Raw genomic sequence first — 55,072 nt, forward strand, 5'->3', positions numbered from 1 at the left:
ATCCGCAGGGCCAATTGGCGCGGGATGGAGCAGTCCGGTAGCTCGTCAGGCTCATAACCTGAAGGTCGTAGGTTCAAATCCTACTCCCGCAACCATCGTTTCCGACAAAGCCCTCGCCATCCGCGGGGGCTTTGTCGTATCCGCTTCTCCCAAGGCCAGAATACCCGCCAGATCACCGCTGAGCTCGATCCGGTGCCCATCGGGCGCGTCCGCTGCTGGAGCCATCCGGATCTCGGAGATCAGACTGCGCATCGCCTCGGCGGCCTGGCCCCGAACTGCGGGGTCTGACAGGGCAGTGACCAGATCGCCGATCTTCTGGCGGTAGAGATCGCCGAGGCTCGGGAGCATCCGCAGGACGGCCGGCTCTGGCGCCTCCGCGACCTGGGTTGCGAGGCTCCGCTTGCGATCCTCGAGCACCGCCATCTTCTCCTTAATCGAGGGGTGATACATGCCGTCCTCGATGGCCGAAAGGAGACCGGCGATCTTCTTCTCAACCTGGGCGAGCTCCTGCTCCGCCTTTGCGCGCGCGGCCTGCGTGTCGGCTTGCGCCGCGTTCCAGGCCGTGCGGTATTCCTCGATGAAGGCGTCGAGGAAGGCAGGGTGGAGCAGGCGTTCCCGAAGACCGGCCAGGACCCGCTCTTCGACGGCGTCGCGGGGGATGGTGGCTCGGTTGGTGCAGATGGCGGTTCCCTTGTTGCGTACCGCAGAGCACCCATACCGGGTCTTGTTGATAAGTGTGTAGGTGGCCCCCGCAGCATCCGCATTTGATCAGTCCTGAGAGCAGGTAGGTCGGGCGGCGTGCCCGCTCGGGGCGAAGTCCACCGTCCTGAACCCCTGCGGGGTTCATTTCCTCGCGGATCGCTCCCTGCCTGTCCTTCACCAGTTGCCAAAGATCGTCGTCGATGATCCGGAGGTGCTCGACCTGCCTGATCACCCACTTCTCTGGTGGGTTCAGTCTCGCCTGCCGCTTGCCGGTCGCGGGATCCTTGACGAACCGCTGCCGGTTCCAGACCAAGAGACCGATGTAGGCCTCGTTGTTCAGGATACCGGTTCCGCGCTTCCAGTTGCCCGAGATAGTGGATGGGCCCCAGGTCCCGGCATTTTTGCCGTTCGCGGGGCTGCAGATGCCCTCCGTATTCAGTTCAGCGGCGAGCGCGCGCGCAGACAAACCGGCGGCATAGCCTTCAAAGATGCGCCGAACCGTGGCGGCCTCGTTCTCGACGATCTCGCGTTCCCCAGTGGTCACCGTGCCGTCGGTGCGAAGTGCTCTCACCGCGCGATAGCCGTAGCTGATGCCGCCCGCCGACTTCCCATCACGGACGCGACCTTCCAGACCGCGATGTGTCTTCTGGGCTAGTTGCTTGAGAAAGAGGGCAGACATCGTACCGCCGAGGCCGATGTGCATCTCGTTGATCTCGCCCTCTGCCTTGGTCAAGATCGAAACTTCGAGGAAGCTCATGCGTTTGTGCAGGGCTGCAATATGTTCCGGATCGCGCGACAGCCGGTCGAGCGCCTCTGCGACAATGATGTCGAACTGGCCGTTCATCGCGGCCTGCTGCATTGTCTGGAAACCGGGCCGCAGGTGCGAGGCGCCGCTCATTGCCTCATCGGTGAAGACCTCCACCACTCGCCAGCCGCGATCGGCGCAAAGCGACCGGCACACGCGGACCTGGTCCGTGATCGATGCGGCAGATTGCAGGTCGCTCGAGTACCGCGCGTAGATCGCGGCGCGGACAGGTGCATCTGGTGTCATGGCTTACTCCTTTGGATCGGAGGCTGCGATCTCGTTGCGCACGGCCTGCTGTGCGAGCAAACGGACGAGATGGCGCAGCGCGGGATGGAACGGCTTTGGCGGTTCGCAAACGACGGGACGAGACGACGTAGGGTCCAGGGGCGCCGCCGCGGATGGCGTCTCCTCTGGGTTTGCTTGTCTTGTCCGGTCCCGTGCCACTGGCCGAGTTCTCCCGTTCCCCCGCCGGTAAGTGCTGCGGGAGGTGCAAAATGGTGATGATCTGTCCGGGAGCTGCCCCGGCTGCTGTTGTCATCATCATATCGCGGGCGCACGGGCATGGTCGCCTGCCGAGAGAGGGTGCCGAGGGGCGTTTGGTCGGGTTTATGTGGAAAACTGCGGGGCGAGACATGCGGGGCCAGCGCGGTGGCGAGATTGGACACTCCGGCAGCATGCGGGCTCGGTTTGGCAAAACATTACCTGGAGGGAGTTCTCGATATAGCGGCAGGCGCGGGCCCCTTTGACGCAGGATGGGGCGACCTTTGCCCGACGTTTGCGATTTGGTTTTGCGCCACCTGGTCCTCGGAGCCCCTGCCAATGCGCATGCCCGTGGGCGATGATGACCATCTGCTGCGCGTTCGGAAGTCCGAACCGCATGCAATAGAGAAAGCTCGGAGCGGTCGCCCAGCCCACGCCGCAGCGCCCGCAGCAGAACCGCTCGGATTGCATGTTGGTCCGTGCGAGTTCCTGTTCATGGCCACAGCTGTGGCGATAGAGGCGATAGTTCGGGCCGCGGTCGACCGCGGGGCCGATCAGCTTCCAGCCTGCGGCGCAGGCTTCGGCCTCTTCCCTCTGCCGCTGGCAGGTCTCGCAGCGCAGTGCGTGTTCACCGCGCGCGATCTGCCGGACACGTCCGAACTGCCGGCGGATGGTGTGTCCACAGCCCGCACGGTAGAACCCGTGCCGGTGGTGGTCGGGGTCACGGCGCAGCCATTCGAGGCCCGCGGTGGCGGCGTCTTTCCGCCAGCGATCTTCGACGCAATGCGGGCAAAGCGGGACGTGGTCCATCAGCACGTTGCGCATGCTGCGATGCTCCCTGCCGCAGCGGTCGCACTCGAGCATGATCTGATACCGATCCGCACCACGGCGCGTAAGCCGAAACCCCTTGTCGCGTGCCATCTGCCGCCAATGCGCAGGGATCGGCGTCGTCACGGCAAGCGGCACGGCCGGGGGGATGTTGTGGTCAGGTTGGGTCATGAGAGAGCCTCCGGGCAGAGCGTGGCCAGCCCGCTGTCCGTGAGGGCGCGGTGGGCGGCACACGTAATGTGTGAGTAGACACGGGGGACCCGCCCGGCGCGGATCGCGCGCCGGCTGGTCAACTGAAAGGTGGGGAGATCAGATCACGCAGGTCGCGATCAGCATATCCGGTTCGGCAACGGAACGCGGCTCGGCCGAGGCCGCGACCGGGTCATTGAATTCGCCAAGATCGGCAATGGCGTCGAGGTGGGAGTGGCAGGTCTCCAGCATCTGTTGAACGCGCGCCCCCACGGCGCCGGAAGCGCAGCAGGCGAAGAGCGGAGCGAAGCTGTCGAGCAAGCGATGGAGCGCGGCGAACTCAACCTCGTTGTCGCTCACGATCAGTGCCCGCGTGAGCTGGGCCGAACACTTCAGAGGCCGGTCCTCGAGACGCTCGAGCGGTGACGCGGTGATTGCGTCCGTCGCGTGCAACACGTCTTTCCGCGCCATCTCGGCGTCGGCGGTCCAAGCCTGGAACGCGAGGTCGAAGCAGTCAGCCGCCTCCAGATCCCGTTCGAACTCGATGTATTTCGAGAGCGCGATGTTCAATTGCGTGAACCGGCGCGAGATAGTGCTGTGCGAAAACAGGTCGCGCGATGCTTCCGTCACGCCAAGCGGCGTGGTAGCGATGATGGTAGCCATGAGGGTCTCCTAGCCGAGATCAGTATGGTTAGGGCATGAGCGAGGGGGTACGAGCCCTTGCTCATGTCCGAATTATATGGCACCAAAAAACCGAAAATCAAGAAAAAAGATTCGGGATATGGAAAAAAAGCGAGGACGACCGAGCGTTGATTCTGAGGCAGTGAACCTTCGGCTGCCTCGAGAAATGATAGAAGCGATCGATGACCGGCGGCGCCGAGAGGTAGATGTACCAACTCGCCCCGAGATGATTAGGAGGGCACTCGTACAGTGGCTCTCCATGACCGATGATGCTGCGAAGCAGTAGTCGGTCAGGATAGGGACAGCGAGCAGGTCTTCCGGATTTCCGAGCCGAGATCAGGGTTCACGGCACTAGGTCTCCTGAGCGAAAACCGAAAAGCGATATGAGATTCTAGCCCGGATAACCCGGGTCCAGCAGGCTGCTGGCCGCAGGGAGTTTGTCGAGGCGCAGGCCGAGAACAAACTGACGAGGAGGGGATCGAAGGGGGTATCCCCCTCGCGAACGGGTATGTTGAAGATGCGGGGGCACCCCGGGGCTGCAATATACCTAATGAGTAAGTTCGTTGAAAATCCGTATAAATTTTGTGTCGGGATTTTCGCCGGGATCCCGGAGACTCGAGAGGTCAAGAGATCACCGAGGTCCAGAATGCCCGCAAATACAGAGATTGTCAAGCCCGTTCCGTCTTCCGGAGAGCAGGTCACCGCGGCTTACCCCATCGTGCTGCGCTTCAAGGGAATGGCGCCTGACCTGATGCACAGGTTCGTCTTGCATGACGGCCGGAGCGGCGGCGATCTCTCGCATGTCGATCTCGCGGCTGCCGTCGGTATCGAACTCCTCCTCGCACGCCTCCAACATTCGGCATGAAGTCGCCACAGAAATTGAGTCAGACCCAATATTGGACGCCGATTGACACAGCGCTTTAACGGAGAGGCAGAACTGGATGGCAGCATCCGAGAAGACGGGAGGGCGGCCACGGCGGCCTTCGTGCGGCGCCAGCCAAGCCATGTCTCTGTCGATCCAGATCAACATCGAATCGCGCTTGCGCGGCGCAGCAGTGTAGCTGGACCCGTTCGTAGTGCGGTCGCGGGTGGGAGGAGGCTTGCTCCATGCAAGCCCGCTAACCGCACGGATCCCCATTGTGAATCAGCCGCAGTCAGAGGTCTGCAACAACGCCCAGCCACACCAGAAGCTGTGTCGCTGGCGACTGCGGTGTCGTCCTTTATCGGGGGCAGCGTGGCGGTTGCCGATTTCCCGCTTGCGGCGGGCTTGGGCAGTCTTTGGTATGGCGCGCCCCCGGAGCGCCTGCCATCGTGGTTCGTGGTTCGTGGTTCGTGGTTCGTGGTTCGTGGTTCGTGGTTCGTGGTTCGTGGTTCGTGGTTCGTGGTTCGTGGTTCGTGGTGCTGACGGGGGTGGGGCTGGCGATGGTGCCGTCGGTCATCACCACCTTTGCGGGCGGTGTCGCGGGCCCGGTGCAGGCGCTTCTGGGCATCCATCGGCGGCGGCTGTTGCGACTGCTTGACCGCATCGGCGTGGCCGAGGGGCAGGCCGCTGGCCTTGCCCCCGAACATATCCTTGCCCGCGTGGGGGATCTGACCGACGCAGGCATCAGCCTTGTGCGGTTCTTTCGGTCCTGATCGCCCGCGCCGTGCCTTAGGTCGTCAGACGCTGCGGATCATCCCGCCGTCGCAGCGCACCATCGACCCGGTGACATAGCCCGCCGGATCGCTGCACAGGAACGCGCCGACCGCGCCGAATTCCTCGATCTTACCATAGCGTTTGGCCGGGATCGACCTGCGCGACGCCGCGCGCACGTCATCCAGCGGCTTGCCCTGCTTTTCGGCAGCCGCGCTATCCAGCTGATCGACGCGATTGGTTTGAACGCGCCCCGGAAGCAACATGTTGCAGGTCACACCGTCGCCTGCGACCTCGCTCGCCAGTGTCTTGTTCCAGCCCGCCAGCGCACCGCGCAGCGTGTTGGACAGCGCGAGGTTTGGGATGGGTTGTTCGATACCGGATGAGGCCACGGTCAGCACCCGCCCCCAGCCTTGCGCGCACATGTCCGGGATCAGCCGCCCCGTCAGATCAATCACAGACGCAACCATCGCCTGCGCCTGCGCCATCAGCACCGCGACATCAATGTCGCGCGCCGCGCCCGGCTTTGGCCCACCCGTGTTGTTGACCAGAATATCGACGCCGCCCATCTGCGCGCGGGCGTGATCCGCCAGTTTGGCGGCGAAATCGGGGCCGGCCAGATCGACCGTCACCCAATCGGCCTGCCCTGCGCCGCGCGCGTTGATCTGCGCGGCGGTGTCTTTCAGCGCGGCCTCATCCCGACCGGTCAGCATGACGCGCGCGCCCTCGGCGGCAAGCGCCTCGGCAATGCCGCGCCCAAGGCCGCGCGATGAGGCCAGCACCAGCGCGCGGCGGTCTTTCAATCCCAGATCCATCTGACGTCTCCGGTATCAGCTTGCAAAGATGCCGCTGGTGTCGGCAAAGCCCTTGATTTCGATAGGGTTGCCCGAGGGATCAAAGAAGAACATGGTGCGCTGTTCGCCTGGCTCGCCTTCGAAGCGGATGACGGGGGGGATGTCAAACGCGGTGCCGTTTTCCTGTAGCCGTGCGGCCAGCGCCTTCCAATCGTCCAGCCCAAGCACCGCGCCCATATGCGGCATCATCACCATCTGATCGCCAACCTTGCCGGTGCGGGTGGTTTCAAATGGCTTGCCCAGATGCATCGACAATTGGTGGCCGAAAAAGTCGAAATCGACCCAGGTGTCGGTCGACCGCCCCTCGGCACAGCCCAGCACATCACCATAGAACTGGCGGGTTTCGTCAAGGTCGGTGACATGCAGGGCGAGGTGAAAAACAGATTTCATCGGGATCTCCGGTATAAGGTTGCCTTGGGGTAGCCAATTGGCAGAAAAAGGAAAGCCAAAATCATTTTCCGCTGAGAGAAAGAAAATCTATTGGATACGCGATTTCTGGAAAGCCTGCTGGCGGTGGTCGATCATGGGTCCATCGTGGCGGCGGCGCAGGCGCAGGCGTTGACCCCGGCGGCGGTCAGCCAGCGGATACAGGTGTTGGAACGCCAACTGGGGCAGGTGCTGTTGGATCGGCGGGCGAACGCGTCTGCGCCCTCGGCTGCGGCGCGCGATCTGCTGCCCGCGATGCGGCGCATCGTCAGCTTGGCGCATGATCTGCAGCGCAGTGCAGATGCGGATGTGGCGCAGGGGGTGTTTCGGCTGGGGGCGATTTCAACCTTGTTGACGGCGGCTGTGCCGGGGGTGTTGATGGATCTGCGCCGCCGTGCGCCCCAATTGGAATTGCAGATCACGCCGGGCTCGTCGTCGGCGCTGTACGATGCGGTGCTGACCGAAGACCTGCACGCGGCGCTGATCGTGGCGCCACCGTTTCCGACGCCATTCGGGTTGCAACAGCACGCCCTGCGTACCGAACCGTTGCGGTTGCTTGTGCCCGCCGACCACCCCGCGCGGACCGCTGAGGCCGCATTCGCCGACCTGCCGCTGATCGCTTATGACCCCACAAGCTGGGGCGGGCAGATCGCGGCGCGCTATCTGGCGGATCGTGGGATAGTGCCGCATGTGCTGTGCGCGCTGGACGGGCTTGAGGTGATCTCGGACCTTGTGGCCAGCGGGATTGGCGCGTCGCTGGTGCCCGATTGGGCCGGCCTGAAAGGCGCGCAGGCCTTGCCGGGTGGCGCGGCGTATCAACGTCGATTGGTGCTGCTGACGCGCACGACGCCCGACCGATCCGCCGCGCGCCGCTTGATCGTGGATAGCTTGATCAGTACCCAGCTTGCCGATTGACAAGATGCTGAAACGGCTCGCCCGCCTCGCCTCGGCAGATGTTTTTCGCGATCACGGCGGCGCTGGTATCGGTGCGCACCAATGATGCCACATGCGGGCTGACCGTCACCTTGGGGTGGTCGCGAAACGCGTGATCCTCGGGCAGGGGTTCAACACGGAACGTATCCAGTGTGGCATGCCCCAGCGCGCCGCTGTCCAGTGCCGCAATCAGCGCGGCATCGTCGATCAATGACCCTCGGCCCGGATTGATCACCACCGCGCCGGGCGCCAACAACGCCAGCGTCGTTGCGTTGAGCACATTTTCGGTTTGCGGCGTTGTCGGCAACAGGCACACCACGATATCAGCCCCCGACAGCGCATCATCCAGACCGGCATCGCCGGTATGCGTCGTGACGCCGGGCACGGTGCGGGGGCGGCGGCTCCACCCGTGGGTGTTGAAATTCAGCGCACCAAGGGCGCTTGCGCAGGCCCCGCCCAACTCGCCCACCCCCAGAACGGTCACCTTGCGGTCCCGCGCCAGCGGCGGCGCAATCTGGTCCCAGCCCTGCGATGTCATGATGTATCGATCCATCTCGATATGATGGCGCAGCACATGGGCGGTGACGTATTCAATCATCCCTTCGCGCTGACCGGGATCGACCATGCGCGCCAACGGCAGGGTCAGCGTGGGGTTGTCCAGCACCTTATCGACCCCGGCCCAAAGCGACAGCGCGGCGCGCGCGCGTGTGAACGGGGTGAAATCGGCGATCATGCCGTTCGGGGCGAAAACTATGTAATCCACGTTTTCGGGGGCCAGATCGGGGGCGATATGGGAGGTCACCCCGGCAGCGGTCAGGGCCTTGGCAATTGCGGGCTGAAACTGTGCCACCGCATCGTCGGGGGCAGAGATCAGGATTTGAAGGGGGGTGTCGGATTTGGCGGGGGTCACGGGCAGGTTCCTGAAAATTGCGATGTTTTGCGATAGGTGGGCTATTCCACAAGCAGCTGGGATTCATCAAATCCAGCGCCCCGCCAGCGCGTCACATTGGCCCGAAACGGCGGCGAATGCGCGGGTTTGGTGGGGGTCATTCCCGAATTTGCCTAAACATTATGCAGCTGTTTGGGGCTGCGTCCGCGAAACCGGGGCGTTGTGTGGGTGATTTTTCCGCGAGGCGGGGGGGTTATTTAAAGGCTTATTTACAATGGCATAGCTGGCAATCGGACCCTGTGCACAACCTATCTGAATTTCTATAGTATAACCTTTGATTATATATCTAATTCACAGATAATCCTGTTTTATCTGGAGTATTCTGCGTGCCCCCCCGACTTTGGCGGCACAGCGCATGCTGACAATGCGCGAACCAACAGGAGACCTCCCCAAATGTCCTTCAAGCCTATGTCCTGCAAACTCGCATCCCTCGGTGCTATCGCCGCCCTGGTTGCCACCACTGCCGCCCATGCCGAGGGCGAGCCCCCCGCCGAAGTCGCGCCCATCAAGGACGCCTACAAAGCTGGCATCGACGGCACCTTCGCGCCCCACGCCTTCCCCTCGCTTGATGGCGGCATTCAGGGTTTCAACGTCGATATCGCCTCGGCCATGGCCGAAAAGCTGGGCGTCGAGATCGAAATCATTGCCGGTCAGTACACCGGCCTGTTCCCCGCGCTGCATTCGGAAACGTTTGACTACATCGCCGCGCCCACGACCGTGACCGAAGAGCGGTCCAAGACGCTGCTGTTCACCGAAGGGTTCATGGAAACTAACTTTGGTTTCGCGGCCAAGCCGGGTTCGGGCATCGCCAGCGTCGAGGACCTGCGTGGCAAGACCGTCACCGCCAACAAGGGCTCGCTGTACGAGACATGGCTGACCGAACGCGCCGAGGAAATGGACATGACCGTCCTGACCTTTGGCACCTCGTCCGACGCGCTTGAGGCCGTCACCTCGGGCCGCGCCGATGCCAGCATGGCGGGCATGACCGCCACCGCATGGGCCGGCAAGATGAACCCGAACCTGGAATTCGCGTTCCAGATCAACACCGGCCTGTCCTGGGCACTGCCCTTCCGCCGCGAAGATTACGCCACGCGCAACCTGTTCGACTCCGCGCTGGAATGCCTCAAGATCGACGGCACCATGGCCGCGCTGTCGGAAAAGTGGTTCGGCATCACACCCGAAGAGGGCGAGCTGATCGTGACCCCGTCGGCAGGTTACGGCACTCCGGGTTTTGAGGGCTACCAGCCCGACGAGCACGAGGCATCCTGCGACTTCGGTTGATCCGCATCGCGTGATCTTACGGGCCGGGGCGCAATCCCCGGCCACCCCCTAAACACCCTCAGGCTTTTTGCACATGTCGGCACCCCAGCCTCTTCCCACGCTTGAAATCACCGCGCTTGAAAAGCGCTTCGGAGACACGCAGGTGCTGCGGTCCATCGACCTCAAGGTCGCCAATGGCGAGCTGGTGTTCGTGATCGGGCCGTCCGGGTCTGGCAAATCCACCATGCTGCGGTGTTGCAACCGGCTAGAGGAACCCACCTCGGGTGCGATCCATGTCAACGGCAAGCCGATGCTGGGCATCACCCGCCGCGATCTGGACCGGATGCGGCTGCAGGTGGGCATGGTGTTTCAGGGGTTCTTTCTTTACCCGCATTTGTCCGTGCTGAAAAACGTGACACTGGCACAGCGCAAGGCGCTCAAGCGCCCCGCGGCCGAGGCTGACGCGCGCGCGCTGGAGATGCTCGACAAGGTCGGGCTGAAGCACAAGGCCAGCGCCATGCCCGGCGAGCTGTCCGGCGGGCAGCAACAGCGCGTCGCCATCGCACGCGCCCTTGCGCTGGACCCCAAGGTGATGCTGTTCGATGAACCGACCTCGGCGCTGGACCCGGAATTGGTGGGATCGGTGCTCAAGGTGATGCGCGATCTGCGCGAGGGCGGCATGACCATGATCGTCGTCAGCCACGAGATGCAATTCGCCCGTGAGGCCGCCGACCGCGTGGTGTTCATGGATGGCGGCGTGATCGTCGAACAGGGCACCCCGTCGGAAATTTTCGGCAATCCCAGATCCGAACGCCTGCGCGCGTTCCTGTCGCGTGTATCGGGCGAGGCCGCCTGATGGATTTCGGCAATGTCTTTTTGAACCCCGACATCATCGCGACCTATATGCCGCAGATGATCCGCGCGGTCTGGGTCACCATCTGGATTTCAGTGCTGGTGGTGATTTCGGGGCTGGCGCTTGGGGCGTTTCTGGCCGGGCTGCGGGCCTATCAGAAACGCTGGCTGGCGTGGCCCATCGTGTTGTTCGCGGACCTGATGCGCGCGCTGCCGCCGCTGGTGTTGATGCTGATCCTGTTCTTTGGGCTGCCCTCGCTGGGGGTGATCCTGTCGGATTGGTTTGTGCTCTATCTGGTGCTGACGCTGGTGTTGGCGGCGTTTGTCGAAGAAATCTTCTGGGCGACGCTCACCTCTCTGCCGCGTGGCCAGTGGGAGGCGGGTGCCGCCACGGGCCTGTCGTTCAACCAAGTGCTGGTCAACGTGATCTTTCCCCAAGCGGTGCGCACCAACATTCCGCAGCTGGTGAACCGATCGCTGACCATTTCCAAGATGACCGCCTATGGCTCGGTCATTGGCGTCAAGGAAATCGTGTCGGTCGCAGGCTCGGCGCAGGCGTTTTCGGGGTCGGCCACGCCGCTGACCATGGCGGCGATCGCCTATCTGATCATCTTCTTTCCGGCGATGTTGCTGTCACGCTACGTCGAAAACCGGTTCCAATACGACCACTGAGGGACCGACATGGACACCATCATCAACGCCTTTTTCAACATCGACATCATGCGACAGGCCGCGCCGCTGCTGCTCAAGGGGGCGTGGGTCACGCTGCAGCTCTGCGCCGTGGTGATCGTTCTGGGCATTTCGGGGGGACTGACGCTGGGGCTGCTGGCCTCGTCGAAAAATGCCGCCGTGCGCTTGCCCGCGTTCCTGTTCATCGATTTCTTTCGCGCCATCCCGCCGCTGATCCTGTTGATCCTGATCTATGCGGGGTTGCCGTTCATCGGCATCCGCGTGCCGCCGTTCGTCGCCGTGTGCATCGCGTTTTTGCTGAACAATTCCGCCTACTTCGCCGAGATCTTTCGCAGCGGCATCAAATCCGTCTCGCGCGGCCAGACCGAAGCCGCCCGTGCCTCCGGCCTTAGCCCCGCGCAAACCCAAGCCTTTGTGATCCTGCCCCAAGCGGTGCGCAACGTGCTGCCCGACCTGCTGTCCAACGTGGTCGAGATCGTCAAGCTGACCTCGATCGCCTCGGTCGTGTCCCTGACCGAGCTTTTGTACAGCGCCAACATGGCCCGCGCTGTGACCTATAATTCCTCGCCGCTGGTGATGGCGGCCCTGATGTACCTAGTTGTTTTGTGGCCGCTGGTGCGCGTGATCTCACGCTTTCAGCGCGGCCTTTCGATCAGCAGCTAAATTCTGGAAGAGATTGATACGATGACAAAAATGATCCTTGCGGCCGCACAGATGGGTGGCATTCAAAAGGCAGAATCCCGCGATGCGGTGGTGGCCCGGATGCTGGCGCTGATGGCGCAGGCGCATGACAAGGGCGCGGGCTTTATCGCCTTTCCCGAAATGTGCCTGACCACGTTCTTTCCGCGCTTTTACGTCGAGGACCGCGCCGAATTCGACCATTGGTTTGAAACGCAAATGCCCGGCCCCGCGACGCAGCCGCTGTTCGACGCGGCCAAGGCCTATGGCATGGGCATGACCTTTGGGTATTGCGAACTGACCCCCGAGGGCGACCATTACAACACTGCCATCATCGTATCCCCCGATGGCGCGATCACGCTGAAATACCGCAAGATCCACCTGCCGGGTCATGCGGAATACGAACCCGAACGCACGCACCAGCATCTTGAAAAGCGCTATTTCCTGCCCGGAGACCTTGGGTTCAATGTCACCCGCAGCCAGGACGTGCTGATGGGTCTGGCGATTTGTAACGACCGCCGCTGGCCCGAGGCATGGCGCGAGTTGGGCCTGCAAGGGGTTGAACTGGTGTGCATCGGCTACAACACGCCGTCGCAGAACAACCTGTCGAAATCCGAGGGGCTGGAACAGCGGCTGTATCATCACGAATTGTCGATCTGCGCCGGGGCCTATCAGAATTCCACCTATGCTATGGCCGTTGCGAAATGCGGGATGGAAGACGGCAACCACATGATCGGCGGCACGATCATCGTTGACCCCGACGGGTTCGTCATCGCCAAGGCAGAAACCGAAGGCGACGAGTTGATCACCGCCGAGGCCGATTTTGCGAAATGCGCCTTTGGCAAATCCACCGTTTTCAACTTTGCAGCCCACCGCCGGATCGAACATTATGGCCGCATCGCCACCCAGACGGGCGTCAAGCTGCCGGAGTAACCCCCTATGTCATTCGATACTGTCATTCATGACGGGCTGATCGCCACCACCGAGGGCGTCACCACCGGCGACATCGGCATCACCGATGGCCGCATCACCGCCATGGCCGAAAAGCTGCCCGGCGGCACGCGGCGCATTGATGCGGGGGGCCGTGTCGTCATGCCCGGTGGCATCGAAACCCACGCCCATATCGCGCAGGAAAGCTCATCCGGGGTGATGACGGCGGATGATTACCTGTCGGGGTCGATTTCGGCCGCGTTCGGGGGGAACTCATCCTTTATCCCCTTTGCCGCCCAGCAGCGCGGCGAAAGCGTCGATGACGTGCTGAAAACCTATCATGCGCGCGGCGCGCGGTCGGTGATTGACTATTCCTACCACCTGATCATCTCCGACCCGACGCAAAAGGTGCTGGCCGAGGAACTGCCCCGCGCCTTTGCCCGTGGCATCACCAGCTTCAAGGTCTTTATGACCTATGATCTGATGAACATCGGTGACGGGGGCATGTTGGATATCCTGACTGTTGCGCGCAAGCATGGCGCCATCACCATGGTCCATGCGGAAAACAACGAGATGGTCAAATGGATGAACCGCCAGCTGGCGGACCGTGGCCTGACCGCGCCGCGCTATCATGCCATTTCGCGCCCCGAACTGGCCGAGCAAGAGGCTATCAACCGCGCGGTGCAGCTGGCCAAGCTGGCGGATGCCACGCTGTTCGTTGTGCATGTTTCGACCGAAGGTGGTGCCGATATCATCCGGCGCGAGCAATTCAACGGCGCCAAGCTGTTTGCCGAAACCTGCCCGCAATACCTCTCGCTGACCCGTGACGATCTGGACCGTCCGGGGATGGAGGGGGCGAAATACATCTGCTCTCCGCCGCTGCGCGATGCGGCCACGCAAGACGCGCTGTGGCATCACATCCGCATGGGCACCTTTGTGGGGGTTCATTCCGATCACGCGCCTTACCGCGCGGATGAGACGGGCAAGTTCGTTAACGGGTTCGATGTGCCCTATCCCAAGCTGGCCAACGGAATGCCCGGCATCGCCCTGCGCTTGCCCTGGCTGTTTTCCGAAGGTGTTGTCGCCGGGCGCATCACGCTGGAACAGTTTGTCGGCCTGAGCAGCACCAACACTGCCAAGGTCTTTGGCTGCACCACCAAGGGCCGTTTGGCGCCGGGTATGGACGCCGATATCGCCATCTGGGACCCCGAGACGCGCTATACCGTGACCCTCGCCGATCAACATGACAACATGGATTACACCCCTCTGGACGGTCACGACCTGACGGGCCGCCCCGAAACCGTGCTGACGCGCGGCGCGGTGGTGGTCGACAAGGGGACGCTGGTGGCGCGCGAAGGGCAGGGGCAATTTTTTGGCCGCGCGCCGGTCGATCTGCGCGCGCGCCCTGGTGCCATGGTCAAGGAATTCGACCCGGCGCAGAACTTTGGTGCGGAGCTGCGCGGATGATTGATATTCTGCTGGTGAACCCCAATTCGTCGGTCACTGTGACGCGGGGGATGGATGCCACCGCGCGCGCCATGCTGCCTGCTGGGCTGACTTTGTCGTCGGTGGATCTGCCCGATAGTCCGGCGACGATTTATACCGATGAACACGTGGCGCGGGCGGGGCTTGGCCTGTTGGATCTGGCGCGCGCCACGCCTGCGCGGGCGGTGATTACGGGGTGTTTTTCTGACCCCGGACTGGAGCTGCTGCGCGCCATGCCGGACGGGCCCGTCGCGATTGGGTGCCAAGAGGCGGCATTGCTGTCGGCCATGGGGCGCGCCGACCGTTTTGGCGTCATCGCGCTGGGTCCTGCGTCGATCCCGCGCCATCTGCGCATCATGCGGATAATGGGGATCGACGGGCGTCTTGCGGGCGAGCTGCATCTGAACGGGGCCTCTGCGGAATCCGGCATGCGCGACCCTGCGGTCTATGCGCTGATCCGTGAACGGGCAATGGAATTGGGCGATATGGGCGCGGGGGCCATCGTGCTGGGGTGCGCCGGAATGGCGTTGATCCGTGCGCGGCTTGAGTCGGACACCCGCCTTGCGGTGGTGGACCCGGTGTCCGCCGCGATGGCACAGGCGGTCGCGGCGTTGCAGGGCGATCCAGACTTTGATTTCGACCCCGCAGCATGACCACCGGCGCCGACAAGCTGCCAGAAACCTCGATGCGGCTGCTCGAAATTTTCGCCGCGATGATGGGGCAGCGCACCACGGTGGCCACCGCAGAAAGCCTTGGGATTTCGCAACCTGCCGTGTCCGCCGGGTTGCGCCAGTTGGAAACCCAGCTGGGGCTGACGCTGTTTGAACGCACGGGCCGCCATCTGGAACCCACGCTTGAGGCGCGTAGCCTTTACGAAGAAATCCGCCCCCTGTTCGGTATCGTGCGCAGCTTTGGGATGCGCGCGCGCGATCTGCGCAATGGGCGGGTGGGGCGGCTGCGGGTGATCTCGACGCCGCCGCCGGGCTATTCGCTGATCCCGCAGGCGATGCGCGGGTTTCTGGACACGCGCCCCGATGTCACGGTCAGCTTTGACGTCCGCCGCCTTGGCAATGTGCTAAGCGCGGTGCAGACCGGGCAGGCCGACGTGGGGGTCGGCCTTACCAACGGGCGGCTGCCCAACGTCACTTCCGAGGACCTGCGTACCGGGCAGATGGTCGCGCTGCTGCCGCATGATCACCCGCTGGCGCGCGACGCCACGGTCAAGGTCGGCGCGCTGACCCATGAACGCTTCATCGGCATTGATCAGGAAAGCCACCTTGGCCGCATGGTCGCCCAGGCGTTCGAGGACGCGGGCGTCACCTATCACCCGCAGCTTGAAACCCGCTATTGCCAAACCGCCGCCTCGCTGGCCGCCAACGGCATGGGGGTGTGCATCGTCGATCCGTGGTCGGCGCACCCCTATCTGGCGGAACACGCGGGCGGGCAGCGGTTGGTGGGGCGCCCCTTGGCACAGCCTTGCCCGATCCATTGCATGATGTTCACGCGCCGGGGTATCCCCCATTCCGGCCTGCTGAAAATATTCATGGCCGAAATTCGCCGCGCGTCGGCGTCGCTTGACTATCCCGGCCTTGAACGCCCCGAATCCGCACTGTCACCGGAGACCTGAGATGCCCCGATCCATTGCCATCACCGGCGGGGCGGGCTTTGTCGGCCTTGCCCTTGCCGAGGTTCTGCGCGCACAGGGCGACCGCGTTATCCTGCTGGATATCGCGCCCCCCGATCCGCAGCTTTTCTCCCGCCCCGAGCTGGCGGGGACGCATTTCCACCCCTGTGACATACGCGATGCGGGCGCGCTGACCACCGCATTGCGCAGTCATGGCAGCGATGCACTGATCCACGCCGCCGCCATCACGCCCAACGCCGAAACCACCCGCAGCCAGCCCCTGCGCATCGCGGAAATCAACGTGCAGGGCGCGCTGAATGCAATGCAGGCCGCCGCCGACGCAGGGCTGCGCGATATGGTTCTGCTGTCGTCGATTTCGGTCTATGGCAGCCTTGGCACCCCCGGTGCCGATGCGTTGTACGAAACCGACGCCGCGCCGAATAGCCTTTATGGGGAAACCAAACAGGCGGCTGAGATTCTGTGCGCGCGCATCGCGCCGATCTTGGGCCTGCGCCTTGCGACGCTGCGATTGGGGGCGATCTTTGGCCCGTGGGAAAGCCTGCGCGAGGCCCGCCCCGATCTGTCGCCGACGGGCGAAATTCAGCGTCTTGCCGCGTTGGGTCTCCCGGTGCGGATGGCCCATGATATGCGCGGCGATTGGGTCTATTCGCGCGATGCGGCGGCGATGATCGCGTCGGTGCTGCCCCATATGGAGGCGGCAGAGGGGTGCATTTTCAACGTCGGCGGCGGGCATGTGTTCGCGCTGACCGACTGGGCGCAGGCGATGGGTTTGCCCGCGCCGATCATCGACGCTGATCACCCCGATATCGCGCCCCGGTCCGATCCGCGCCGCCCCCCGATGTCGATTGCTGCCCTTCACGCGCTGAGCGGCATCGCGGGCAGTCGCCCCATGCTGGACGCCGCCGCCGATGAACGCCGCTGGCGTGCCACCCAACCGGAGACCCCCCGTGCCCCTGAAAGGTAAAAGCGCCCTCGTCACAGGCGCGTCGTCCGGCATTGGCCGCGCCATCGCGCTGCGTCTGGCAAAGGCGGGTGCGACCGTCTGGGCCAGCGATATTACCACGGATGTGGTCGAAGGCGGCCCCCCGGTGGCCGAACCGCTCGCGCAGATCTCGCCCGCCTCGTGCTTTGCCCAGCTGGATGTGCGCGACCACGCGGCCTGTGCGCAGCTGTGCGCCGACATCCGCCAACAGCACGGGCGGCTGGACATCGTGGTGCCCTCGGCCATGACGCCGGGACGCGGTAGCCTGCCCGAGACCACGCCCGAGGCTTGGCGCCGCGTCATGTCGGTCAACATGGATGGGATGTTCAACATCCTGTCCGGCGCGCTGGTGCAGATGCGGGATCAGACAGCCGAAAACGACGAACGCGGGCGCATCGTGGTGATCGGCTCGCAGCATGGCATGGTCGCCGCGCCGGGCGCGTTTTCCTATGGCGTGTCCAAGGCCGCGGTGTTGCAGATGATGCGACAGGTCGCCGTGGAACACGCGGATGAGGGGATCATCTGCAACGCTGTGTCACCGGGCAAGATCTTGACCGGCAAGACCGGCCCGGCGGTAGCCGATGATGTACTTGCCTATTCCCAAACGCGCACGCCGTTGCCGCGCCTTGGCCGCCCGGCGGATGTGGCCGGGGCGGTGGCCTTCCTGTGCGATCCGGCGACGACATATATCACCGGGCATAACCTGTTGGTCGATGGCGGGTGGATGGCGGGCTAGGGCACAGTCGAGCTGGTGCGAGGCCCATACCACTCTGCGGTTTGGCACCGATGGGTAAGGGCGACGCCGCATGGCACGAAGCGCAAAGCAGAAAGACCGGTCCAAGCTGATCTGCGCGTCGTTGCGTTCGGCGATTTTGGAACGGGCGTTGATGCCGGGGATGAAGCTGCCCGTGGATTCGCTGGGCGAACGGTTCGGGGCCAGCCGCACGATCATTCGTCAGTCGTTGGAACGATTGGCCACCGAAGGTCTGGTGGACCTGCGCCACCACACGGGGGCCGCCGTCGGGCATTGTCAGGTTGTTGAAGTGACTTGGGTTCATGCTTGGCGACCGCTCATGATCAGCCAGGTTTCACAGCCTAGCCTGAAGGGCTTTCGCTTCCCTCGGTCCGTCATCTCCTATGCAGTCTGGGCTTACCATCGGTTTGCCCTGAGCTTGCGCGATGTCGAGGATCTGTTTGGCCGAGCGTGGCGTGATCGTCTCGTATGAAAGCATCCGGGTGTGGTGCCAACGGTTCGGAATGCAGATCGCGGCCAGGATCCGTCGCGACCGTCCGGCACCGGCCGAAAAATAGTACCTGGGCGAGGTCGTGATCTCAATCCGGGGCCAGAAACACCGGCTTTGGCGGGCCATCGACGTAAATGGAGATGTGATGAAAATCTTGGTGCAAAGCCGCAGAAATGCTTACGCCGCCAAGCGTTTCCCGACCAAGTTAATGCGGCGATGGGGCCTGCCATGCGTCGTCGTGACCGACAAGCTGCGCAGCTATGGCGTCGCAATCCGGGACCTTTGCCCAAGCGTCGATCACCGCGCGCACAGGGGGTTAAATAGCCGTTCCGAGGCGTCGCATCGACATACACGACGAAGAGAGAAGAGTATGGGGCGTTTCAAATCACCACGTCAGGCGCAGCAGTTTTTATCCGTCCACGACCAGACCGCCAACATCTTTCCGCAGCATCTTACCGCCACGCACGGGCCGGCGCTTTCAGCCCGTGGGTCGACTATGCCGCTGAAATGACCGCATGATGGTCATACCGGTCTTGGGCACGCCGAAATGGAACAAGCTGACAACGTCGACCGCCCCAATGGATATCGGCATCAGGGCTGGACGCATTGTTGACATCGCGCCGCAGCTTACCACCGACGCCCCGCAGATGGACGCAGGGGGCGGGTTGATCATTCGGGGGTTTGTCGACAGTCACCTGAATCTGGACAAGACCTGTATCCTTGATCGGTCGCAGAATCAGACCGGCACGCTCAAGGGGGCGCTGGACGCGGTGACCACCGCCAAGCGCGCGTTTACCGCCGAGGATTTCTATGCCCGTGGTGCCCGCGTACTGGAAAACGCCATCGGGTAGGGCACCACGTTGATCCGCACGCAGGTGGAAATCGACCCGGTGATTGGCCTTGCCGGGTTCAATGCGGTGCGCCGTTTGCAAACCGATTACGCTTGGGCGCTGGACCTGAAAATCTGTGTGTTCCCGCAGGAGGGCCTGCTGAACTACCCCGGCACCGAGGAATTGTTGCGCGCTGCCCTGGCCTAGGGCGCGGACCTTTTGGGCGGGTGCCCTTATACCGACACCGACCCCAATGGCCACATCGCGCGGATATTTGACATGGCGCGGGAATTCGATGTCGGTCTGGATTTTGACCTCGACCCGAGCTGGCGGCATATGGACGACATCGCCCGCCAGACCATTGCGCACGGGATGCAGGTGCGGATGGCAAACCTGTTTGCCAATGTGGCGCAGCTGGGCCAGACCCATGATTTGGACTGATACTTTGCGATGATCAGCGACGATCCGTTCCACCTGCTGGGCCATTGCGCCGATATTACGGTTGGCTCGCGCGTTGACCTTGTGCTCTTGCCCTGCGCCAGTCGCGCCGCCACCGTGGCCGAAATTGGCCGCCCGCTATGGGGGATGCGCGCGGGAAGACTGACCTTTGATGCGCCGGCACCCCGCCTTATAAAACCTTGAAGACATCAGAAAGACCCACACCATGACCGACCTTGTCATCCACGCCGGAGACTTCACCTTCGACGCCAAATTCGAAGCGGACGCGCCCAACACGGTCGCGGCGTTCCGCGCGGCGATGCCGTTTGTCAGCCAGATCGTGCATGTGCGCTGGTCCGGTGAGGGCGTGTGGATTCCGCTCGGCGAGCACGACTTTGGGGTGGGGTATGAAAACCACACTTGCTATCCCGCGCCCGGCCAGATCATCCTGTATCCCGGCAGCATCAGCGAAACCGAAATCCTGCTTGCCTATGGCGGCGTCAATTTCGCGTCCGAGGTCGGGCAACTGGCGGGGAACCATTTCATCACGCTCACCAGCGGTTTGGAAAACCTCGCCACGTTGGGACGCGCGACCCTTTGGAAGGGCGCGCATGACATCCGGTTCGAATTGAAATGACTCAGACTGACGATGGGCGGCCCGGATGAACCTGCGCCAGATCGAAGTGTTCCGGTCCGTCATGGCCACCGGCACCACGGTGGCGGCGGCGCAGGCGCTTGGCATGTCGCAATCCGCCGTCAGCATCGCGTTGAAACATATCGAGACGCAGGCAGGGTTCACCCTGTTCCTGCGCAGCGCCAACCGTTTGATGCCCACGCAAGAGGCCAAGCTGTTGTTCGAAGAGGTGGCCCCCCTGTCGCTGATGCAGCAGATCGTCAACCAGCGGGTGCAGGACATCCGCCTTGGCCATATCGGGCGGGTGCGGGTGGTGGCGACGTCCGAGCTGACCGAGGCGTTGATGCCGATGGTGGTGCAACAGTTTCTGGATCTGTACCCGGATGTGTACCTGTCGCTTGAAACCAAACCGCTGCCGCTGGCCATCGCCGCGGTCGAGGACGGGCTGGCCGATATCGGGTTCGCGATGGAACCCAGCGAAAGCTACGGGATCGAGCTGACCCCGTTCGCCGATCTGCGCATGGTGTGTCTGTGCGCGCGCAGCGATCCGCTGGCATTGCTGCCGGTGGTCACGCCGCGCGATCTGGAATTTTCGCGGCTGATCTGCCCGATGACGGGCACGGGGGTGGCCGACCTGCTGGCCTCGGCCTTTTTGGCGGTGGGCGCGCCGTATAATCCCCGGATCGAGGTCCGGTTTCTGAACGCCGCCGCTCGCATCGTTCAAGAGGGCTGGGGCGTCGCCCTGCTGGACGAGGTCACCGCCCATTCGGGCCGCTACGAAGACCTTGTGGTTGTGCCGTTCGAACCCGTGGTGCCCCGCGTGCTGTCGACGATTGCGCCGCGTGGTCGGCCGATGTCGGTCACCACGCAGCGGTTTCGTGATCTGTTCGTGTCGCTTACGCAGGAGCGGCTGGCTGGCTTACGGGAAGCTGCGCCCTGACCGCGCCCAGCGTGGCGCGGGCACCGTCGACCACCAGGTTGATTTCGTTGGTGGCGACGATCAGCGTGGCACCATTGGCCACCGCATGGCCGGGGATCAACGCCGGGGGCAGGCCCATCACGCCGAACCCCAGACCCTGCGACCGGGCCGCCGCCGCGATGGTCGCAAAGGCGGAGCGCACCTCGGGGTGATCAAGCTGGCCGGTATGGCCCAGATCGGACGCAAGATCATTCGCCCCGATCACCAGGGCTGTCAGCCCCGGCACGGCGGCAATCTCGGCCACCGCATCCAACCCTGCGCGGCTTTCGACCATCGCGTGCAGTTCCACGCGGTCCTCACTGGCGGCGATCAGCTGCGCGGGCGGCACAGGTTCAAACGACAGGATCGCAAGCGGCCCGGGAATGGCCCGGTTGCCCAGCGGCGCGAACCGGCAGGCGGCCACAATCGCGCGCGCCTGATCGGCGCTGTCCACATGCGGGATGATCACGCCGGTGGCCCCGCAATCCAGCACCCGCGCCAGATCGGGCGAGCCCGGCCCCGTGACCCGCGCCAGCACCGGGAAATCGGCGGCAAGCCCGGTGACGCAGATGCCCGCCAGCGCATCAATGCTGATGCGCCCGTGTTCCATATCCACCAGCAGCAGATCATAACCCGCGCCCTTGGCCACGGGGATCATCTCGGGCAGGCCAACGACGCAGGCCGCCAGCCCGATGCGCGGCACGGGCGTGCTGGGAAAAGTGGCTGTCATGGGCGTCTCACGATTTTCTAAATGGCTGATTTTTCGACATATGGTCGAGCGATTCCAGTTTGGCAACGCAATCAGCGCCCAAAATAATGGCAGCCGTTTTTGTAATAGTCCGAAGCCTTTTCGTCCGGTGATTTCGGCGCAACGCTGATCACGAACGCGACAAACGCACAAGATTTCAACGAAACGAAAGGCGCCGACATGACGAGATCGCCGGATCTTCCACCTTGGCTGAACAGCGTCGCCCGCCCCGCCACATTGGCGCTGACGGGGCTGCGCAAATTGGTCGATCTGATGGCGGGATTGCTGTTCATTTATATGGCGCTGGCGATCATGGCGCAGATCCTGGGGCGCTATGTCTTTGGCTATTCCATCGCCGGGACCGATGAAACAGCCGTGTTCGCGCAGGTTTGGCTGGTGCTGCTGGGGGCAGGGATTGCGATGCGCAACCGCCAGCATGTGGGGGTGGATGTTCTGATCCGACGCACGCCGGAGCGGGTGCAGCAACTGGCGCGACTGGCGTCCTATGCGCTGGGGATGTGGTTTTTGTATGTGGTTTTTGTGGGCAGCTTTGCGCTGCTGGGCATCGGGATGATGGTGCAATCGCCCGCGCTGCGTCTGCCGATGGCCATTCCCTATGCGGCGCTGCCGGTGGGCATGGCCTATTTCATGCTGGAGTTTTCCGTTGCCAGCCTTCCTGACATTCTGCGCCCGGCTCAGGCCCGCGCCAACGCGGCGGCGCTGACATGAATATTGCCTTTGGCGGATTTGCCTTTCTGATCTTTTCGGGCTTGCCCATCGTTCTGGCGCTGGGGGTGTCGGCGCTGATCGCCATTGTTGCGCTGACCGATGTGCCGCTGTCGATCGTGGCGCAGCGGGTATACGGAGGCGTCAATTCCTTTCCGCTCATGGCGATCCCGTTCTTTGTCGCCGCCGGGATCATCATGGAAACCGGGGGGATCGCGCGCCGCTTCGTGGCGCTGGCAAGTGCATTGGTCGGATGGATCTCCGGCAGCCTTTATATGGTGGCGATCACCGCGGGCACCGGGCTTGCGGCGATTTCCGGCTCGGGGTCGGCGGATACGGCAGCGATCGGGTCGATGCTGATCCCCGACATGCGCAAGCGCGGCTATGACGTGGATATGGCGGCGGCGGTTATCGCCGCGTCTGGGGCCATGGCGAGCATTGTGCCGCCGTCCATCGTCATGGTGATCATCGCGATCACCACCAACCAGTCCATCGGCGCGATGTTCTTGGGCGGCATCATTCCGGGCCTGTTGCTGTCGGTGGGGCTGTTGTTTGGCACTTACCTGTACGCGCGGCGCGGCGGCATGGCGTATAAAGACGTTCAGCCGTTTTCCGGCGCGCGGCTCTGGGCGGCGCTGGTCGATGCGCTGCCCGCCATGCTGGTGCCGCTGATCATCGTCGGCGGCATCGTCGGCGGGGTATTCACCGCGACCGAGGCTGCCTGCGTGGCGGTGTTCGTTACTGCCGCGATTTCGATCTGGATCTACCGCGAACTGACCATTCCGCGGCTTTGGCCGATCATCCTCAAAACCGTGAGCCTTGCGGCGGCGGTGTTGATCATCGTGTCCACCGCCAGCATTTTCTCGTGGATCATCGCGAGCCAAGGCGCGCCGCGTGCGTTGGATGACTTCCTGCGCGGCGTCACGTCAAACCCGTTGGTGTTCCTGCTGCTGGTCAACCTGTTGTTGCTGTTCGTCGGCATGTTCATGGAAAGCATCAGCGCGATCCTGATCATCATGCCGGTGCTGATGCCCATCGCCATCGGCTACGACATCGACCCGATCCATTTCGGCGTGATGGCCGCGCTCAACCTGTCGGTGGGGCTGGTGACGCCGCCCTATGGCATCTGTCTGTACATCGCGTCGATGGTGGCGGGGCGGCGCATCGAACAGGTGTCGTCGCGCGTCTGGCTGCCGCTGATCCCTATGGTGATCGTGCTGGGACTGACCGCGTTTGCGTCCCCGGTCACCCTTTGGCTTCCCTCATTCTTTTACGACTGATCTCTCTGACCTATAAGGAAACGACCCATGAAAACACTCACCTCGCTTGCCTGCCTTTTGTCTGCCGCCCTTGCGCTTCCAGCGTTTGCACAGGACTACACGCTGCGCATCGCCCACACCAATGCCGCCGACGAAGTGCAGGACAAGGGCCTGCAAAAGATGCGCGAACTGCTTGAGGCCAAGACCGACGGGCGCGCCACGATCGAGATTTTCCCCAACGGTCAGCTGGGCGATGAGGCACAGCTGGTCGAGCAGGTGATGCTGGGCTCGCTTGACGTCGCGATGACCGCCAATTCCACGATCAGCAACTACATCACCGATTACCGCGTGTTCGACCTGCCGTTCCTGTTCCCGACCATCGCCAAGCTGAACACCGTTCTGGACGGTCCGGTTTACGGCATGTTGGAGGATTCCGCGAATGACACGGGTCTGGAACTGATCGCGGTCTATTCCTCGGGCATTCGCCACATCATGACCAAGGAAGAGATCAATTCCATCGACGATCTCAAGAACGTCAAGATCCGCACCATGCAGAACCCGATCCATGTGGATGCCTTCACCGCGTTTGGGGCCAATCCGACGCCGCTGGCCTATTCCGAACTGTACGGCGCGCTGCAAAGCGGTGTGGTTGACGGGGCCGAAGGTGCCGCGACCAACTACACCGGCCAAAAGCTGTACGAAGTCGCCCCCGATTTCGCCATGGTCGGCTGGCTCAACATGACCGCCCCGGTGTTCATGCAAAAGGCCGCGTTCGACATGCTGCCCGAGGATATCCAGACTGCGGTTCTGGAATCTGGCCGCGAATCCGCCGATTGGCAGCGCCAGTATGTGGACGATCAGGAAAAGCCGCTGCTGGATGCGCTGGTCGAAAAGGGTGTGACCATCACGCAGCCCGACCCCGCGCCGTTCCAGGAAGCTGCCGTGCCGCTGTACAACGCCATGCTGGAAACCGAGACCCAGCAGGCGCTGTTCGACGCGGTCATGGAAACCCCGACGAACTGATCCTCGGTGGCGGGATATTCCATCTTTAAACGCAATACACGGGTCGCCCATCGGGCGGCCCGTTCAGCCGTATTGTGCGACGTCGAGCGTTCTAGTCAGCGCGACTTCCAGCGCGGCGCGCAGCACCTCGCGATGGGCATCGCCCGGCGGCCGGGTCGGCGGCGCGGTGCGGTCATTGTCCAGATGCCCCAACAGAACCAGACAGGTCTTGAGGCAAGCGGTCGGCGACACCCCCGGCGGTGGGCTGTAGATCGCGCTGACCAGCGGGGCGAGGCGGTCGTGCAACGCTCGCGCACGATCCCAATCCTGCGCTGCCGCCGCATCCCACAGGTCAACCGTCAGATCGGGCAGCACGGCGGCCAGCGACACCTGGCTGCCCTCGGTCCCGATCAGATAGCCGGTCAGCAGATGTTCATCCCCCGACGCCAGCACGGCAATGTCGGGGAACGCCGCCCGCACCGCGCGGCGATTGGCATCATAGCGGGCGATTTCCCAGCTGCCTTCCTTGATCGCGACCACATGGGGCAGGGCGCACAGCGCCAGCAACGTCTCCACTGGATAGGCCATGCGCCCCGCCGTCACCGGTGCCTGGTACAGTACCACCGGCAGATCCGTCGCCCCAGCGATCCGGGCGTGATGATCGACCACCGATGCAAGCGATTGCCCCAGCGCCCAGCCGTTGGGCGGAAAGACCAACACCGCATCGCCCCCCGCTGCGGCCACGTCGCGGGCATGATCCGCCGCCTCAAGCGCGCTTTCGCTGTAGACGCCGCAGGTCAGCCAGACATCCGGAAAGGCGTCGCGCAGGATCTCGACCACCTCACGCTTTGCCTCGCGCGACAGCTGCGCGTTTTCCCCGGCATGCCCGTTGATCAGCAAGCCCTTGATGCCAGCGCAGTCCATCACGCGGGTCACATGCGCCGCCAACCCCCCGCGGTCGATGGCATAATCCGGTCTCAACGGGCAAACGGTGGCGGCATGAATACCGTGAAGGCGGGTGGGGTCGAACGGCATGCTCTGCTCCGGCTGCGATGTCTGGCCGATCTGTCGACCACCTCTCGCCCGAATGAAACCCATCGCCGCCCCGCGCGGCATGAAAACCCAAATCCGGGCGCCGAGCCGCCCAATGCGCAGGCATGAACGAGGCCACATATGAACTTCGACACCATCATCTCTGGCGGCACGCTTGTCACCGACACAGAAACCTTTGCCGCCGATATCGGCATCACCGACGGGCGCATCACCGCCATTGCCGAAACGCTGGACGGCGCGGCGCAGACCATCGACGCAACCGGCAAGCTGGTCCTACCCGGCGGCATCGACAGCCATGTCCACCTTGCCCAGCCTTCTGGACCCGAGGTGGTGATGGCCGATGATTTCGCCTCGGGCACGCTGGCCGCCGCGTTTGGCGGCAACACCACCGTCATGCCGTTCTGTCTGCAGGAAAAGGGCAAGGGGCTGCGCGAGGCGCTGACCGCCTATCACGCGCTTGCGGATGGTAATTGCCACATTGATGTGAGCTTTCATGTCATCGTGTCCGACCCGTCGGCGGGTGTTCTGGGGCAGGACATTCCGGCGCTGGTCGAAGACGGCTATACCTCGATCAAGGTGTTCATGACCTATGACGATCTGGTGCTGAACGACCGCGAATTGCTTGGGGTGATGGATGCCGCGCGTCACTCTGGCGCGTTTGTCATGGTCCATGCCGAAGGCTATGACACCATCCGCTTTCTGACCGAGAAACTGGAACAGGCGGGCAAGACCGCACCCTATTACCACGGCCCCTCGCGCCCGGTTGCGGTGGAACGCGAGGCGACGCACCGCGCCATCAGCCTTGCCGAAATCGTCGATGTTCCGATCATGATCGTGCATGTGTCCAACCGCGCCGCGATTGAAGAAATCGAACGCGCCCGCGCCCGTGGCCTGAACATCCGCGCCGAAACCTGCCCCCAGTACCTTGTGCTGACCGAAGACGACATGCAGGGCGACGCCATGGAGGGCGCGAAATTCGTCTGTAGCCCGCCGCCGCGCGGCACCGACGATCAGGACGCGTGTTGGCAGGGATTGATCGACGGCACGTTCGATGTGTTTTCCTCCGATCACTGTCCGTTTCGCTACACCGAAGACGGCAAGCTGACACCCAAGGGCGAAAAGTCGTTCCGCTATGTGCCCAACGGCATTCCCGGCGTGGAAACACGCCTGCCGATCCTGTTTTCCGAAGGGGTCACCAAGGGGCGCATTGACCTCAACCGCTTTGTCGCGCTGTCGTCGACCTACCACGCCAAAACCTATGGGATGTATCCGCAAAAGGGCGCGCTGGCGGTCGGCTCGGACGCGGATATCGTGCTGTGGGATGCGGACATGACCCGCACTATCCGGCAGGAAGACCTGCACCACGGTTGCGATTACACCCCGTTCGAGGGGCTGGAGGTCACCGGCTGGCCCGTCCTGACCATGCTGCGCGGGCAGGTGGTGACGCAAGGCGACACGCTGGCCACGACCACGCCCGGCGGGGCCTATGTGGCTCGCGCGCGCTCGCCCGACGCTGTGCAATGACCCAACCGATTGCCGACTCCGACCGCCTGCGCGACGTGATCGTCGTGGGCGGCGGGCTTGCGGGGCTCACGGCGGCCTATCGGTTGCGCGACCGCGATGTCTTGGTGCTTGAGGCCGCGCCGCGTGCCGGGGGCCGGGTGTGTTCGGTCTTGCACGGCAGTGTGCCGCTGAACCTAGGGGCGCATATGTTTTCCGGCCTCGGCACCCCGGTGGGTGATCTGGTGGCCGAACTGGGGCTGACCCGCACGCCAATCCGCGGCGCGCTGATGGCGATGTCGCTGGGCGGGCAGCACATGCAAGGGCGGCCCGAGCTTTGGCCGCTGCGCTTGCCGATGTCGCCGCGTGCGCGGGCGTCGTTTGTAAAGATGGGCTTGCGCCTGCGCTGGGGGGCGGCGCGCATGGCCCGCGCTATGGCGAATGGCACCGACGCCACGTTTGAGGATCACCGCACGCTAGCCCAATTCATCGGCCCATTGCACCCGCAGGTGGCGACGATGCTGGCCGCGCTGACCGAACGATCCGGCGGCGATCCCGCCACCATGTCCGCAGGTCACGCCCTGCGCAGTTTCACCTATGTCTGGAGCGGACAAGCCCCCGGTGCGAACCTGTCGGGGGGAAGTCAGCGGATGATCGACGCGCTGGTCGCGGCTATTGGCACCGACAGGGTGGTGACCAACACCCCCGTGACCCAAGTTCGGGACAGCGGCGATCATGTGTGCGTTGATCTGGCGGGCACCCAACTGCGCGCCAAGCGCTGCATCGTCAGCACCCCCGCGCCCATCGCGCGTACCGTCTTGTCCGGCCTGCCGGATGCGTGCAAGACCGCCCTTGGGCAGATCACCTATGGCGCCTTCCTAAGCGTCGCGCTTGGTGTGCGCGGGGCTGCGCCGTGGCGCGGAGCCTATGCGCTTGCCACCCCCGACGCGCCCCTCAGCGTGATGTTCGATCAGGGCACCGGGACCGACACAGGCACGCTTAGCTCGTTGATGCTGTTTCGCGGTGCGGCGGGGGCGGCCCAGCTTGCCGCTCTGTCCGATGATGCCCTGACCGAATGCGCGCATCGCCACCTGCACGACCTGTTCCCCGGCTCGGCGTTTCAGATCGAGACCACGCATATCGCCCGTTGGCCCCATGGTGCCCCGGTTGCGCAGCCCGGCAGGGCCACATTGCAAGCCCCGCTACAGATGCCGCTGGGGCGCATTGCCCTTGCCGGGGATTATTTCCATTCGCCCAACATGGCGGCAGCGATCACCAGCGCTGAGCGGGCCGTCGCCCTGACCCGGGCCGATCCTGTGCCAGTTGCGTGAACAGGCCGAATGCCTCTGTTCGCGGGGGCGATAAATCCCCATGATATCGCCAGGAAACAGGCCATCTTCGGGCCGGCCGAGGATGATATGACTCACGCGAACAGCTCTGACTCACCCGACGCCAAGCTTGGTTTGGTGTCACGCCTTGGCGCATTTGCCCTGATCGTGGCCATTGTGGCGCTGATCGCGGGGGCGGTCATCATGTTCGGCGTAAAGCTGGGGCTGTGGGAGCCTCTGCAAGGGTTCGTCTTGTATCGCACCTATTTCAACCCGATCGCCTATACGGTGACGGCGCTTGCGCTTGTGGCTCTGGTGGTTCACCTGATCCGGCGCGACCGCACCCCGCTGGTGCTGTCGGTCGTCGCGCTTGTCATCGGCGCGGGGATGCTGGTGCCCCAGGTCATGGCGGCGCTTGATCCGCCGGTGCGCGCGCCCCCGATTCACGACATCACCACCGATACCGGCAGCCCGCCGCAGTTCCTTGTGCTGGATGACACCCGGCCCGGCGCGCGCAACAGCCTTGACTACGGCGGGGCCGAGACGGCGGAATCCCAGAAATCTGCCTTTCCCGATATTGCACCGATCCAGACGGATCTGTCCGGGCAAGAAGCCTATCAGCGAGCGTTGAAGGTGGCCGGGGATATGGGCTGGAAGACCGTCGATGCCCAAGACGACGCGCTTCGGTTCGAAGCGACCGCCCACACGCCGGTGTTTCATTTTGCCGATGATGTCGTGGTTGTCGTAAGCCCCGCGCCGACAGGCAGCCGGGTGGACATCCGCAGTGTGTCCCGTGTGGGCCGCGGAGACCGGGGCGTCAACGCGGCACGGGTGCGCGCGTTTCTGGATGCGTTCGGGGCTTAGGTGTTTGAACCCACGGTTTGATGGTGTGATCCTTTTGAAAGAATACAAGGATTCCCTATGGGACAAGTTCGTCACGGACGCGCCACGTACTGTTACCCGGCAGGCGATTTGCATGGCAAATCTGCCGCGAGGGCACGCACGCCGTCAGAGCTGCAATACAGCGATCCATTGCCCGGGAGGGTTATGCGCAGCATGATCCCGAAAGGGGCAAGCTTCGCTCGCGACGCTGAGCGAAGAGCTGAGCATCAATCCGAAGACGGTTGCGAAGTGGCGTAAACGGCAGACGGTCGATGATCTCAAGTCCGGCCCAAAGGAGCCACGTTCGACGGTCCTCTCACGGAGGCTGAGGAGGCGGCCATCGTCGCGTTTCGACGCTACACGCTGCTGCCGCTTGATGACTGCCTCTAGGGTCAGGACCCATTGATTTCAGCGGCGTAGCATGATTCACGGCTCGAAAACCGAGCGGTGAACATGTCTGATCTTTACTGGCTGACAGACGCGCAGATGGCGCGTCTTGAGCCCTATCTCCCGAAGTCCCACGGCAAACCTCGCGTTGATGATCGGCGAGTGCTGAGCGGGATTATTTTTATCAATCGCAATGGCTTGAGATGGCGGGACGCGCCGCGCGAATATGGTCCGCACAAGACACTCTACAACCGTTGGAAGCGGTGGACCAACAAGGGGGTCTTTGCGCAGATGATGGCCGGGCTGGCATCTGAGCACGGTGAGAAGAAGACAGTCATGATTGATGCGACTTACCTCAAGGCACATCGCACGGCGTCCAGCCTGGGCGTGAAAAAGGGGGGCGTGGTCGCCTGATCGGTCGAACCAAGGGCGGCGTGAACACCAAGCTTCATGCCATCTGCGACAGCAAAGGTCGCCCGATCAACTTCTTTGTCTCCGCCGGTCAGGTTAGCGATTACATTGGTGCCCGGGCTCTGGTCAGCAACATACCGGACGTCGATTGGTTGCTTGGGGACCGGGGATACGATGCCGACTGGTTCAGAGAAGCGTTGCAGGACAAAGGGATACGCGCCTGCATTCCCGGCCGGAAGCAACGCAAGAAACCCGTCCGCTACGATAAGCGGCGCTACACTAGGCGCAACCGCATCGAGATCATGTTCGGCAGGCTCAAGGACTGGCGGCGCGTCGCAACACGGTATGACAGGTGCCCAAAAGTCTTCTGCTCTGCCATCGCTCTCGCCGCTCTCGTCATCTACTGGCTGTGAAACTCAATGAGTCCAGAGCCTAGATGGAGGGGTCATGCTGGGCAAAGTTCTGGGCGTTGAGCGGCGCCGACGGTGGAGTGACGACGAAAAGCTCGAGATCGTGCTGGCGGCTGGTGTTGACGGGGCGACGGTGACCCAAGTCGCTCAGCGCTACGAGGTGACACGCTCTCAGATTTACGGGTGGCGACGGGACCTGAAGCAAAAGGGTCTCTGGTCGCCCGGGCCCGGCGCTCACTTCCTTCCCGTCGATTTCCCGGAGTCGGCGGCTCCAGCGCCCACGCCAACCAGATCGGTTCCGGTGGAGTTGCGGTTGACCAACGGGAGATGCTTGAGGTTCGACAGCGGCATGGACGGCGAAGCTCTGACGCGGCTGATCCGGGCCGTCGAGGCGGCATGATCGGTCCGGGAACGGGCGTGCGGGTCTACCTTGCCTGCGGCGCCACAGATATGAGGAAGGGCATTTCTGGCCTATCCGCCATGGCACAGGACGTTCTGCGTCAGAAGCCTGCAAGCGGCGCGGTCTTCGCGTTCCGGGGGCGCCGGGGCGACCGGCTCAAGCTGCTCTACTGGGATGGTCAAGGCTTCTGCCTTTACTACAAGGTTCTGGAACGCGGGCGCTTCCCGTGGCCGAGCACCGAAGGCGGCGTTGCCCGGCTTACCTCGGCTCAGCTGGCCATGCTGTGGGAAGGGATCGATTGGCGCCGTCCGGACTGGGGCGCGCCCCCTGCGCGCGTGGGATAGATTATCTCCCTGAAGGCCCTTGTTTTGTTGGCTATTATGGGCGCTGCGTGGTATCTGTCGGCATGTCTGATGACGCCGATATCCTCTCCAACGATCCCGCCGTTCTGAAGGCGATGATCGCCGCCCTCCAGCCGGAGAATGCCCGCATGGCGGCCACGCTGCAGGCTCATGAACACCTGGTCCAGACGCTGCGGCTGAGGGTTGCGAAACTGCAGAAACAGGCCTTCGGCAAGTCGTCGGAAAAGATCGAACGGGAGATTGCCCAGCTCGAGCTCGCGCTGGAAGACCTGTTGATCGCGGCGGCCGAGCTGCGCAGCGAACCGAACGAAGATGAGGATGCGGGCCCTCTCGACATGGTGCCCGAAGCCGCCGAGGTGAAACCCCGCCGCATGCCGCGGGTATCGGATGGGACACCCCGCGAACGCCGCGAACTCGATCCCGGCACCTGCTGCCCGGAGTGCGGGGGCGAGCTGCGCGTGGTAGGAGAAGATGTCAGCGAGCTGCTCGACATGGTTGCCGCGCAGATGAATGTGATCCAGATCGCACGGGTGAAGAAGTCGTGCCGCCGCTGCGAGAAGATGGTTCAGCCTGCCGCCCCGAGCCGCCCGATCCCCGGCAGCATGGCCGGGCCAGGCCTTCTGGCCCATGTCCTGGTCTCAAAGTTCGATGATCACGTTCCGCTCTATCGCCTCAACGAGATTTATGCCCGCATGGGCGCCGAAGTGCCGGACAGCACGTTGCTGGACTGGTGCGGCCGGGCCATGAAGGTGCTCGAACCGGTCATCGAAAGGATCGAGGCCGAGGTCATGGCCGCGCCGATCCTCCATGCGGACGATACTCCGATCCGCGTATTGGACCGATCACGCCGGGACCGCGGCCTCGGCAAAGGGGTCAAGCAAGGTCGGGTCTGGGCCTATGTCTCAGATCAGAGGCCCTGGGCCGGCAGCGCACCGCCTGGTGTGGTCTACCGCTTCTCGCCGGACCGGAAAGGGGAGCATCCTCGGCAGCACCTGCACGCCAGCGGCGGCATCCTGCAGTCCGATGCCTACGCAGGCTTTGCCCAGCTTTATGAGTCGCGGGCGGACGGCAGTAGCCAGTTCAGGGAGGCGGCCTGCTGGGCTCATCTGCGACGCGACTTCCACGATGTCTGGTAGGCAACCAGGTCGGAGATCGCACGCGAGGCGCTCGATCGGATCGGGAAGCTCTACGACGTCGAACGGCAGATCGCCGGTCAGCCCGCCGGACTGTGCAAGGCGGCGCGGCAACAGCACTCCAGGCCCAAGGTCGACGCCTTCAAGACGTGGGCCGAGGCGCAACTCGTGCGCATCCCAGGCAAGGGCAATCTTGCCAAAGCCTTCCGCTATGGGCTCTCCCGTTGGCACTCCTTCGAACTCTGCCTCGAGGACGGGCGCATCGGCATCGACAACAACCCGGCCGAACGCGCCATGCGCCCGATCGGGATCGGGCGCCGCAACTGGCTGTTCGCCGGCTCCGACAGCGGTGGCGAGACCCTCGCCCGGGCCATGACGTTGATCGAGACCGCCAAGATGAGCGAACTGGACCCGCAGGCCTGGCTGGCCGACGTCCTCGACCGCATCCACGATCACAAGATCAACCGGCTCGACGAACTGCTCCCATGGAACTGGCAGCCGAGACGCCAGCCTGAGAGCGAGGCCGCCTGATGGCTGAGACAACCTATGTCTGCTTGCTCAGCCACGTCGCCAGCCTGCTCGGAGAGGAGTTGGACCTTCTCGAAGCCATCGTCAGCAATGATGACAACCTCACCTACGGCAATATCGTCAGCGTCCAGCTCAGTCAGGACAACTACCAGAATGCCCTCACGGATGACGGTATCGACGAACTTCGGGACATGCTCATGTCTGCCCGGGTCTCGATCGAGCAATGGCATAGCTTCCTCGAGGACTTCGTGGACGACCCCGACATCATCGAACGCGTCAAGAACATTCCACTGCGGTAGTTATCGGGCGCTTACGACGCTGCCGCTCATACGCAATGGTCAGGTTCCTTCTCGTCGCTGCATGCGAAAAGAATACTCATACGGCGCAGACAAGGTCAGGTAGGAAGCGGCGGTTGCCTGCTCCCGCAACCAACTCAAACGAACTGTCGCAAATATCCAAGCCCGCCCCTCCGGCGGGCTTTGTTATGTTCAGCATCTTCAAGAACTCTGCTCGCAGATCATGGCGATGAACCGGCCCTTCCACATCGTCTGTCTCCTCGTTTGGTGAACAGGCTAACTTTGAATCGCGGACTTATTTTGGGGAGCCGCTCACGCGGATCCTACAATAACACTCACGCGTTTTTCCCTGCGGGAACGCTCTACTGCGCGACTGGAAAGGGGGCGTATTGGCGATACCGGCCGAGGATAGGAGAGACCGGTTCGCCGGTAAACGTGGCCGGAGGCGCGGGCTACAATCTTTATACGCGGCAGGAATTGTCCTTACTGCGTCCCGGCACCCGGCAAACTGGGGCAAGGGGTGTATTCGTCCCCGTTGAGTTCGGCGGTATCGTAAGCTTGCAGCCGGTCGAACTGCAAGCCCACGTCCTCGGCGAAGAAGGCGGCGGCGATGGCGCGACCAAGGCGCTTGGCGCCGACACTGACTGCGGGGATGTCGCCGGACACCTTCCCGTGGCTCAGCATCGCCGCATCGTTGAAGCAGTGGATGCGTGCGAGGGCCGGGCAGGCGCCGGGCGTCTTTTCGAGAAAGGTGAAATCCGGCGCGAGATAGGGAGCAGTGCCAAGGGGGCCATCCGGAGAGACGTCCTCGGGAAAATCGGGACGGTCGGCCCAGGACAACACATGCGGCGCAATTTGTGACAACTCGGCCCGGTTGCCAAAGTCGTTTCGGAAACCCGTGCCGGCGATGAGAAAATCGGTCACGATGCTGCCCTGCGAGGTGTCGACGCGCAGCCTGTCATTTTCTGCCGAGGCACCGGTGAGAGCGCAGCCGAGATGGAAGAAGGCGTTTTTGTACCGGGACACCCGGCGTACGGAATGGCGAGGCGGAGGGACCTGCGTCTGTGCGGCGTAGCCGTGGATCTTCAGCTTCCAATGATCGGGCAGGGATCCCAGTCCCAGTTCGGTGCCAGGACTGGCAATGCCTGTCAGCTTGTTCACCGCAGGGAGACTTGATCGACGGATAAGCAGGTCAACGCGGGCGGCCCCGAACTCTAGCGCGGTGGCGGCGTTATCCATAGCCGAGGCGCCCGCGCCGACTACGATGACATTGCGGCCTTCGAGTTTTCTGAAATCTATATTGTCGGCGCTGTGCGCCCAGAGGTGGGCCGGGACGCTCGTCAGCACCTCTGGCACTGCGCCGCCCCCAAGGCCGGAACGACCGGTAGCGAGCACCACGCGCCGGGCGCTTACCACGACGCTTCTCTCAGGGCCGTCCAGCGTGGCGCGCAACAGATTGCCATCGCCGCGCAGGTCGGTCAGTCGGGTTTCGTTGCGCACGGGTAGATCAAGGACGCGCCGGTACCAGCGCAGGTAATCCATCCACTGGCCCTTGGGGATCTTGTCCAGCGCATCCCAGGCCGCGCGCCCCCACTGGGCGGTGAACCATGCACGGAATGTCAAAGCGGGAAGTCCCAGTGCCGGGCCAGTCAGCGCTTTGGGCGAACGCAATGTGCGCATCCGGGCGAATGTATCCCACGGGCCTTCATACCCTTCTGGCGCGGCATCGATGGCGAAGCTGTTGTCGATCCCCAGCATCTGCAGTTCGGCCAGCGCCGCAAGGCCGCACATGCCTGCGCCGACGATCAGTACATCGGTCACGCCGTCTTGCGCAGGCACCCAGGGCGCCGCGGGCAGGCACAGGTTTTCCATATCCTCGGCGAGGCGGGTTTCGAGATCGGCAAGGCTCATGCGCTGATCCTTTCATCCGACTTGTGGCGGAACCGTGCAGTTGCCGGATCGCAGCGGTAATCTGCTGCGCGGGCCTCGGCCTCCTGCGCAAGCGTGGCGACGCCGGAGAGGATACGTTTCACCTCGTCATCGGAATGCAGCCACGACAGGTTGAGCCGCACCCAGCCGGGCTTTTCCATCTCGTATCCGGCTGACAGGCGCGAGAACAGCGCGTCCGATCCGTCTTCGTCGATGCCCAGAAGCGCGTGCGCGTAAGGCCCCGCGCAGGCGCAGCCGCCGCGTACCTGGATGCCGTGGATGTCGCTCAACATGCGGGTGAACAGCTGGTGGTGGACGTAGCCGGCTGCACCGCGCACCCGGAAGGACAGGATCGGCAGCGCCTCGGCGCCCGAGCGGTCGAGCATCTCGATCTGCGGCACCTCTTTCCACGCCTCGAGTGCCCGGGCGCGCAGGGAGTGGTCTATATTGCCGATGCGGGCGGCGCCCACGGCGTCCTTGACCAGCATCACCAGCGCGGCGCGGATATCACCGACCACATTCGGCGTGCCACCCTCTTCGCGGGCCTCGACCCGGGCGGAATAATTGTGCTTCCACGGTGAGACGAAGGTCACGGTGCCGCCACCGGGCGCCGTAGGTGTGCTGCGCTGTACGAGGCTGTCGCGCACCACCGCAACGCCGGAGGCGCCCGGACCGCCGGGGAACTTGTGGGTGGAAAAGACGATGGCGTCCTTCTTTGCATCCGGTGCGGGGGACATGTCCATGGGCAGGTAGGGCGCGCCACCGGCGTAATCCCAGATCGCCAGAGCGCCGTGGGCTTTCAAAAGTCGCGTCACCGGGTCCGGCTCTGTCAGTATTCCGGTTACGTTCGACGCCACCGAAAAGCTGCCCACCAAGAGATCGGCCTTGGCGTTGGCCTTCAACAGGTCGCGCAGGTGCGCAAGGTCGACGCCGCCTTTGCCGGGCTTGGCCACCAGTACCTCGGCGCCGCTTTCACGCCACGGCAGGATGTTGGAATGATGCTCGTAGGGGCCGTGGATCACCACCACCCGTTCACCCGCGCGCACCCGGTCCTCGATCCGCAAAAGTCGCTCGATGCGGTTGAGCCCGGCTGTCGCGCCAGAGCCTGCAAAGATCACGTGCCCGTCGGCGCCCACCCCGGTAAGACGGGCGATGGTCGTGCGGGCCTCTTCGCGCATACGGGTCATCGCTTCGCCGGTGGCCGACGCTTCGGTGTGACTGTTGGCGTACCAAGGCAGAACATCTTCGGCCACGAACGCTTCGACCTGCCGCAGCGCGCGCCCCGAGGCCACGTAGTCGGCGTAGAGCAACGCTTTCATGCCGTAGGGCGTCTTGAACGGCATGTCGCGGCCGATGAGGCCATCTTGCAGGTACTCAAGGATGTCGGCGCGGTCAAGCGAGGCGCGAAAGCGAGCGAGGGGGGTCATCAAGGCGATCCTCAGGTTGCGACGGTCATCTTTTCGATGCCGTAGAGTCGGTCGGCTACCACCAGTGCCACGATGGCCAGCAGGAGCTGCAGCGTCGAAAGCGCCGCGATGGACGGGTCGAACTGGTGCTCCATGTACGCCAGCATGACCACGGGTAACGTGTTGGTCTGGGCCGAACCAAAGAAGTAGCTTACCGGGAGGTTGTCGAAGGAGGTCAGAAACGAGAACAGGGAGCCTGCGGCGATGCCGGGTCGTATCAGCGGCAACGTCACTTCGCGGAAGGTTGTGAAGCGCCCCGCGCCAAGGATCATCGCCGCCTCTTCATATGCGGGCGGCACCGCGCGGTAGACCGCCGCCACCGTGCGGATGACGTAGGGCAGGCAGATCACGGTATGGACAATTGCAAGGCTTAGGAACGAAATGCCAAAACCAAGCGCCGACAGGAAGAACAGGGAGGCAAAGCCGATCACGATCATCGGCATGGATAGCGGCGATAGCAGGAAGGTGGTGATCACCGTGGCCCAACCCGACCGCGCGCGGCTGAGGTAGAGCGCTGCGGGTATGCCCAGCAGGCAGGACGCTACCGTGGCCACCACGCCCAGCCAGAGGCTGGTGATCAGGCTGTCGATGAACGGCTCGTACTCGAATATCCGCGCGAACCATTTCAGCGACCAGCCCGGGATCGGAAAGGCGGCGTAGCCCGCTTCGGTGAACGAGATCACCACCACCACCGCGATGGGCAGGATCATGAAGATGAAGAAGGCGAGGGTGAAGACCCACAGCGCGATGTCCGACAGCCTCATCCTACACCCCCTGACGGCGCAGCAGGCGCAGTTGCAGCCACAGGCAAGCCAGCGCGATCATAAGAAGAATGGTGCTCATGGTCGAGGCCAAGGCAAAATCCCGGGTGGTGTTGAACTGCTGGTAGATCAACAGCGGCAGGGTCTGGAACCCGCCGCCCAGCAGAACCAGCGTGACGAAAGATCCGTTGGCAATCATGAAGACAAGGATTGCTCCGGTGCCGATGCCATCCACAGTCAGCGGCAGCGTTACTTCGAAGAAGGTACGGATGCGCGACGCGCCCAGCATCAGCGCGCCTTCCTCAAGCCGTCGGTCGACGCCCTGCAGGACAGAGGCGATGGAAAGCACGGCAAACGGGACCAGAACATGCACCAGCGCGGCAATCGCCAGCCCGGGGGTGTTGAGCCAGCGCAGCGGCGCGTCGAGCAGGCCAAGGTCGTTGACCAGCCATTGGTTGACCAGCCCGCGCCGCGCGAAGAGCACTTGCCAGCCGAAGGTTCGCATGATGATCGAGGTCAGCAGCGGCGCGATCAGGAAAAAGATCATGAGCCCCGAAAACCCTCCCGCCTTGCGCACCAGCACGTAGGCTACCGGGTAGGCGATCAGCACCGAAATCGCCGTCACCGCCGCTGACAGGATCACTGTCTCGGCGATGACACCAAGGTAGAATCTATCGGTCAGGAAATCGGTGTAGCGCGACAGGGTAAAGCCACCCTCTCTGATGAACGAACGCGCGGAATTGTCCAGAAGCGGCATCACGAAGAACACCGCGAGGAAGATCAGCGCGGGCGCCAGCAGCAGGGCGCGCCGGGCGCCGTTCGAAAGGGTGACGGTGGGCATCATGAGGCCTCCGGGGAAAAGGGTGCCCCCGCCCGGTGGGCAGGCGAGGGCGGCAAGATCACATTCCGATCTCGCGGTTCCAGCGGTCGATCCAGTCGTTGCGAACGCGGGCAATATCCGCGTAGGGGGGCAGGTTCGCCTCCGACAGCGGGGTCACGCGCGAGGCAAGCTTTTCGGAGTACTCGACCTGCGTGTTGGTCACGCCATAGTTCAGGATCTCGGCGAATTTCGCCTGATTGCCGGCGTCCAGCACCTCATTGAGGTAGTCCCACGCGAGATCCGAGGCGTTTTTGGGTTTTTGGATTGCCACGGCGGTCATGGCGCCGCCTTCTTCCGGGTTGATGAAGTCGATCCAGTCGACGCCCTCGTCCACGTGGTTCCAGGTGCGGCCGTCGAAATAGATGCCGAGGTCGGCCTCACCCGAGGCGAGGTGGTTGAAGAAGTCGTTGGGGCCGGCCCAGAAAACGAGGTTGTCCTTCATCTTCGCCATCGCCTCGAAGAACGGATCGACATTGTCCACGTCACCGCCAAGCGCGTTGTTGATCGCCCAGAGGAAGAACACCGTGGTCGGTCCGTAAGAGATCGACGGCACCGAGGCGATGAATTCGCCCGAGGACACGCGCTCGACGAAATCTGCGAAGCTGCGCGGCGGTTCGGAGACGATCTGCTTGTTGTAGGTGATGCCGCCGACGCCATAGTCGAAATAGGTCCCCTTGCCGAGGCAGGCGTCGGTGAATTCCTGCGGGATGTACTGCAGGTTCGGCAGCTTCTCGACGGTGAAGTCGTCCATCAAGTCGCCCTCGGCGGCCAGTACGGCAAGGTCCGGCGACATGATCAGTACGTCAAGCGGCGGCTGCTCGGGGTTGGCCTCGACCTGCGAGAGCCATTGTGCCGGACCGCCAAGCGACACAGTGGCAGTGGCACCAGTCTTTGCCTCGAAGGGCGCGACAAAGCAGTCGCGGATCGCCTGTTCCCAGACGCCGCCATAGGCGGTGACGTTGAGCGTGCCTCCTTGCGCTCGCAGCGGCAGGCCGCTGAGCCCCAGAAGGGTCGTGGTGGCACCGGCGGTGCCGAGAAAGCGGCGGCGGTTCATAGTCATTGTCGTTCCTCCGTTGGGTTTCATGTCGTTCAAAGGGTCTCGAGCAGGGTGGTCAGCTTCTTGCGAGCCGTTTCCGCCTGTGCTTGGCTGACCGCATTGCGCGGAAAGCTGCTGGGCAGTTCCGCCAGCACGGTTTCAAATATCTCGCGGCGGCGGGCCTGGCGCTGCGACAGCGGCAGGGCCAGTAGCGCAGCGTTGAGCCGGTCCATTGCAGTTGGTGAAAAGATGCCATCCCATGCGTCCCGCTCGGGGCCAAAGACAGTGCCTTCGCCGCTGCCTGCGGCCTGACGTAGCTCAGTAGTGGCCTCAAGGTCGATCTTGCCATCCGATAGCGCCACTCCGTAGTCACGCCGCGCCGCCTGAGCAGTCACGAACCCTGCCTGGACATCTGCGAGAACCGCCTCTGCGGCGCGCTGCATCGGATTGCCAAAGCCGCCTGCACCGGGGGTGCGGAAGGTGACTGTGTCGCCCGCCTGTACCTCAAGAATGTCGATCTTGCCGAGGCGTCGCTCACGCGGGGCGCCTTCATTGATGACAAGCGATCCGGGCTGGCCGGGTTGGCCACCCGCCTGTCCCCATGGCCGGAACATCAGCCGCTCCATGCCGCGACCAAGCACATGGCTGCCGTCGGTCAGGACCTTGAAGCTCAATTCCATGCCGCAGCCGCCACGCCATTGCCCGGCGCCGCCACTGTCGGGACGCAGGCCGTAGTGTAGCACCTCGACGCCCAGCTCGGCCTCGACGGTCTCGACCGGGTTGTTGGCGAGGTTCGAGATCCCGCTGTCGCGCCCATCGACGCCATCATGGCCACGCCGCGCGCCAGTGCCGCCGATCAGGGGCTCGATCACTTGCACAATGCGGCCACCGGTCGCCTTGGGCTCACTCATCACGATGGGAATGACGGTGCCAGAGGCTGCAGCGGGCAGCACGTCAGGCAGGGCAAGGCCGAAGGCGCCGTTGAGGATGTCGTTCACGCGGATCGCGGCGGCGTGGCGTACGCCGGTCGCTGCCGGTTCCTCTGGGTTCACGAGGCTGCCCAGCGGTGTGTAGATCGACAGCGGTCGCAGCAGGCCTGCGTTCAGCGGGGCGGAGTGGTCCAGCGTCTGCACCAGCGCCAGCATCCGCAGCGTCAGCCACGCGTGGGGCCGCCCGCAGGACGGGATGTTCATCGCGGTAGCCACCTGCGGATCGGAGCCGGTGAAATCGAGGTGGACCTTGCCGTCCGCAATTTCGACCGTCACTGCAAGGCGCACGGGAATGCGGCTCGCCGCATCGTCGTCGAGGTAATCGGAAAATCGGTAGCTGCCTGCTGGAAAGGTCCGCAACACCGCTTCGGCTTTACCTGCGGCATAGGACATCAGCGCCTCGGGCGCGCTCTTCAGGGTCTCTACCCCGTGCTGCCCGACCAACTGCGCCACCCGCCGACGCCCGGTGCTGAGCGCGGCCAGCATGGCCCGGATGTCGCCCATGTTGGCCTCGGGGGTGCGCGAGTTGGCGTCGAGGAACAGCTTCACCTCGGGGGCCATCTCGCCTTTTCGCATCAGCTTGACGGGGGGGATGCGCAGACCTTCTTGAAAGATCTCGGTGTTCAACGGCGAAATTGACGAGGCAACGCGCCCGCCCACGTCAGAGCAGTGTACGAAGCACCATCCATAGGCGATGATCTGGCCGTCATGAAAAAAGGGCTCGATCACGTGCAGGTCGGGCAGATGTGTCGCGAGGCCCGTCGAGCGATAGGGATCATTGGTCAAGATAACATCGCCCGGCTCAAGCGCGCCTTGGGTTTCGACCACCGATTGGATTGCGGGCAGGCATTCAAGTCCGACGAAACCCGATACCCCGATGGAGCGCGGATAGGCGTAGAACCGGCCGTCGAGTCCTGCCAGGGCGCAGGCAAAATCGGCGGTCTCCTTGACGTAGAGGGTGCGCCCGGTGCGTTGCAGCGTCAGACACATTTCTTCGGTCACCGAGGCGACTTTGTTGCCGAGGATCTCCAGCAGGACGGGATCGATGTTCATGCCGGAGCCCTTTCGATGATGATGTTGCCGTGCGCGTCGACTGATCCGATCCAGTTGGGGAGGATCACGGTGGTGGTCTCGGGCTGCTCGACCACGGCGGGGCCGGGGATTTGCGCACCGGCGCCGAGCGCGCCGCGTTCATGCACGGTTGCCATAAGCCACGTGCCCTTGTGGAACAGTGGGCGGCGGGCCTTGACCGGGGCACCGTCACCGGTGGCCACGGAGGCGGCAAGTGGTTGACCTGCGCCGATCAACGCAAGTCGGATGGTGCCAATCTCAACCGGGGCGACGGTGTCGCGGAAGCCGTAGATCCGCTCATGCTCATGGTGGAAGGCCTCGGCCCAATCCTCGACCCCGTCCAGAGAGACGCGCAGCTCGTAGGCCTGACCGGCGTAGCGCATATCGGCAGAGCGTTCGACGCGGCGGTCGACCACATCCGGAAGCTCGCCCTCAAGCCATGCGTGACCCTCGGCTTCCATCGCCGCAAAGGTGGACTCTGCGGCTTTTGCTGAGGCGTCGTCCAATAGCGTGCGCAAGGAGCGCACGAAGTCGCGACGGAGGTCTGCGCCCGCTGCGCCCATGGCACAATAGGCCCCTGCGGCTTGCGGCACGAGGATGCGCCCGATGCCGATTTCTTCGGCCAAAAGGTTGGCATGGGTCGGGCCCGCTCCACCAAAGGGCAGCAGCACGAAATCGCGCGGATCGAGACCGCGTTCCGCCATTGTGCGGAAGAGCGAGCCCGCCATGCCGGCGGAGGCCACCGCAAGCGCGCCCTCGGCAAGGCGGGCGGCTATGTCCTCGCCCTCCATGCCCACGCGCCCGGCCACGGTCTCGAGCGCGGCCAGCGCGGCTGCTCCGTCGAGCGGCATGGCTCCCCCGCCGAATTGCGCTGGGTCGATGTAGCCCATTGCGATGAAGCAGTCGGTGACCGCGGGCTCGAGCCCGCCGCGTCCGTAGGAGACCGGGCCGGGGTGGGCACCTGCACTGTGCGGGCCAACTTTCAGAACGCCCTGCGCGTCGGCCCAAACGATCGACCCACCGCCCGCGCCGATGGCGTTCACATCGACCACTGGCAGCACGAGGGGCAACCCGCCGATATCGGTGCGCGTCGCGATGCCGGCAGTGCCGTCCGTGGCGACCGCCATGTCCGACGATGTGCCGCCCATGTCGAAAGTGATAATGTTTTCCATCCCCGACTGTGCCGCCTGCCGCACGGCTGCCATCACGCCGGAGGCAGGGCCGGAAAGGATGGTCTCGATGGGCCGCGCCACGGCGGACCCCACGGACAACGAGCCACCATTAGACGCAGTGATCAGGAGCGGAGCTGTAACTCCGATGCGCTCGAGGCCCTCGGTGAGGCGCGCGAAATAGGCGTCCATCAACGGCTGAATATAGGCGTTCAGGCAGGCCACGAGGGTGCGTTCGTATTCGCGGATCTCAGGCCAGATGGCGGCAGCGGAAGAGATCGGCAGCGACATGCGCTGCGCGAGAGCGTCGGCAATACGCGCCTCGGCCTCGGGGGCCGCATAGCCATTGATCAGCATCAGCGCAGTGGCGTCGAGGTTCAATGCGTTCAGTTCGGTGGCAACGCGATCTAGCTCGGACTCCGAGGGTGCGCGGGTAAGTGTGCCGTCCCGGTCGAAGCGGGCATCGATTTCAACGACGCGCGCGCGGGGCACCAGCGGCACCTCCTTGGCGGCGTGCAGATCAAAGGACGACGGCATTCGGCAGCGCGCAATTTCAAGAATGTCGCGGAAGCCCTTGGTAACCACAAGGCCGATGGTCGCGCCCCGGCGCTGGATGATCGCATTGAGCCCGATGGTGGTGCCGTGGATCATCCCCCCCACGTCCGACGGCTGCATTCCTTCATGGGCCAGGAACTTTTGCAGACCTTCGAGCAGCGCACGCGACGGATCGTCAGGGGTCGAGGGTTCCTTGAAGAGTGCGACGCGCCCGGTCACGGCGTCGGTCATGACGAAATCCGTGAAAGTACCGCCGACGTCGATACCGATACGCAGCCGGCCGGCAGACCCGTTTTCGAGGTTGTTCATGTTTTACTCCTTCGGCGCGGAGCCGGTGACGATAACGCCATGCTCCACGGGCCAGCCCACGCGTACCTCGGCTCCGGCTGCAAGACTGGTCTGCCCCAGCGCAGTGTCAGCCTGTCGATAGGCGATAATCTCGGTGCCCGACCCATCCAGCGTAATCTGATAGGCGGCGTAGGCGCCCCGGAAACTGGCAGCGGTGATGCGTCCGCGCAGGTTCTGCGGCAGGGTGGCGGCGTCATCGCCCAGCACCACCCGCTCGGGGCGCACCGACAGGGTCGCCGTCTCGGCCGCGGGACGCGAGGGCAGGGGTAGCGCGCCCGCTTTGGTCACCAGAACGCCATCCCGCACCCGTCCTTCAAAGAGGTTCGAGTTGCCGAGAAAGGTGGCGACAAAGGCGGTTTCAGGCCGGTCATAGATGTCGTTCGGAGCGCCCAGTTGCAGGATGCGCCCGCCGTGCATCACGGCGATCTTGTCGGACATGGACATCGCTTCCTCCTGATCGTGGGTGACCAGAAGGGCGGTAATGCCAAGCCGCTGCTGCATCTCGCGGATCTCGAACTGCATGGATTCTCGCAGCGACTTGTCGAGCGCGCCGAGCGGCTCATCAAGCAGAAGAACCCGCGGGTTCACCACCAGCGCCCGAGCCAGCGCTACGCGCTGCTGTTGCCCCCCCGACAGTTGCGCGGGATACATGTCCTCGCGTCCCGCAAGATGCACCATGTCGAGCATGCGCCTGACTTCCCCGTCCTGCACCTGCTTCGAGGCGCCGCCCATGCGCAGGCCAAAAGCAATGTTCTCTCCCACGGTGCGGTGCGGGAAGAGCGAGTAGCTCTGGAATACCATTCCCAGCCCACGTTTGTTCGGGGGCAGGCGGGTCATGTCCTCGCCGCCGATGGTGATCGTGCCGCTGTCGGGGCTATCGAAGCCTGCCACCATTCGCAGGGTTGTGGTCTTGCCGCAGCCCGACGGCCCGAGAAGCGACACCAGCGCACCCGGCTCCACCGACAGATCAAGGCTGTCGACCGCTTTGAGCGGGCCGAAGGTCTTGGAGATGGCGCTCAGCGTCAGCGCAGAGGAGAGATCGGTCATACGGACTCCAACAGGTCTGTTCGAAAACTTGTAGCGCTACAAAAATTTTGTAAAGGGTGAATGTTCGACCCTGTGACCGCTTGCCAATTCCATTTGGGCGGGTCAGTTTCAGGCAGCATCAAAGAGTTCCCATGTCCGATACCCCTTCGATTTCACCAAAAAGCCTGACAATGCAGGACGTTGCCGATGCCGCTGGCGTGTCGCCGATGACCGTCTCGAATTGTTTCCGCTACCCTGAGAGGGTCCGCGAGAAGACACGAATGGCAGTGATGAAAATTGCGGCAGATCTCGGGTATGTCCCGAATCTTTCCGCAGGCACCCTGGCCGCGGGCAGCAGTCGCGTCATCGGAGCGGTGCTTCCATCAATGCGAAATTCGTCGTTCTACAACTACAATTCCGGCTTGCGACAGGCTGCGGCTGCCCGAGGTCTGGAACTCATCACCATGATCGCCGAAACTCCCGAGGAAGAGCTGTCGGCGGTACAGACCTTATTGGGTCTGCGGGTCGCTGGGGTGGCGCTGGTGGCCGGGCCCCACGAGCCCGGACTGAGCCAGCTCTTGGCGCTCGCGGGCGTGCCGGTTGTGGAAAGCTGGGCTGGCGAAGACGCTATCGGGCGCGGCGTCTGCTACGACGTGGGCGCTGCAAGCCGCGCTCTGACCCGTCATCTTATCGCACAAGGCCGCCGCCGTATCGGCTTCGTCGAGGTGACCGGCGGTGGTGGTCAGCGCTATGCTATGCGCCTGCCCGCCTTCCGCCAAGAGATGTTCGCCGCCGGACTGTCGGACTCTCTCGTGCTCACAGTACGGGCCGCCGATGGCTTTGCATCCGGAGCGACGATTTTGGATTCATTCCTCGCGCTTGAGCCGAACCTGGATGCGATCCTCTGCCCGACTGATGTGGTTGCCGCCGGGGCGCTCTTCGAATGTCAGCGACGGGGGCTCGCCGTGCCGGGGGACATCGCCGTAGCGGGCTGGGGTGACTATGATATTGGGCGGCAGGTGTCGCCGATGCTCACGACCGTGCGGCCGTTTTCAGACGAGATCGGTAAGGGAGCGATAGAGGTGCTGACCGGGGATCATGAAGGCTCCGGAGCGGTCGCGACCCCCTTCGCTCTGCAATTGCGCGAAAGCGCCTGAGCGCGCGGCTCGGTGCTGTACCAGTAGCCGACCAGTCGAGTTGAAGACGGGGCAGCCAACTTTGGCGAACGCGCCGCGTACTCGTATGACGCGGCTTTTCCTTTTTCCCGCAAAAACTTACCATCCGGGCGAGTTGTGTGCCTCACTTAACGTCATTCTCTATCATGATACTGTCAAACCAACTCACCGAGGAGTTCAGACGTTCGCTGCGCCACACCGGGGGTCATTCAGCACCTTGGACAGGTCATCGATCGCGGCCCGGTGGAACTCTGCCAGATCCGGCGTGATCTCGATGGCCTACTGGGTCAGATCTGCCACCAATGCCTTCTTGGTTGCCTCTGCCTCCGCCAGATGACGTGCTCCCAGTAGAGACCGCGGTTATTGGTTCGCTCTGTTCAGCTATTGGTTCTCTACTGAGTGCTGGTGATACTCCCACGCGGTGAGCCCGTTGATGCTCTTATGCGGGCGATGGTGACTGTAATCGTCACCTCAGGCCGCGAACAGCGCCAGCGCGTGGCGCAGGTTGGCAAGAGCATATCTTTCGCCTTTCGCCCCTCACGTCCAGCTTGGGGTTTTTGCGTCTTGATTAGCCGCTCGAACGCCTTTCTTCGAGGACACTTAGTGCCCGAGGACGTGCGCCCGGCGTGACTGGCGCGGGTCGTGCCCGTCATCCTTAGTGCGCCGGCTTAGGAGATATGGGGAACCGCTGAACATAGGCTTGGGGCTGCCGGGAACAGTGCTCGTTGGCTCAATGATCCACAAGATTTCACCATGTCGCCTGAGGCTGTCGATCCTGGAGTAAAATTCCCTAGGTTCGCGGAGTGAAGCTGGACAACTTGGTCGCTTTGGAAAACCCTGATGCCGAGGGGCACCAAGGCCTGACCAGTTGCAATATTTCTTTTTAGGCCGATTGCATATGCAGAGCCTTCCCAGTCCACTCGGGATCGTCAATGGCCTGTGCCAGCACCGCAGCGACGTCGCCGCGCGCGGCCTTGCCCTTGACGTCGACATCGTCGCCGAACCGCATGTCGCGGGTGCCGTCCTCGTCGGTCAGGGCAACCGGGCGGACGATGGCGTAGCTCAAGCCAGAGGCCTTGAGGTGTTCGTCGGCATCGTGCTTGGCCTGAAGGTAATGGCCCAATTTACTATCGGTATCCGGATTTTCGGCGCCAACTGTGCTGAGCATCACGAAGCGGAACACTTTGGCGTTGGTGGCGATATCGATCAGCCTTTTCGCACCGTCGCGGTCGACCTTTTCGGTCATCTCTGGGCCGGTTGATCCGCCAGAACCGGCTGCGAAGACGACCGCATCGCAGCCGTCGCAGACATCGTCATTTAGTTCGGTCAGATCGCCATGGCGCAGGGTCACGTCCGACGAAAAGCCACTTGTGTCAGAAGAGTCGCGCACAAGGGCAACGGGCGAATGGCCGTTGGATTTCAGCTCTTCAATCAGGCGCACGCCTGTTTTGCCGGTGGCGCCAGCAACAAGGATATTCATTTGATTTTCCAATTCAATCTAATGTCAGGCGAACGGGGTGGACCACGCGATCAACCCCGTTCAGAGGCTTCACAGCAAGGCGAGCAGTTTTTGCGCAGCCGCCTCCGACGATGCCGGGTTCTGACCGGTCACCAGCTTGCCATCGGTGACCACGAAGGAGGCCCAATCGTCGCCCTTCTGGTAATTGCCGCCTTTCGATTTCAGCGTATCCTCGACCAAAAATGGCACGACGTTGGTCAGGCCGACGCCTTCTTCTTCCGTGTTGGTGAAACCGGTCACGGTTTTCCCCGACACCAGCGGCTTTCCGTCCGCGGCCTTGGGGTGCTTGAACACGGCCGGCGCGTGGCAGACAGCACCGACGGGACGGTCGCTTGCGGCGAACGCTTCGATTAGAGCGGTGCTGTCCTTGTCTTCGGCGAGGTCCCAGAGAGGGCCGTGACCGCCGGGAAAGAAGATCGCGTCATAGCCCTCGGCCGAGACGGTCGAAAGAACCTCGGTGTTGCCGAGTTCCTTCTGCGCGGCTTCGTCGTCCTTGAACCGCTTGGTAGCATCGGTCTGCGCATCGGCTGCATCGCTTGACGGATCGAGTGGCGGCTGCCCACCCTTGGGCGAGGCCAGTGTGACGTCAGCGCCTGCATCCTTGAACACATAATAAGGTGCGGCGAATTCCTCGAGCCAGAATCCGGTTTTGTTGCCGGTATCGCCCAGCTGGTCGTGTGATGTAAGAACCATGAGAATTTTCATCGGAGTGTTCCCTCTTCTATTCGTGTTTCAATCGCTCAGCTTGACGACACGTTTGCCGAAAGCCTCGCCGTCCAGCAGACCAACAAACGCCGCAGGGGCATGTTCCAGACCTTCAATCATTTCTTCGCGATACTTGATCTTTCCTTTGGTCACCCAGTCGCTCATCTGCTTGGCGAACTCGGGGTAGAGGTGGCCGAAGTCGTCGAAGACGATAAAGCCGCGCATGGTCATCCGCTTGCGCAGGATCGTGCCCAGAAGCAGGTTCATCCGGTCGGGGCCGTCCGGCAGCGACGTGGCGTTGTATTGCGATATCAGCCCGCACACCGGGATACGCGCAGAGGTGTTGAGCAGGGGCATGACGGCATCAAAGACCGCGCCGCCCACATTCTCGAAATAGATGTCGATGCCATCGGGGACAGCAGCTTCGAGCGCTTTGGGGAACTTGTCGGCTTTGTAGTCGATGCACTCGTCGAAGCCGAGGGTATCCACGACATGGCGGCACTTCTCTGCACCGCCTGCGATGCCCACAACGCGCAAGCCCAGGATCTTGCCAATCTGTCCGACCGTTGCGCCGACCGGACCACTGGCTCCGGCGACCACGAGAGTTTCGCCTTCTTTCGGCTGCCCGATCTGGGTCAAACCTGCCCAGGCCGTCAGGCCCGGCATGCCAAGGACGCCAAGCGCCCAGGACGGATTATCGGGCGACTTGCCCATGTTGATCACGCCGGTGCCGTCGGACAGGGCGTAGTCCTGCCATCCGCCGAAGGCCACTACCCAGTCGTCCGTCTCGAAGCCGGCCACGTCCGATGACATGACCTGTGCCACGGTGCCGCCCACCATCACGCCGCCGATCTCGACCGGCGCGGCATAGGAGGGCGCGTCGCTCATTCGGCCGCGCATGTAAGGATCAAGGGACAAGTATTCGTTGCGCAAGAGCATCTGACCGGGTCCGGGGCTGGGCACCTCCGCTGTTTCAAGGCGCAGGGTTTTGCCGTCGGGAGCGCCCTTGGGACGCTCAGCCAGTACGTACATGCGGTTTTTGGTGTCGGATTGAGGCATGGGATATTCCTGTTTGTTTGGATGTTTTCGTGCATGTGTGGGGCTGATCACCACGTCACAAGGGGTGCGTACCGCGCGTCACGTCGGGTAAGGAGGAACCGGAGAGGCATAGGCGTCAGCCGGACGGGTCAGCTCGTAACTGTGGCTCTGGAGCTGGAAATCAATGCCGAACGGGGCTTCGACATCGTCCATGCGTCAGGCCGTTTCTTCGGAGAAATATGCGCGTATCGGCACGCTCTGCTTGCCGCTTGTCGCGACGATTTTCGCCAGCAAGCTTCCGTTAGCGCGTTCCTGGGTGGCGAAATCGAACGTGCCGTGCTGGCGGTAGGACAAGCTGTCCTGCCAGGGCCGTGTTGCTGTCGAATTCGAAAAGCTCAAACCTGATCCCGGTCGACTGTTGTGAGGAGTGGGGTGCGCAGCTGCGCCCAACCGGCGCTGAACACAATGGTGCGTATCGGGTCGATGGCGGTTTCGATTGTCGGCTGCTTGTTATGGTTGATGTGCTGCGTACTGGACTGCCCGGTTCAATCCACAACACTGAGCAGAGGGCGCAACCAGTTTCGCTCAATGGCGTGGGGTGGTCTCTTGTGCCCGGAACGGTGGTTTTTGGGGAGGGTCTTTTATTGATATTTCTTGAGGCCTAGGGGTACATCCCGCATACATGGGATCGAACCCTGCAAGATTTACGTAAAATGTCATTTGAGCCTTTGATCCGCGCCGCAGGTGCTATTCCGTCGCATGCTTTTGCCGCGATGGCCGCATTTTTGCTGGCGTTGGTTCAGTTTGCAGCGCCAAAAGGCACTGTGCCGCATCGGACGCTGGGCTGGGTTTGGGTTGCGCTGATGGCAAGCGTGGCGCTGTCTTCATTCTGGATACACACTATCTGCCAACTGCGCGGCTTCAGCATAATTCACCTTTTGTCCGTGTTTGTGCTGATCATGCTGCCGCTGGGTGTCCTTCGCGCACGGCGCCATCAGGTGGAGTCGCACGCCAGAACGATGAAGGGCCTTTTTTTGGGCGCACTCCTGATCGCGGGCATATTCACGTTCATGCCGGGACGCATCATGCATTCGGTGGTGTTTGGCACCACTGTTGACCACGGCACATGTAACGCGAGTTAGGCGAAGTTTGCGGGGAAATTCCTTGGGACGCAATCCGACCAGTCTGTGATCGCGGCGAGTAAGAGGAACCCGCGTCGGATAGGAATTCAAGTAATATCCGTGCATAAAAATGGGGTTCGGACGGGTGATGCGCCGTTTCCGCGGCAGGTAAGGATAAACCGGGTGTCGGAAATACGTCTTGCTGACATTGGGGCCTTTTTAGTTACTCAGCCGGGCCACAATCCCCATCAGACGCCGCGTACGGTGGCGGCCCGCATGAAACCCGTTATGGGCAGAAATGCTGCGATCGGGCACAGCCAAAAAACGGATGCTTGATGAGCGCGCTGTCTGAATGCGCCGGATCACGTCACCTTTCGGCGGACGCAAAGTGCTCCGTTCCCTGTGATCAACCCTTATGAGAGCCGCGCGACGCTAGGCTTTGACCCATGGGTGTCCGCAAAGTCGCCTTAATTACGCGAGGACCCCAGCACGCTCGTCAAGCAGAGGGACATAGCCAAGGCATGTCCCTCTGCTTTTCAGTTTTGCGAGCCACCCTTATCTGATCAGAGTTGCACGCCTTTGGTCAGTGCGCCGTCAATGACGAGATTGGTTCCGGTGGTAAAGCTCGACGCCGGGCTCGCCAGAAAGACCACGCCGCGCGCAATTTCCTCTGGCTTGGCCATGCGCCCGGTGGGGTTTAGAGACAACGCCTCGGCGTAGAGTTCGGGCATGTTGTTTTGGATGTTTTGCCAGATCCCGCCGTCGAAATACGTGTTGCCCGGCGATACCGTGTTTGCCCGAATACCCTGCGCCGCGAGCTTGTAGGCGAGGCCCTGTGCGTAGTGCACGATTGCGGCCTTGAACGCGCCATATGCTGGACCGGTGAAGTCAATCTCACGCCCTGATACGGATGAGACCAGAGTGATCGAGGCGGCTTCGCTCTTCTCCAGCCACGGCATGGCCGCATTCACCAGCCGAACCGAATGCATCATGTCCGTCTCAAACCCGGCCTTCCAGGCATCCTCGTCATCCGCGACGGCGAGGGCCGAGACGTTGCCGATCACGATGTCGATCCCGCCAAGCGTCTCGGCTGCCTCCGCGACCCAGGCCTCGAGTGCGTGTTTGTTCGACACATCGACCACCGCGCCATGCGCCGTAGCACCACTCGCCTTCAGCTTTGCGACGGCCGCATCGACATCCGCGCCCATGCGCGCACAGATCGACACAGCGGCCCCTTCAGCCGCGAGGATTTCGGCGCAGCGCAGGCCGATACCCTTGCTGCCGCCGGTAACAAGAGCGCGCAGCCCCTTCAGACCTAGATCCATAACTTCAACTCCCTGCTATCATTTCAGATATTTTTTCTCGATCCCGGCGGCGAGGCTGTATTTCGGATCAACCATGTTCCCCAACCGTACCTTGCCGCACATCGTGAGCAACATGTAGGCGTCGGCTTCCGACTGCCCTGTTTCATCGGCGACCCAACGCACGAGCTCGCGGTAGGCGATGCGGGCCGCGTCTTCCATGGGGCGGGCCGAGCCGATGAACATCATCTTCTCCTCCGTCTCAAGCTGCGGCCATGAATTGCCGTGCCCCTTGATCAGGTCGATATGAATTTCGACCGTGGCGGGAATTTCGAGAGCAACACCGCAGAGCTCGCCGTCGCCCTGGATGGCGTGGCAATCGCCAAGGTACAAGTAACCGCCGTCGGTATTCACCGGGAGATAGATGATTGAACCGGGCGCCACGTCCGGCACATCCATGTTGCCGCCGTAATAGTCGGGTTGCAGCGAAGAAATCGCTTCGATCTGAGGCGAGGTTCCGATGGTGCCGATGAACGGTTCATAGGGCAGGGTGAGCGTGTCGGACCAGTGAACACCGTGCTCGTCCACGACGACTTTCTTGACCTTTTCAGGCAGGGGCGGGTTGAGCAGGGCGGTGTCTCCCGTGGCCACAAGTCCGCCGAATTCGGTCAGCAAGCAGGTGGTCCCAACAGGTTGTTCCCCGCGCGGTGTAATGGAGATGATCCGAACGGCGAGCGCATCGCCCTTTTCCGCGCCCTTGACGTAGATCGGCCCCGTCTGAGGATTGAGAAACGGGAAGTTGAGGTGAGAGGACGGGTTGTCGACCACCTCGGTGATCGCGCCTTCAAAGGCGTCGTGGGTTTCGACCGTGACGACCGCGCCGGGCTCGACTTCGAGGACCGGGTCCGCGTAGGGACCGTAGACGTAGTGAAAGGTGCCCTGATCCTCGATGGTGATCTTGTGGCGGGTCCCTTCGACACCTTTGGCGACGCCTTTTTGGGCCATGATGGATGTGCTGAGCCAGGACATGTTCACGTTTTCCTTTTGCTGGTCTTGATTTTCATCGGGTTTCAGATGGTCAGGTACTTGCGCACTTCACTGCGGGATCGGATTTCTTCAGGACCAAGGTCGGCGACGATCCGGCCCTTTTCCATGACGTGGCCACGGTCGGCCAGCGACACGATCAGATCAAGGTTCTGCTCAACCAGCAGTACGGCAACGCCGGTTTCGGTGTTCAGAGACCGCATGTTGCGCGCGATGTCCTTGATGATCGACGGCTGGATACCTTCGGACGGTTCGTCCAGAAGCATCAGCGCCGGATTGCCGATCATCGCGCGCGCAATGGCAAGCTGTTGCTGCTGGCCCCCTGAAAGCGTGCCGGCGCGCTGTCGGCTTCGTTCTTTCAGGATGGGGAAGAAGCGGTAGACTGTTTCATAATCCGGCGTAACGCGCCCCTTTCCGGCAACTTCGCCCACGATCAGGTTTTCGCGGATCGTAAGCTCGGGAAAGACTTCGCGCCCTTGTGGAATATAGCCGATGCCATTGCATGCGCGAGTGTCGGCGCCGTCCGCAGTCGCATCGCGACCATTGAAATGGATCGTTCCGGCGCTGGGCTTCAACAGCCCGGTCAGGGTGCGCATCAGCGTGCTTTTACCAACACCATTTCGGCCCACCACGGCGACGATCTCGCCAGGGGCGATGGTCAGATCGACCCCTTGCAGAACGGTTTCTCCGCCATACCCGGAGCGGAGGCCGGAGATTTTCAGAAGCGGCTGTTCAGACATCGGCGGTCCCCAAATAGATTTCCTGCACGCCCGGATGATCGATGACCTCGGCGATCGTGCCTTCGGCAAAGATCGATCCAAAATGCAGCACTGTCACCCGCCGCGCGATCTGTTCGACAAAAGCCATGTCATGTTCGACGGCCAGTATGGTGATGCCGCGTCCGTTGAGATCATGAAGCATTTCGCCGGTCTTGCGAGTCTCATCGGGGGACATGCCCGCGGTCGGTTCGTCCAGCAGCAGCAGCTTGGGCTCCACCCCGACGGCCATGGCGATTTCCAGCCACTGCTGCTGGCCATGTGACAGAATTCCGGCCGGGGTCATCTCTTCGGATTGCAGATCCGTGAAATCCAGCATCTCGCGGATTGTCGCGCCAAGGCTCTGACCATGCAGATGATCCTGAAAGGCAACTTCGAGGTTCTGGCGCACGGACAGGGCCTTGAAGATGCCCGGCACCTGGAATTTGACCGATATGCCTCGCCGGATGCGCTGGAATGACCGCAGGGCAGTAATGTCGCTGCCGTCAAAGGTGATGGTTCCGGCGTCGGGCGCGTGTTCGCCTAGGAGGAGGCGGAAAAAGCTCGACTTGCCCGCGCCGTTTGGTCCGATCAAGCAGTGCATGGCCCCGGCAGAGAGCGAAAAGTCGATGCCGTTCGCAACGACCACGCCACCAAACGCCTTGCGCAGGCCCTGAACCCTAAGGATCTCGGTCATCGCTTGCTCCCCCGGAAAACTCGGCCCATCAGGGTCATTGCAGCGACGATCAGCCCTTCGGGTGCGGCCAGAACTGTCACGAGGAGCAGGGCGCCCATCACGACCAGCGCGTACTGGCTTCCGTAGATCGTGAGAGTTTGAAAGCCTGCGAGTACGATCAGCGTGCCAATCAGTGTCGCGGTGATGTCGCGCCGTCCGCCGACAGCGACCCAAACGATAGGCAGAGCGGCGGACGTCAGACCCATGCTGGATGGGGTGATATATTGTCCCCACGCGGTATAGAGCGCGCCGGACAGGGCGGCAAAGGCGCCCCCGATGCCAAAGGCCAGCATCTGATAGAGCCGCACATCATAGCCAAGCATCCCGACGCGGTGCGGGTTTTCCCGGATTGCCACCAGCACGTTGCCAAAGGGCGAATTGAGCATGATGCGCAGCCCGAGGTAACAGATCACGACCAACCCCAGCAGCAGGTAATAGAGCGACGGACCGGGATAGAGGACGATATCGCCACCGAACCATGGAAGGGTCAGCGGCGGCATCCCGGACATGCCGTTGAACCCGTTCAGGCGCGCCTCGCCGATACGCCACTGCGGCCCGGCGGTCTGCGCCATGAAGGTTTCCAGCACCAGTGTCACCGACAGGGTGACGATGCCGATGAACACGCCCTGAATGCGCCCGTAGAACATGAAATAGCCGATCACCAGCGCGAAGAGCCCGCCGATCGCCACCGCCAGAACCAACGCCAGAAGGGTCAGCCCATAGGCAGCACCCAGGTTCAGTGTGATCACGCCATAGGCATAACCGGCGAGACCAAAGAACGCGGTTTGTCCAAAGCTGAGCGCGCCAGCATAGCCCCAGACCACGCCCAGCCCCATGGCCATGAAGGTCCAGATCAGGAAATAGGCGGCATTGCCCACGGTCCAGGCATCGGCCATCAGCGGATAGGCGGCGGCGGC

General features: G+C 63.0%; 57 protein-coding genes, 1 tRNA gene and 5 pseudogenes (1 of these 63 cut by a window edge). 37 read left to right on the forward strand and 26 right to left on the reverse strand.

Features of this window, described 5'->3' with window-relative positions:
* Positions 1-18: 18 nt before the first annotated feature.
* A tRNA-Met gene (locus BM234_RS16390) sits at positions 19-95 on the forward strand.
* Positions 96-490: 395 nt separating this feature from the next.
* On the opposite strand, the gene BM234_RS16395 is transcribed toward BM234_RS16390, so the two are convergent.
* The 3 genes from BM234_RS16395 to BM234_RS16405 form a co-directional block, all read right to left on the reverse strand.
* A complete protein-coding gene (locus BM234_RS16395; protein ID WP_245752717.1) occupies positions 491-1,753 on the reverse strand; it encodes a recombinase family protein in 1,263 nt (420 codons plus the stop codon).
* Positions 1,754-2,113: 360 nt separating this feature from the next.
* The gene (locus BM234_RS16400) at positions 2,114-2,986 is read right to left on the reverse strand and encodes a hypothetical protein (protein WP_092066873.1); all 873 of its coding nucleotides are present in this window, start codon (positions 2,984-2,986) and stop codon (positions 2,114-2,116) included.
* Positions 2,987-3,124: 138 nt separating this feature from the next.
* Positions 3,125-3,667 carry a hypothetical protein gene (locus BM234_RS16405; protein ID WP_092066874.1) on the reverse strand — a complete coding sequence of 181 codons (543 nt, stop codon included), beginning with the start codon at positions 3,665-3,667 and terminating at the stop codon, positions 3,125-3,127.
* A 118-nt stretch (positions 3,668-3,785) separates the two neighbouring features.
* Between BM234_RS16405 and BM234_RS17775 the strand changes: the two genes are divergently transcribed.
* Positions 3,786-3,971 carry a ribbon-helix-helix protein, CopG family gene (locus BM234_RS17775; RefSeq protein ID WP_139226823.1) on the forward strand — a complete coding sequence of 62 codons (186 nt, stop codon included), beginning with the start codon at positions 3,786-3,788 and terminating at the stop codon, positions 3,969-3,971.
* A gap of 360 nt (positions 3,972-4,331) precedes the next feature.
* A complete protein-coding gene (locus tag BM234_RS17520) occupies positions 4,332-4,550 on the forward strand; it encodes a hypothetical protein (protein WP_175501305.1) in 219 nt (72 codons plus the stop codon).
* A gap of 48 nt (positions 4,551-4,598) precedes the next feature.
* On the opposite strand, the pseudogene BM234_RS16415 reads toward BM234_RS17520, so the two are convergent.
* Positions 4,599-4,823, reverse strand: a pseudogene (locus tag BM234_RS16415) (transposase); the annotation flags it as partial.
* A 173-nt stretch (positions 4,824-4,996) separates the two neighbouring features.
* Between BM234_RS16415 and BM234_RS17525 the strand changes: the two are divergent.
* The gene (locus tag BM234_RS17525; protein ID WP_175501306.1) at positions 4,997-5,320 is read left to right on the forward strand and encodes a DUF6635 family protein; all 324 of its coding nucleotides are present in this window, start codon (positions 4,997-4,999) and stop codon (positions 5,318-5,320) included.
* A 24-nt stretch (positions 5,321-5,344) separates the two neighbouring features.
* Here BM234_RS17525 and BM234_RS16420 read toward each other — a convergent pair whose 3' ends face one another.
* Both BM234_RS16420 and BM234_RS16425 read right to left on the reverse strand, forming a co-directional pair.
* The gene (locus tag BM234_RS16420; RefSeq protein ID WP_092066876.1) at positions 5,345-6,133 is read right to left on the reverse strand and encodes an SDR family oxidoreductase; all 789 of its coding nucleotides are present in this window, start codon (positions 6,131-6,133) and stop codon (positions 5,345-5,347) included.
* A 15-nt stretch (positions 6,134-6,148) separates the two neighbouring features.
* On the reverse strand, positions 6,149-6,562 hold the full coding sequence (locus BM234_RS16425; RefSeq protein WP_092066877.1) for a VOC family protein: 414 nt from the start codon (positions 6,560-6,562) through the stop codon (positions 6,149-6,151).
* A gap of 90 nt (positions 6,563-6,652) precedes the next feature.
* Here BM234_RS16425 and BM234_RS16430 point away from each other — a divergent pair, with 90 nt between their 5' ends.
* Positions 6,653-7,513, forward strand: a complete 861-nt coding sequence (locus BM234_RS16430; RefSeq protein ID WP_092066878.1) for a LysR substrate-binding domain-containing protein — start codon at positions 6,653-6,655, stop codon at positions 7,511-7,513.
* Here the strand turns inward: BM234_RS16430 and BM234_RS16435 are convergent.
* Positions 7,491-8,441: a 2-hydroxyacid dehydrogenase gene (locus tag BM234_RS16435; RefSeq protein ID WP_425439248.1), complete on the reverse strand. Its 951-nt coding sequence runs from the start codon at positions 8,439-8,441 to the stop codon at positions 7,491-7,493. The genes BM234_RS16430 and BM234_RS16435 overlap by 23 nt on opposite strands.
* A gap of 432 nt (positions 8,442-8,873) precedes the next feature.
* On the opposite strand from BM234_RS16435, the gene BM234_RS16440 reads away from it, so the two are divergent.
* The 18 genes and pseudogenes from BM234_RS16440 (at position 8,874) to BM234_RS16510 (ending at position 21,088) form a co-directional block, all read left to right on the forward strand.
* Positions 8,874-9,761 (forward strand): transporter substrate-binding domain-containing protein, encoded by an 888-nt coding sequence (locus tag BM234_RS16440; RefSeq protein ID WP_245752718.1) that lies wholly within the window; start codon positions 8,874-8,876, stop codon positions 9,759-9,761.
* Between the two features lie 73 nt (positions 9,762-9,834).
* On the forward strand, positions 9,835-10,596 hold the full coding sequence (locus tag BM234_RS16445; protein ID WP_092066879.1) for an amino acid ABC transporter ATP-binding protein: 762 nt from the start codon (positions 9,835-9,837) through the stop codon (positions 10,594-10,596).
* Positions 10,596-11,264, forward strand: coding sequence for an amino acid ABC transporter permease (locus BM234_RS16450; protein ID WP_092066880.1), 669 nt, complete (start codon positions 10,596-10,598; stop codon positions 11,262-11,264). Before BM234_RS16445 ends, BM234_RS16450 begins: the two co-directional genes overlap by 1 nt.
* A 9-nt stretch (positions 11,265-11,273) precedes the next feature.
* Complete coding sequence (locus tag BM234_RS16455; RefSeq protein ID WP_092066881.1) at positions 11,274-11,945, forward strand: amino acid ABC transporter permease; 672 nt, start codon at positions 11,274-11,276, stop codon at positions 11,943-11,945.
* A 21-nt stretch (positions 11,946-11,966) separates the two neighbouring features.
* Positions 11,967-12,893 (forward strand): N-carbamoyl-D-amino-acid hydrolase, encoded by a 927-nt coding sequence (locus BM234_RS16460; RefSeq protein ID WP_092066882.1) that lies wholly within the window; start codon positions 11,967-11,969, stop codon positions 12,891-12,893.
* A 6-nt stretch (positions 12,894-12,899) separates the two neighbouring features.
* The gene (hydA, locus tag BM234_RS16465) at positions 12,900-14,357 is read left to right on the forward strand and encodes a dihydropyrimidinase (protein WP_092066883.1); all 1,458 of its coding nucleotides are present in this window, start codon (positions 12,900-12,902) and stop codon (positions 14,355-14,357) included.
* Entirely contained in the window at positions 14,354-15,028 is a 675-nt protein-coding gene (locus BM234_RS16470) for an aspartate/glutamate racemase family protein (RefSeq protein WP_092066884.1), read from the forward strand. Before hydA (BM234_RS16465) ends, BM234_RS16470 begins: the two co-directional genes overlap by 4 nt.
* Positions 15,025-16,002 (forward strand): LysR family transcriptional regulator, encoded by a 978-nt coding sequence (locus BM234_RS16475; protein WP_245752720.1) that lies wholly within the window; start codon positions 15,025-15,027, stop codon positions 16,000-16,002. The genes BM234_RS16470 and BM234_RS16475 overlap by 4 nt, the downstream gene beginning before the upstream one ends.
* A gap of 1 nt (position 16,003) precedes the next feature.
* Positions 16,004-16,984: an NAD-dependent epimerase/dehydratase family protein gene (locus BM234_RS16480; RefSeq protein WP_092066885.1), complete on the forward strand. Its 981-nt coding sequence runs from the start codon at positions 16,004-16,006 to the stop codon at positions 16,982-16,984.
* Positions 16,968-17,738: an SDR family NAD(P)-dependent oxidoreductase gene (locus tag BM234_RS16485; RefSeq protein ID WP_217645994.1), complete on the forward strand. Its 771-nt coding sequence runs from the start codon at positions 16,968-16,970 to the stop codon at positions 17,736-17,738. Before BM234_RS16480 ends, BM234_RS16485 begins: the two co-directional genes overlap by 17 nt.
* Positions 17,739-17,808: 70 nt before the next feature.
* Positions 17,809-18,012, forward strand: a pseudogene (locus tag BM234_RS17780) (GntR family transcriptional regulator); the annotation flags it as partial.
* Positions 18,013-18,075: 63 nt separating this feature from the next.
* Positions 18,076-18,765, forward strand: a pseudogene (locus tag BM234_RS16495) (IS6 family transposase).
* The gene (locus BM234_RS17710) at positions 18,762-19,097 is read left to right on the forward strand and encodes an amidohydrolase family protein (protein ID WP_245752722.1); all 336 of its coding nucleotides are present in this window, start codon (positions 18,762-18,764) and stop codon (positions 19,095-19,097) included. Before BM234_RS16495 ends, BM234_RS17710 begins: the two are co-directional and overlap by 4 nt.
* 9 nt (positions 19,098-19,106) lie before the next feature.
* On the forward strand, positions 19,107-19,283 hold the full coding sequence (locus BM234_RS17715; protein ID WP_245752723.1) for a hypothetical protein: 177 nt from the start codon (positions 19,107-19,109) through the stop codon (positions 19,281-19,283).
* A 72-nt stretch (positions 19,284-19,355) separates the two neighbouring features.
* Positions 19,356-19,517: a hypothetical protein gene (locus BM234_RS17720; RefSeq protein ID WP_245752725.1), complete on the forward strand. Its 162-nt coding sequence runs from the start codon at positions 19,356-19,358 to the stop codon at positions 19,515-19,517.
* A gap of 9 nt (positions 19,518-19,526) precedes the next feature.
* Positions 19,527-19,718: a hypothetical protein gene (locus BM234_RS17725; RefSeq protein ID WP_245752727.1), complete on the forward strand. Its 192-nt coding sequence runs from the start codon at positions 19,527-19,529 to the stop codon at positions 19,716-19,718.
* Between the two features lie 22 nt (positions 19,719-19,740).
* Positions 19,741-20,151 carry a DUF3830 family protein gene (locus tag BM234_RS16505; RefSeq protein WP_092066887.1) on the forward strand — a complete coding sequence of 137 codons (411 nt, stop codon included), beginning with the start codon at positions 19,741-19,743 and terminating at the stop codon, positions 20,149-20,151.
* A gap of 25 nt (positions 20,152-20,176) precedes the next feature.
* The gene (locus BM234_RS16510; protein WP_092066888.1) at positions 20,177-21,088 is read left to right on the forward strand and encodes a LysR family transcriptional regulator; all 912 of its coding nucleotides are present in this window, start codon (positions 20,177-20,179) and stop codon (positions 21,086-21,088) included.
* Here BM234_RS16510 and BM234_RS16515 read toward each other — a convergent pair.
* Entirely contained in the window at positions 21,045-21,836 is a 792-nt protein-coding gene (locus BM234_RS16515) for an HpcH/HpaI aldolase family protein (RefSeq protein ID WP_245752729.1), read from the reverse strand. The two genes, BM234_RS16510 and BM234_RS16515, sit on opposite strands and share 44 nt — an antisense overlap.
* Positions 21,837-22,034: 198 nt before the next feature.
* Between BM234_RS16515 and BM234_RS16520 the strand changes: the two genes are divergently transcribed.
* From BM234_RS16520 to BM234_RS16530, 3 genes are read left to right on the forward strand one after another with little or no spacing between them, the layout of a single operon-like run.
* Entirely contained in the window at positions 22,035-22,583 is a 549-nt protein-coding gene (locus BM234_RS16520; RefSeq protein WP_092066889.1) for a TRAP transporter small permease, read from the forward strand.
* Positions 22,580-23,860: a TRAP transporter large permease gene (locus BM234_RS16525; RefSeq protein ID WP_092066890.1), complete on the forward strand. Its 1,281-nt coding sequence runs from the start codon at positions 22,580-22,582 to the stop codon at positions 23,858-23,860. Before BM234_RS16520 ends, BM234_RS16525 begins: the two co-directional genes overlap by 4 nt.
* Before the next feature lie 27 nt (positions 23,861-23,887).
* Positions 23,888-24,862 (forward strand): TRAP transporter substrate-binding protein, encoded by a 975-nt coding sequence (locus BM234_RS16530; protein ID WP_092066891.1) that lies wholly within the window; start codon positions 23,888-23,890, stop codon positions 24,860-24,862.
* Between the two features lie 63 nt (positions 24,863-24,925).
* Here BM234_RS16530 and BM234_RS16535 read toward each other — a convergent pair whose 3' ends face one another.
* On the reverse strand, positions 24,926-25,876 hold the full coding sequence (locus BM234_RS16535; protein ID WP_175501307.1) for a dihydrodipicolinate synthase family protein: 951 nt from the start codon (positions 25,874-25,876) through the stop codon (positions 24,926-24,928).
* 138 nt (positions 25,877-26,014) lie between these two features.
* Here BM234_RS16535 and hydA (BM234_RS16540) point away from each other — a divergent pair, with 138 nt between their 5' ends.
* The 9 genes and pseudogenes from hydA (BM234_RS16540) to BM234_RS16580 all read left to right on the forward strand — a co-directional run bounded on the left by hydA (BM234_RS16540) (position 26,015) and on the right by BM234_RS16580 (position 33,534).
* Complete coding sequence (gene hydA, locus BM234_RS16540) at positions 26,015-27,418, forward strand: dihydropyrimidinase (protein ID WP_092066893.1); 1,404 nt, start codon at positions 26,015-26,017, stop codon at positions 27,416-27,418.
* Positions 27,415-28,725, forward strand: a complete 1,311-nt coding sequence (locus tag BM234_RS16545; protein ID WP_092066894.1) for a protoporphyrinogen/coproporphyrinogen oxidase — start codon at positions 27,415-27,417, stop codon at positions 28,723-28,725. Before hydA (BM234_RS16540) ends, BM234_RS16545 begins: the two co-directional genes overlap by 4 nt.
* A gap of 87 nt (positions 28,726-28,812) precedes the next feature.
* Entirely contained in the window at positions 28,813-29,586 is a 774-nt protein-coding gene (locus BM234_RS16550) for a DUF1499 domain-containing protein (protein WP_092066937.1), read from the forward strand.
* A gap of 208 nt (positions 29,587-29,794) precedes the next feature.
* A pseudogene (locus BM234_RS17365) lies at positions 29,795-29,991 on the forward strand (IS481 family transposase); the annotation flags it as partial.
* Between the two features lie 66 nt (positions 29,992-30,057).
* Positions 30,058-30,815 (forward strand): IS5 family transposase gene (locus BM234_RS16560; protein ID WP_092066895.1). Its coding sequence is split into 2 segments (ribosomal slippage): positions 30,058-30,379 and positions 30,379-30,815, totalling 759 coding nucleotides; the frame shifts between segments, so codons are not numbered across the junction.
* A 34-nt stretch (positions 30,816-30,849) separates the two neighbouring features.
* Positions 30,850-31,212, forward strand: coding sequence for an IS66-like element accessory protein TnpA (tnpA, locus tag BM234_RS16565; protein WP_092066896.1), 363 nt, complete (start codon positions 30,850-30,852; stop codon positions 31,210-31,212).
* The gene (gene tnpB / locus BM234_RS16570) at positions 31,209-31,556 is read left to right on the forward strand and encodes an IS66 family insertion sequence element accessory protein TnpB (RefSeq protein WP_058249075.1); all 348 of its coding nucleotides are present in this window, start codon (positions 31,209-31,211) and stop codon (positions 31,554-31,556) included. The genes tnpA and tnpB overlap by 4 nt, the downstream gene beginning before the upstream one ends.
* A 62-nt stretch (positions 31,557-31,618) precedes the next feature.
* Positions 31,619-33,238: pseudogene (gene tnpC, locus BM234_RS16575) on the forward strand (IS66 family transposase).
* Positions 33,238-33,534, forward strand: a complete 297-nt coding sequence (locus BM234_RS16580; RefSeq protein WP_092066897.1) for a hypothetical protein — start codon at positions 33,238-33,240, stop codon at positions 33,532-33,534. Before tnpC ends, BM234_RS16580 begins: the two are co-directional and overlap by 1 nt.
* A 480-nt stretch (positions 33,535-34,014) precedes the next feature.
* Here BM234_RS16580 and BM234_RS16585 read toward each other — a convergent pair whose 3' ends face one another.
* From BM234_RS16585 to BM234_RS16620, 8 genes are read right to left on the reverse strand one after another with little or no spacing between them, the layout of a single operon-like run.
* On the reverse strand, positions 34,015-35,442 hold the full coding sequence (locus BM234_RS16585) for an NAD(P)-binding domain-containing protein (protein WP_092066898.1): 1,428 nt from the start codon (positions 35,440-35,442) through the stop codon (positions 34,015-34,017).
* Positions 35,439-36,887: an aminotransferase class V-fold PLP-dependent enzyme gene (locus tag BM234_RS16590; RefSeq protein WP_092066899.1), complete on the reverse strand. Its 1,449-nt coding sequence runs from the start codon at positions 36,885-36,887 to the stop codon at positions 35,439-35,441. The genes BM234_RS16585 and BM234_RS16590 overlap by 4 nt, the downstream gene beginning before the upstream one ends.
* Positions 36,888-36,898: 11 nt before the next feature.
* Entirely contained in the window at positions 36,899-37,690 is a 792-nt protein-coding gene (locus BM234_RS16595) for an ABC transporter permease (protein WP_092066900.1), read from the reverse strand.
* A gap of 1 nt (position 37,691) precedes the next feature.
* Positions 37,692-38,531 carry an ABC transporter permease gene (locus BM234_RS16600; RefSeq protein ID WP_092066901.1) on the reverse strand — a complete coding sequence of 280 codons (840 nt, stop codon included), beginning with the start codon at positions 38,529-38,531 and terminating at the stop codon, positions 37,692-37,694.
* Positions 38,532-38,586: 55 nt separating this feature from the next.
* Positions 38,587-39,627: an ABC transporter substrate-binding protein gene (locus BM234_RS16605; protein ID WP_217645995.1), complete on the reverse strand. Its 1,041-nt coding sequence runs from the start codon at positions 39,625-39,627 to the stop codon at positions 38,587-38,589.
* A gap of 29 nt (positions 39,628-39,656) precedes the next feature.
* Positions 39,657-41,645, reverse strand: a complete 1,989-nt coding sequence (locus BM234_RS16610; RefSeq protein ID WP_092066902.1) for a hydantoinase B/oxoprolinase family protein — start codon at positions 41,643-41,645, stop codon at positions 39,657-39,659.
* Positions 41,642-43,696: a hydantoinase/oxoprolinase family protein gene (locus BM234_RS16615; RefSeq protein WP_092066903.1), complete on the reverse strand. Its 2,055-nt coding sequence runs from the start codon at positions 43,694-43,696 to the stop codon at positions 41,642-41,644. Before BM234_RS16615 ends, BM234_RS16610 begins: the two co-directional genes overlap by 4 nt.
* A gap of 3 nt (positions 43,697-43,699) precedes the next feature.
* Positions 43,700-44,782: an ABC transporter ATP-binding protein gene (locus tag BM234_RS16620; protein ID WP_092066904.1), complete on the reverse strand. Its 1,083-nt coding sequence runs from the start codon at positions 44,780-44,782 to the stop codon at positions 43,700-43,702.
* A 170-nt stretch (positions 44,783-44,952) separates the two neighbouring features.
* On the opposite strand from BM234_RS16620, the gene BM234_RS16625 reads away from it, so the two are divergent.
* A complete protein-coding gene (locus BM234_RS16625) occupies positions 44,953-45,918 on the forward strand; it encodes a LacI family DNA-binding transcriptional regulator (RefSeq protein WP_281247991.1) in 966 nt (321 codons plus the stop codon).
* 901 nt (positions 45,919-46,819) lie between these two features.
* Here BM234_RS16625 and BM234_RS16630 read toward each other — a convergent pair.
* The 4 genes from BM234_RS16630 to BM234_RS17370 form a co-directional block, all read right to left on the reverse strand.
* Positions 46,820-47,416, reverse strand: a complete 597-nt coding sequence (locus tag BM234_RS16630; protein WP_092066906.1) for an SDR family oxidoreductase — start codon at positions 47,414-47,416, stop codon at positions 46,820-46,822.
* Positions 47,417-47,485: 69 nt separating this feature from the next.
* On the reverse strand, positions 47,486-48,160 hold the full coding sequence (locus BM234_RS16635; RefSeq protein WP_092066907.1) for a type 1 glutamine amidotransferase domain-containing protein: 675 nt from the start codon (positions 48,158-48,160) through the stop codon (positions 47,486-47,488).
* Between the two features lie 27 nt (positions 48,161-48,187).
* Entirely contained in the window at positions 48,188-49,219 is a 1,032-nt protein-coding gene (locus BM234_RS16640) for an NADP-dependent oxidoreductase (protein ID WP_092066908.1), read from the reverse strand.
* Between the two features lie 195 nt (positions 49,220-49,414).
* Positions 49,415-49,597 carry a hypothetical protein gene (locus BM234_RS17370; protein ID WP_139226822.1) on the reverse strand — a complete coding sequence of 61 codons (183 nt, stop codon included), beginning with the start codon at positions 49,595-49,597 and terminating at the stop codon, positions 49,415-49,417.
* A 314-nt stretch (positions 49,598-49,911) separates the two neighbouring features.
* On the opposite strand from BM234_RS17370, the gene BM234_RS16645 reads away from it, so the two are divergent.
* Positions 49,912-50,340 (forward strand): DUF2306 domain-containing protein, encoded by a 429-nt coding sequence (locus BM234_RS16645; RefSeq protein WP_092066909.1) that lies wholly within the window; start codon positions 49,912-49,914, stop codon positions 50,338-50,340.
* Between the two features lie 542 nt (positions 50,341-50,882).
* Here BM234_RS16645 and BM234_RS16650 read toward each other — a convergent pair.
* The 5 genes in view from BM234_RS16650 to BM234_RS16670 are tightly spaced (at most 41 nt apart) and all read right to left on the reverse strand, a layout consistent with a single transcriptional unit that may run on beyond the window.
* Complete coding sequence (locus tag BM234_RS16650) at positions 50,883-51,644, reverse strand: SDR family NAD(P)-dependent oxidoreductase (protein WP_092066910.1); 762 nt, start codon at positions 51,642-51,644, stop codon at positions 50,883-50,885.
* A gap of 18 nt (positions 51,645-51,662) precedes the next feature.
* Complete coding sequence (locus BM234_RS16655; protein WP_092066911.1) at positions 51,663-52,649, reverse strand: acetamidase/formamidase family protein; 987 nt, start codon at positions 52,647-52,649, stop codon at positions 51,663-51,665.
* A gap of 41 nt (positions 52,650-52,690) precedes the next feature.
* Positions 52,691-53,404 (reverse strand): ABC transporter ATP-binding protein, encoded by a 714-nt coding sequence (locus tag BM234_RS16660; RefSeq protein WP_092066912.1) that lies wholly within the window; start codon positions 53,402-53,404, stop codon positions 52,691-52,693.
* Complete coding sequence (locus BM234_RS16665; protein ID WP_092066913.1) at positions 53,397-54,116, reverse strand: ABC transporter ATP-binding protein; 720 nt, start codon at positions 54,114-54,116, stop codon at positions 53,397-53,399. The genes BM234_RS16660 and BM234_RS16665 overlap by 8 nt, the downstream gene beginning before the upstream one ends.
* Positions 54,113-55,072 carry the 3' portion of an ABC transporter permease subunit gene (locus tag BM234_RS16670; RefSeq protein ID WP_092066914.1) on the reverse strand. 120 nt of this gene lie beyond the right edge of the window, so only the last 960 of its 1,080 coding nucleotides appear in the window; the start codon falls outside the window, past its right edge — the gene reads right to left on this strand; it ends in the stop codon at positions 54,113-54,115. Before BM234_RS16670 ends, BM234_RS16665 begins: the two co-directional genes overlap by 4 nt.

The sequence above is a fragment of the Poseidonocella pacifica genome, from assembly GCF_900111875.1.
Classification (GTDB): domain Bacteria; phylum Pseudomonadota; class Alphaproteobacteria; order Rhodobacterales; family Rhodobacteraceae; genus Poseidonocella; species Poseidonocella pacifica.

Excerpts from the sequence above, each read along its gene's own strand:
- BM234_RS16395 (WP_245752717.1), bottom strand. The coding sequence starts at position 1,753 with ATGACACCAGATGCACCTGTCCGCGCCGCGATCTACGCGCGGTACTCG.
- BM234_RS16400 (WP_092066873.1), bottom strand. The coding sequence starts at position 2,986 with ATGACCCAACCTGACCACAACATCCCCCCGGCCGTGCCGCTTGCCGTG.
- BM234_RS16405 (WP_092066874.1), bottom strand. The coding sequence starts at position 3,667 with ATGGCTACCATCATCGCTACCACGCCGCTTGGCGTGACGGAAGCATCG.
- BM234_RS17775 (WP_139226823.1), top strand. The coding sequence starts at position 3,786 with ATGGAAAAAAAGCGAGGACGACCGAGCGTTGATTCTGAGGCAGTGAAC.
- BM234_RS17520 (WP_175501305.1), top strand. The coding sequence starts at position 4,332 with ATGCCCGCAAATACAGAGATTGTCAAGCCCGTTCCGTCTTCCGGAGAG.
- BM234_RS16420 (WP_092066876.1), bottom strand. The coding sequence starts at position 6,133 with ATGGATCTGGGATTGAAAGACCGCCGCGCGCTGGTGCTGGCCTCATCG.
- BM234_RS16425 (WP_092066877.1), bottom strand. The coding sequence starts at position 6,562 with ATGAAATCTGTTTTTCACCTCGCCCTGCATGTCACCGACCTTGACGAA.
- BM234_RS16440 (WP_245752718.1), top strand. The coding sequence starts at position 8,874 with ATGTCCTTCAAGCCTATGTCCTGCAAACTCGCATCCCTCGGTGCTATC.
- BM234_RS16445 (WP_092066879.1), top strand. The coding sequence starts at position 9,835 with ATGTCGGCACCCCAGCCTCTTCCCACGCTTGAAATCACCGCGCTTGAA.
- BM234_RS16450 (WP_092066880.1), top strand. The coding sequence starts at position 10,596 with ATGGATTTCGGCAATGTCTTTTTGAACCCCGACATCATCGCGACCTAT.
- BM234_RS16455 (WP_092066881.1), top strand. The coding sequence starts at position 11,274 with ATGGACACCATCATCAACGCCTTTTTCAACATCGACATCATGCGACAG.
- BM234_RS16460 (WP_092066882.1), top strand. The coding sequence starts at position 11,967 with ATGACAAAAATGATCCTTGCGGCCGCACAGATGGGTGGCATTCAAAAG.
- hydA (WP_092066883.1), top strand. The coding sequence starts at position 12,900 with ATGTCATTCGATACTGTCATTCATGACGGGCTGATCGCCACCACCGAG.
- BM234_RS16470 (WP_092066884.1), top strand. The coding sequence starts at position 14,354 with ATGATTGATATTCTGCTGGTGAACCCCAATTCGTCGGTCACTGTGACG.
- BM234_RS16475 (WP_245752720.1), top strand. The coding sequence starts at position 15,025 with ATGACCACCGGCGCCGACAAGCTGCCAGAAACCTCGATGCGGCTGCTC.
- BM234_RS16480 (WP_092066885.1), top strand. The coding sequence starts at position 16,004 with ATGCCCCGATCCATTGCCATCACCGGCGGGGCGGGCTTTGTCGGCCTT.
- BM234_RS17710 (WP_245752722.1), top strand. The coding sequence starts at position 18,762 with ATGATGGTCATACCGGTCTTGGGCACGCCGAAATGGAACAAGCTGACA.
- BM234_RS17720 (WP_245752725.1), top strand. The coding sequence starts at position 19,356 with ATGGCGCGGGAATTCGATGTCGGTCTGGATTTTGACCTCGACCCGAGC.
- BM234_RS17725 (WP_245752727.1), top strand. The coding sequence starts at position 19,527 with ATGATCAGCGACGATCCGTTCCACCTGCTGGGCCATTGCGCCGATATT.
- BM234_RS16505 (WP_092066887.1), top strand. The coding sequence starts at position 19,741 with ATGACCGACCTTGTCATCCACGCCGGAGACTTCACCTTCGACGCCAAA.
- BM234_RS16510 (WP_092066888.1), top strand. The coding sequence starts at position 20,177 with ATGAACCTGCGCCAGATCGAAGTGTTCCGGTCCGTCATGGCCACCGGC.
- BM234_RS16515 (WP_245752729.1), bottom strand. The coding sequence starts at position 21,836 with ATGACAGCCACTTTTCCCAGCACGCCCGTGCCGCGCATCGGGCTGGCG.
- BM234_RS16520 (WP_092066889.1), top strand. The coding sequence starts at position 22,035 with ATGACGAGATCGCCGGATCTTCCACCTTGGCTGAACAGCGTCGCCCGC.
- BM234_RS16525 (WP_092066890.1), top strand. The coding sequence starts at position 22,580 with ATGAATATTGCCTTTGGCGGATTTGCCTTTCTGATCTTTTCGGGCTTG.
- BM234_RS16530 (WP_092066891.1), top strand. The coding sequence starts at position 23,888 with ATGAAAACACTCACCTCGCTTGCCTGCCTTTTGTCTGCCGCCCTTGCG.
- BM234_RS16535 (WP_175501307.1), bottom strand. The coding sequence starts at position 25,876 with ATGCCGTTCGACCCCACCCGCCTTCACGGTATTCATGCCGCCACCGTT.
- hydA (WP_092066893.1), top strand. The coding sequence starts at position 26,015 with ATGAACTTCGACACCATCATCTCTGGCGGCACGCTTGTCACCGACACA.
- BM234_RS16545 (WP_092066894.1), top strand. The coding sequence starts at position 27,415 with ATGACCCAACCGATTGCCGACTCCGACCGCCTGCGCGACGTGATCGTC.
- BM234_RS16550 (WP_092066937.1), top strand. The coding sequence starts at position 28,813 with ATGACTCACGCGAACAGCTCTGACTCACCCGACGCCAAGCTTGGTTTG.
- tnpA (WP_092066896.1), top strand. The coding sequence starts at position 30,850 with ATGCTGGGCAAAGTTCTGGGCGTTGAGCGGCGCCGACGGTGGAGTGAC.
- tnpB (WP_058249075.1), top strand. The coding sequence starts at position 31,209 with ATGATCGGTCCGGGAACGGGCGTGCGGGTCTACCTTGCCTGCGGCGCC.
- BM234_RS16580 (WP_092066897.1), top strand. The coding sequence starts at position 33,238 with ATGGCTGAGACAACCTATGTCTGCTTGCTCAGCCACGTCGCCAGCCTG.
- BM234_RS16585 (WP_092066898.1), bottom strand. The coding sequence starts at position 35,442 with ATGAGCCTTGCCGATCTCGAAACCCGCCTCGCCGAGGATATGGAAAAC.
- BM234_RS16590 (WP_092066899.1), bottom strand. The coding sequence starts at position 36,887 with ATGACCCCCCTCGCTCGCTTTCGCGCCTCGCTTGACCGCGCCGACATC.
- BM234_RS16595 (WP_092066900.1), bottom strand. The coding sequence starts at position 37,690 with ATGAGGCTGTCGGACATCGCGCTGTGGGTCTTCACCCTCGCCTTCTTC.
- BM234_RS16600 (WP_092066901.1), bottom strand. The coding sequence starts at position 38,531 with ATGATGCCCACCGTCACCCTTTCGAACGGCGCCCGGCGCGCCCTGCTG.
- BM234_RS16605 (WP_217645995.1), bottom strand. The coding sequence starts at position 39,627 with ATGACTATGAACCGCCGCCGCTTTCTCGGCACCGCCGGTGCCACCACG.
- BM234_RS16610 (WP_092066902.1), bottom strand. The coding sequence starts at position 41,645 with ATGAACATCGATCCCGTCCTGCTGGAGATCCTCGGCAACAAAGTCGCC.
- BM234_RS16615 (WP_092066903.1), bottom strand. The coding sequence starts at position 43,696 with ATGAACAACCTCGAAAACGGGTCTGCCGGCCGGCTGCGTATCGGTATC.
- BM234_RS16620 (WP_092066904.1), bottom strand. The coding sequence starts at position 44,782 with ATGACCGATCTCTCCTCTGCGCTGACGCTGAGCGCCATCTCCAAGACC.
- BM234_RS16625 (WP_281247991.1), top strand. The coding sequence starts at position 44,953 with ATGCAGGACGTTGCCGATGCCGCTGGCGTGTCGCCGATGACCGTCTCG.
- BM234_RS16630 (WP_092066906.1), bottom strand. The coding sequence starts at position 47,416 with ATGAATATCCTTGTTGCTGGCGCCACCGGCAAAACAGGCGTGCGCCTG.
- BM234_RS16635 (WP_092066907.1), bottom strand. The coding sequence starts at position 48,160 with ATGAAAATTCTCATGGTTCTTACATCACACGACCAGCTGGGCGATACC.
- BM234_RS16640 (WP_092066908.1), bottom strand. The coding sequence starts at position 49,219 with ATGCCTCAATCCGACACCAAAAACCGCATGTACGTACTGGCTGAGCGT.
- BM234_RS16645 (WP_092066909.1), top strand. The coding sequence starts at position 49,912 with ATGTCATTTGAGCCTTTGATCCGCGCCGCAGGTGCTATTCCGTCGCAT.
- BM234_RS16650 (WP_092066910.1), bottom strand. The coding sequence starts at position 51,644 with ATGGATCTAGGTCTGAAGGGGCTGCGCGCTCTTGTTACCGGCGGCAGC.
- BM234_RS16655 (WP_092066911.1), bottom strand. The coding sequence starts at position 52,649 with ATGTCCTGGCTCAGCACATCCATCATGGCCCAAAAAGGCGTCGCCAAA.
- BM234_RS16660 (WP_092066912.1), bottom strand. The coding sequence starts at position 53,404 with ATGTCTGAACAGCCGCTTCTGAAAATCTCCGGCCTCCGCTCCGGGTAT.
- BM234_RS16665 (WP_092066913.1), bottom strand. The coding sequence starts at position 54,116 with ATGACCGAGATCCTTAGGGTTCAGGGCCTGCGCAAGGCGTTTGGTGGC.